Raw genomic sequence first — 57,001 nt, 5'->3', positions numbered from 1 at the left:
TAGTTAAAATAGCTCAAGGCTGTGTTGCTCTCACTCCCAATAGCCAGCTATTGCTCAATCGAGCGCCTTACCTTGAGTTATTTTTCCTGCGCACAACAAGATCACAAACTTAATGGAACTGGTATTAAAGTGGAACGGGTATAAACTACTCTTTGGCTAGTTTATCTTGCGTACGCTCTAAAAAGTCGCTGGCATCGTGTCGTTCATGTAACTGGCTTGATAATTCTCCCCAGGTCTTATTTACCATAACACCACGTTTTACCGCAGGTCGTTGATTTATTTCTTCTGCCCAACGCATAAGATGTTTATAAGACGATAAATCTAGAAATTCTGCAGCATCATATAAACGATTTAAAGCAAGTGCACCATACCAAGGCCAAATAGCAATGTCGGCAATGGTATATTCATCACCACATAAATAATGATTTTTTTCCAGGTGCTTGTCGAGTACGTCGAGTTGACGTTTTACTTCCATTGAAAATCTATCAATACAATATTCTATTTTATCAGGGGCGTAGGCATAAAAATGGCCAAAGCCACCCCCGAGATAAGGCGCGCTCCCCATTTGCCAAAATAGCCAAGACATACACTCAGCACGTTTACTGTCACTGGGTAAAAAGGTATTAAATTTTTCAGCTAAGTGAAATAAAATAGAACCGGATTCAAATAAGCGAATTGGTTGCTCATTACTTTGATCTAACAAGGCCGGTATTTTTGAGTTTGGATTGATTTCAACAAAGTCACTACCGAATTGATCTCCTTTGCTAATGTCAATCAGGAAGGCATCGTATTGTGCTTCCTTAATACCTAAGGCTAGTAACTCCTCAAACATAACGGTGACTTTAACGCCATTGGGCGTTGCGAGGGAATATAACTGAAAAGGGTGCTTACCTTTTTCTAAGACTTTATCGTGTGTTGACCCAGAAATAGGGCGATTAATGCTTGCCCAATTACCACCATTGCTGGTGTTCCATTGCCATACTTTTGGCGGGATATATGAATTTTCTTCACTCATGCCTGCTCCAATATTTATAAAATGATGCGGTTTGTAAGTTATGCTTAAGTTAATAACATACTAGTCTTATGATCAAAATTTTATACTGATTTTGATCAGCGAAATAATAAGACGAGTTTCATTAGTTATCTGCTCTACTTTATATGCAGGGGAAAACAGCGAAATACAAGGGGGTTATTTGAATAACTCGTTGTTCGGGGGTAATATGCACCTGCATTTATGCAGCGATAATGATTAAATAAATAACGCAGTAGTGAATTGTTTTAACTGGGTGAAATAATGATAAAATTAGTGAGATTGGTATACTCAAGCGCACTAGGTTTTTTAGGCTGAAAATTTAATTCAAAGTGTTGTAATTGATTTGAAATTTTTATTGCATCGTTATACTAGGCTGTTAGAGTTTTCAAGACCGTAGTTACATATCGAATAAACAACGGTAAAATATATCTATAAAGCACAATATTCGTTATATAAAAAACACTAAAAGGCCTATATTAACTGGCAATTTAATATTCAATATTTCTTAATTGGTAAACTTAGCGTGCAGATAAAAACCATCAAAAATATTCTCTTGTTAAGCCTCAGTTATATTTTTTTAGTTGGCTGTACAAACATTGTTGAACATAAAGTATCTGTATTTAAAGGTGAAAACCTCATTACACCTTACTCTGGCTTTTTGGCTGGTTGGTATCTTTCGATTGAAAATAAAGAAAATTATCAATCTAGAATATGGCAGCATCCCGTTTATGGCTTTAAAGATGCTTATGTGATCAGTGTCACTTTGCCAGAAGATAAAAAAATAGCTTACTTTCGTCAAGTGATAGACCAACCTGGTTATGACGCCTGTGCAGAATTTACCACACTAACACTACAGTCTTCTCCTGATGAGCCATATCCAAGCGAGATATGGCAGACAAATTGTAAGAAAAAAAATGGCAGCGAAGCCAAAATATTGCATCTGATGCTACTTGGGAAAGACAGCTTTTATCATGTCCAAAAGATTTGGCAAGACCGTTTTATTAGCAATGCTATTGAGCAATGGCAAAGTCGCTTTAAACAAATTTACCTCTGTGACAGCAGGGCAACTGTTGTTGTTTGCCCTGATGTTTACTCGTTATAAGTTATTTTAGTATTTTAGATCATACGTTTAATCAACTTTTCGACGTTTACCACTTTCAGCACGTTTTTTGTTTTCGGTTTGGACATAAACGGTATCTGTGGTTGCCATGCTAGCATGACCTAGATCCTCTGAAAGATCTTTTAGGGCGCGGCCACGTTCAATTTCCATACTTGCGCCGGTGTGCCTTAACCAGTGAGTAGAAGCTTCTTTAAGCTTCAAGGCTCTATTTTCACCTTCAACTTGCTTCATGTTTTGATAAGCCAAGTCAAAAACTTCTTGCACAATACGTCTTAAATGACGGGAGCTCATACCACCTTGACCCCGTATCTTTTCAACTAAAACAGTATTTTCACCATTAGCAGGGAGTTGAGAAAAGCCACGAGACAATCTGTAGCGGGTTAGAAAACTCATAAAGTCGGGCGGTACTGTAGTATCACGAAGCTTACGGCCTTTACCAAAGACTTTAAACCACCAGTTTTCATCTTCGTCTTGCCAAAAGTGACCCATAATAGGTGACCAAAATTCACGTTCACTAAGCTCTGAAACCCTTAGAAAGAGGGTTTTTAACGCGGCAATAACGAATAAGTTTCGCTCATAAGACTGATTTTCGTCAGCCATATCAATGGCAGTATCAAGTAAATATTGCCATTGACTATTAGTTAAGCGTTTAACTTCTTTAACTTGTACGTCATTAATGAAATGTTTGCAGTCTTTTTTAGCTATTTGTGCAGGGTTGCCGTAGCAAAGTTCTTCAGCCATTAAATAGTTATAGAAAACGATAATAGCGGTAAATGTAGAGGTTAATGTTTGCTGAGATGGACGATATTTTTTCTTATCAATATCTTTAATCATCTGACTTTTTGCGGCTTGAATTTTAAATGGTTGCCAATGCTCATTAATGACAAAATAGCCGTTAGCTAATTTAAAGCGTTCTTGGTTACTGGTACCAATCCAGTTTACGGGCGGTTTCCAACAAAAGTCGGCATATTGTAAGATATCAGTTTTTCGTAATCTGTCTATGGGGACTTTGTTTATAAAGAAGCTCCACAGCAGAAACTTTTCAATCTCATTGCGAAAGCGATCATAAGTATGGGCAGATTTATTTCGACCGGTGTAGGCTAAAAAATCTTTTCCCCAATGCCAGTGTTCTAACCACCATACTTGAGGTCCAGATTCTGACTCAGGTTCAGCAGTAGATTCAGAGTTCACTTCAACGTCAGGTGTTAATAAAGTCTTAACAGTTGGATAATCTTCAAAGGTAAATTCACATAACTCAGGGTAAGTTGGAAATAATGGCTCGGGACAAGTTTTCAATACAGACATTAGCTAGCTCAAAATAATCAATAAAACACTATGGGAAGCCACTATAAATCAACTACTCTACTATGTCCAATATTATAGAGTATCGGACATAGTAGGGCATGTGGAGGTGTAGCCGCTTGCCCTGCAATCACCTGTTAATTAAAGCTACCGTTAGATTACTCTAATATTACTTGTACACGTAAACTTATACTTTTAATACCTGACATTATGACATCGTGTTTTGAAAGCTGATATCATAATTTGAAATATAGTGTTTTAAATCTAACACTCACACAGCTTTTGATTGATATCTTATTCCCGTTTATGATTACCTCGCTATTTTAATCGTGCGCTACGTGCATGAAATTAGTTTTGGTGTAACTTACCTGGTTGTTTTGCACGTAGCTGCACGCTACTTTTTTGTAGCAGACTAAACTGAACTCACTTTTCAGTTTTTCTATGGTGTGGCTTCATCTAGGTACTGTCTGCTTAGGCTGAAACTTGATTACCCAATAACCCAGTTTCACTAAAAGTACTTTTTATTGATTTAGTCTCAAGCCTACTTTACGAATACTAAGTGTCTGCATTGCTATTATCTAACGCTGTAAAATCTGATTAACTGCCTTCATCAGTTAACTTGTTATGTCATTTATCATCAAATTGTTATAACTACTACGGGTGTTATTTACCTAAACACGGTTGCCAACTTCTATTATGCGTTTAAGTATTAGATTACCAATGGTCATGGCTGCTGACATTTTCTAGTTCAGTTCAAAGCCTTCGTTTTCACAACCAAAGAAAACATAAGATCCAATAGTTCAAAGCCTTTGCTAACGCATAAATCACTTTTTTGTTTGTGTCTTTTAATGATATTTTTAAACACAACTTAGATATTTATTGCCATTATCTTCAAATAACTCGAAGAATGGCGCTTATTAGAGTACTTTATTTGTTATTGATAATACGCTTTTAACTTGCCTCCAGCTAAGCAATGACGACAAGTATATAAGATCAGCATAACTGAGCGCTGCATGGACAGGAGTAATAACAATGACCGTGCTTTTAAATTTGGCATTAAGCGCCCTGCCTAAGCCTTTATTATGACATCAGTATTTTGATGCTTGTCAAAGCTAGCTTTACACAACAGGATAATGTTTCTTCTTATGAATGTTAAAACCCAGAATCGCTTTCACAAAGAATATCATCTCTGTCTCCATCCATTTTAGTATTTGGGCATTGGCGAGTGAAAATTTCAGCTTCTGCACGTGATATTATTTCGCAACAGTGTTGCCGACCATCACAGTTAAACTGTGTACTGGGATCGTTTGGTAAGACAATAACAGGTGTTGTTATTAAATGTTGCGCTGGTATGGGTGAAATGTTTAATCTTTGATAGGTAAATGCTGCTACAACGATGAGAACCAATACTATGATTTTTTCACTTTTAGGTGCTAAAACATTTATATGTATATGGTGAGTAGGTTTATTTATCGATATTGCTAACACACCTTCTATGCGGCAATTAATGGCTCTGGTTTTACCTCTGGCCTGTTTTTCTGTTTCAAAGTAGATGAAGTCACCTTGTTTAGGCTTTCTGCTCATAGCCTTTAACATTGAGATATAGATAAAGGTATCTTGGCTGAGGTCATTCGACTGAATAAAGCTAAATTCTTTATACATTAGGGTTTCATCTGAGTAAAAATCTCGATGCTATTTAACCTGTAACTTATGACACGCTGTTTCTAATAGCACAGTTACAAAGACTTAGGTGATTTTTGTTCAGCCTTTAATATTACAGAGCATGCTTTGAAACGTAAATTTCGCCTGGAAATATTACTGTGATTGTTACATTTTAACTGTTTATTCAGTACTTTCTTTATTTGCATCAAAAGATAAGCGCTCTATTGATTAATTTTTGAGAGCTATTATTTCATTACTTAAAGTACTGTTTTAGAGCTTACAACGACATTTGAGATGACCGTACAGCCTTACTTTGTTATGGGTTATTGAGACATTGAACAACCAGTATTATTGTTATCCTACATACCATCACGTAAGTACCTCCTTTTAGACAGGTTAATAATGTTGACATTATTCGTCATATTACAAAAAACCAGCTATTTTTAAACCTAAGCCGAAAGATATGGATGAAAGAATGGCGTTTGTTGATATACCTGCACTTACTAAAAAAATCAATCCTTTTTAAACGGTCCGATTTGGTCTGGTTCAGCAAACCTAAAACGCGGAAACTACAGATTTACCAAGTGCAGGGTTTTTGCGTGTGGGGTTAAGCTCATTACTTTCGGCTTAGGTTTAAAATTACAGGGATTATCTTCATTACGCCCTTTATGCTTTAAAAGCCCGCGTTGTCTGTTGATTATATTTGTTTTTCAAGGGTTAGGCTCTCACTTTTCACGTAGCTTCACACTGGCATAAATATAAAAGCATTATTCCTCGTGATACAAATAAACAGGTACTGACTTAAGAATAGGCTTTTCTTCAATCACTACTTTAAAAGAGCTACGGGTGTTTTTATTTTCTTTAATTTTATAGCGAATCTCAATATCAACATCTTTCACATCTCCATCACACAATAGATAAATAGGTGATGAAATTTTTTGTGTCAAAATACTTTTTTCTGATTTACTGCCGTCTAGATGATTTATTATTACTGGCTCTTTTAATTTGAAGTTACCGTCCATCGAGCTGTAATGCTTGTCATAATACAACGCAAAGGTTTTTAGATGCTTATATTTTTCTAAAGTTTCCCGGTCATATTTCGCTTGCTCTGAGGTAAATTGAGATAATAAGGCTTTAACATCTTCGTAGGTCTTGCGGTAGTTTGGCCGTTGCCAAGTACCGCTATATGAAATACGGCTATATTGCTGTTTATGCACATTCAAACGTCGTTTAACTTGTTTAATATTAGCCCTAGGTCTGCCAATAGCGCGTAATAATTCCTTATTCATCGGTGTCCAATTACCGTCAACTTTTGTTCTAGAATCAACAGTTGAAGCTAGTAGCTCACCGATAAGATGCTTCGTTTCATTAATATCAATAATGGTTTCTTCACATTCTGTTGGCAATGCAATAACCGCGTGAAAAGTTGCCGTACTGCCTGGTAACGCAAAAGAGCTTGGTGCATCGTTATACTCTAATGCGAGAACTTTTTGTAAGGCCGTAACTATTTTGTATTGTTCTGAAAAGTCCTGCTCTTTTTCGTTGAACCGTTGTTCTTCTATAAATAATAATCGACCATTAAATTTGCAGTAATTTACAAAGGTTTTTTGCGCTAAATCTAAAGTCGCAAAATAGCTTTTAAGGGTTTGGCCTATTTCGTCATAACGTTGTTCAAAGCTGATTTTTTGTTTGGTCATGGTAACTGGAGATTGGCTAAAAAGGATGTAAGATGATTTTACCAAACAATACTGTACAAATAAACAGTACCAAGGTAAAAGTTAAGTTTAGCTAAGACAATAAGTTAATCTGACTTCTGCAGAAGTCAGAAATTGTTCGAACAAGTATTTAAAATCATATTGCCATAGTCAAAAATAAAAATAATTTTTTGAGGGTAAAGGCATACTACCGCCACCACTGACCATCAACTAAATGTGCTTGAATCCAACCGTCAGGTACAAAACTATGTAAAGCAGAGCCTAAACCAACACCGATGATGACCCATTTCCATACACGAAAAAATATTTCGACCATTTCTTGTTTGGCAAAATTATCTCTTTCTTTTAGGGATAAGACTTTTGCTCGTTTGGCTTTTTCTGTAGAAGCGTTTTTGCCTTGCGCTAACGCTTTTGCAGCAAAAGATTGTAACCAACGCTCCGCTTTAATGGTATCAAGAAAAACGCTCCCTAAGATACCGACCGACATACCCATAACAACGTAAAGCACAGTAAACTTTCAGCCTAGTAAACTGAGTAATAATAATATGGCTACTTCATTAATCAGCGGTAATGTAATGAGAAATGACATTGTTATTCCCACAGGTATACCTGCAGAAGTAAAACCTAAAAATACCGGAATGCTTGAACAAGAGCAAAATGGTGTTATTGCGCCAAGGTACTGCGTATTTTTTGTGCTAAGTCATAGTGTCGCTAACCAATAATGCCAGGAGTAGCCATTTTTGAATTAGATTACAACGGATCGATAGCCAGATATAGTCCTTCACTGGCGCGTTTTCGCGATAACACAATTGAGGCCGATAAGTGTGAAAAGGTATGCACTGCGGCAGGGCCAGTAAAGTCATCCGCCGGTACATACACCGCTTGAATTGAGGTAATCGCTCCACTGCCAGTATTGACAATACGCTCTTCGAGTTGTGACAACTCGGTACCCATGGTTGGCTGGTAACCGAGCTGTGCCGGCATGTGCTCGATCAAACCAGACACTTCTATACCCGCCTGAATAAAGCGAAATATATTTCAATTAATAACAAAAAATCGCGATGTTCATCATTACAAAAATACTCCGCCATAGTTAACGCCACATGACCAACCCGAAAACGAGCTCCTGGTGGCTCATTCATTTGGCTAGACACCATCACCATATTATATAATACCAAGTTAATTAATTACCTGCTCATTTTTAATGGTTAAAATAGCTCAAGGCTGTGTTGCTCTCACTCCCAATAGCCAGCTATTGCTCAATCGAGCGCCTTACCTTGAATTATTTTTCCTGCGCACAACAAGATCACAAACTTAATGGAACTGGTATAACACGCCAGCAGTTTTCATCTCACGGTAGAGTTCTTCACCTTCTCGACAACGTTCACCAATGCCAAACAAAATGCTGCCCCCGAATTTTAGCCAACCATGTTGTGGATCATTTCTGTCAGCAATACCGTGTTGCCAACACCCGCACCGCCAAACAAGCCTGCTTTACCACCACGCTCAAGTGGCATTAGGACATCAATTACCTTTATAAGTTGAATCATATTGAACTCCTTATAACAAATTTTCATACAAATAACGACATACTCAACAGCTGTCTGTTAATACTAAGTACTTGGTAAAATTATTATAGGATAGTATTTTTGATAGTTCTTTGCGTTAGCTCAATAAAAGCTACGCTAAGTTAATCTGTCGGTTAGCTGACTTTTTTACGCGTTTATTGTTTTATACTCGTTAAACTATGTAAGTTTTTGAAATGCTCTGCAGAGACCATAAAACGGGTAATAACATTGGTAATAAAATCATTGTCTTCATTGCTAATAGCTGGCTATTGCTCAAGCGAGTACGCCGTTATTGAATATTTACCCTCATTGCTTATGTTGCAATACAGTTGAAACATTAATAAATTTATCGGCGTTTAATAAAAGATAAAAGGCTTTTTATTGGCTTTCATTCGAATCCAATTGAGGGAAAACCTAACCGACTTACGTGCAAGAATAGTTTGTTCAAGCTTGTTTTTACCTGGAAACGGTATCAAGCTCAGTCCCATTAACATTGTGAGTAAACCTTGACCCGGTAAAACTAACATCACCAACCCACAGATTAGTAAGAACAGCCCAACAATGACTTTCACTAGGTTGATCATCAAGCGTAGACTGCGATTCATAGGTATTACGCGCGAATTTAGACGCGTATCATCAGCAGCATTATTTTTTTCACGTTGTTTTTTATGAGCCAGGTTTTCAGAAACTAAGTGGTTACGGACAAAGTATCGTGAGTCCATTTGTGTAATCATGTAACTTATCATGATGAAATAAACAATTGAAGCGGCTGTCGTTAACAACATAGTTAAGAGTATAAAATTGGCGTCAAAAGTTCCCATTAAATAACTTGCCATTTGGTTGTAATATTCTTTAAGCACTTTGGTTTTCCGTCATTAATTGAGCAGCTGATTTAACAGCGCATTATTTGAGTTGGGCGTTATGCAAATATTTGAAGAATTGGTTCAATGGCTCACCATCCATTGGGTAACCATCATAGTTATTTTCCATATTAGCTTATCTTTTATAACATCGATACATGTACTTCTGTTCAAAGAAAACGAACGCACATCACTGGCTTGGATTGGTCTTGTGATACTTTCGCCTGTTATCGGAAGCCTATTTTATTGGTTGTTTGGCATAAATCGTATTCAGCGTTTAGCACAAAAAAAACATCCTTTAACACTTAAACAAGACTTTTGTTCAACAGAAAAAACCATTAAATTTCACCAGTTACCCAAAAGTTGGCATTCAGCCATTATTGCGGCTCATACTATACACCCAATTAATTACCTTGCTAATAACACTGTTGAAGCGCTAATTAATGGCGATACAGCTTACCCAGCCATGATCCAGTCTATTGATGACGCTAAGCATTATATTGTTTTATCGAGCTATATATTTGCTGACGATTCACTGGGTCACCAATTTGTTAACGCTTTAGCTCGAGCGCATCAACGCGGTGTAACAGTAAACGTTCTACTGGACGGGATTGGTGTTGGCTATAGCTGGCAAAAAGTAGACCGAGCTTTACAAAAAATGGGAGTAAAAACAGCTCGTTTTTTACCCGCTACTTCTCTTACTAGCTTTCGCTTTATTAACCTAAGAAATCACCGAAAAACACTTTGTATAGATGGTGAAATAGCCTATATGGGGGGAATAAATATCAGCAAAAACAACATTATTAAAGCGGCAACACACCCCATTGATGATATTCATTTTAAAGTTACCGGTCCAGTGATTGACCAGATTAGTCAGGTCTTCATTGAGGATTGGTTTTTTTCCACCGGTGAACTAATTGAGTTTCCATACTGGCGGCCCAACACTGATGAGCATAAAAATGGCAATGCTGTTGTTGCTCGAGTCATACAAGATGGGCCCGATGAACACCATAACAGGGTCAGGTGGACATTAATTAATGCCTTAGCTTGCGCAAAAACAAGTGTAAAAATAATGACACCCTATTTTATCCCAGACCAAACATTAATGACCTCTCTGCACGCCGCCGCATTACGTGGCGTGTCAGTCGAAATTATTGTGCCCCAGCACAGCGACATTATTTTTATAGACTGGGTAATGGCAGCAAATTTTTCAAGAATAATAAAACACGGTATAAAGATATACCAAAACCAAAGGCCTTTTGACCACAGTAAAATTGTTATCATTGATGATATTTGGTCGTTTATAGGCTCCAGCAACTGGGATGCTAGAAGTCTAGAACTCAACTTTGAAATCAACCTAGAATGCTATAATGCAAATCTCAATGCAAAATTGACTGCATTTTTTGTCTTAAAAAAACAGAATGCTAAGTCAGTTAATGCAAGTAAAATTAATAGTTTGCCAATCTACAAGACAATTCGAAACAACTTATTTCGTTTGTTTTCGCCCTATCTGTAGCTAGAACCAAAGCCTAGCAATTATAAGCTTTATTAAAGAGGTTTTTTTCATGATTAAAGGTCGATATAGCAAAGTTGAATCGCTGAAAATTATGGGCCACGCTGCTAAACAGATGCTGGGACCAAACATAGAGATATTAATGTGGAATGTTTTTAAATGTAGAAAAAAAGGCTGGCAAGACGACTTTATAACACTAATGCGCGACAAAAATTTAATTCTCCTGCAAGAAGCTATTATCAATTCACCCTTTGACAGCCATTTTAAAGCATCATTGCAACATCAGTGGATTATGGCGCGTAGTTTTAAAAACATAAGAACCAACATAGAAACAGGTGTTAAGACCGGCTCAACTGTTGCGGCACAAACACATTATTGTTCCGCATCTGAGCACAGCGAACCGATATCTAAAACAAAAAAAATGTTGTTGGCAAGCGTATATCCATTACATACCTTTGGGCAGTCATTGCTTGTGGTCAATGCCCATATTATCAACTTTGTTACTTTCCAAAAGTTCAAAACACATTTAGATCAAGTGTTTCAAACGCTTGAACATCATGATGGGCCCATATTAATAGCCGGCGATTTTAATACCTGGAATAGTAAAAGGTTAAAATATTTTAATCAGCTCACCACGTTGTTTTCGTTAGAAGAAGTCAAAATGAACCGTCAGCCAAGGCTAAAGCATTTATTTCAGCACCTTGATCATATTTACTGTCGCGGATTAATGGTTGTCGATGCGCACGTACATACACATATTCACTCTTCTGATCACTACCCTATCAGCTTGTCATTACAGGCCGTAAAGCCAACAACAGTAAAATAACTTGGTTTTAACCTCGTTTATTACGAAACCTCTCTTGTATGAGCAATGTTATAAATCATGTTTAGCTACTCAAATATCGCGATTTAACATAGACATTAATATTTAATCCTATTTAGCAATAAATAGTGTGCTGGTAATCGCCACTAATTTCCCCCAATCCAGCCTTTATGCCAAAAATAAAGTACCATCGCGGTAGTAAGCAAAATAAAAACACCCCATATTGCTGGATAAGCCCAGCGCCAAGTCAATTCCGGCATATATTGGAAGTTCATCCCGTAAACACCCACGAGAAAGGTTAATGGAATAAATACTGAGGCCATAATAGTTAATACCTTCATTATTTCGTTCATACGATTTGACACTGCAGACATATATAAATCGGTCAGACTGCTCGCCATTTCACGATAGGACTCTATAACCTCAACAATTTGAATCGTGTGTTCATAGACATCACGTAAATAAGGCTTGGTTGCATTACTCATGCGACCATCCTCCTCACGATAGAGTTGATCGACAACTTCACGCATCGGCCAAACAATGCGTCGCAATAGGGCAAGTTGCTGTTTAATACCAGTTCCATGGGGTTATCCAGCGTAACCTGTTCAAGTTCTTCAAGCACATCACCATATTGTTCAAGCACTGGAAAGCAATGATCAACGATAGCATCAAGCAATGCATAGAGCAGATAATCTGTTCCATTTTTACGGATGCGCACGTTATCTTTTTGCAGCCAATCTCGGATAGGTTGCCAGACATCGCCCCGCTTTTCCTGAAAGGTGATCAAGACATTATCATAAAGAAAAAGGCTGACTTGCTCAGAATCTAGCGCCTTAATCGTTGCTGTGTTATTGATGTTGTTAGGTTCAGCTTGAATCAATTGCATCATACGCATCACCACAAACAGATGGTCGTCAAACAGCTCTACTCTAGGACGTTGAGGAATATGCATAACGTCTTCTGCTGCTAGCGTGTGAAACTCGAAATATTGCCTAAATTGATTGATAACATAAGGATGCGGTGGACTGATGTTGATCCATCTAACCGCTACCCAATCAAGCAGTGGTTGGGCGATAAATTCGTCAAGATCACTAACTTTACCGGTTTTTAATTGGTTAGCGCAATAGTCAATATAGCTAATAAAAATACTGTCTGGTACTTAGGGAACAGAAGCATCGGCAATATGTTCAATACTAAATATGTTCAATACTAGGTAAGGCTCCTGGTTTAACTCGGTACTGGCGATTTTTGCTCCTGACTCCAGACAGACCCAACGTAGAGCCAAATAAATTAATGCCTTTGTTAGGCTTACCGATAACAACCTTAGTAGTGCTATTTTTACTATTACGTGATTTTTTAGTCATATTCATTTCTTATGCCTATCGAAATAATCAATCCATATTATGAAAAATCTAGCACATATTTTGCCAAACACACCTAAGGCTTAACAGGCTTTAGACGCACCAACCTATAATCATACTAGTACGAATACTAATAATTTGTAGCGATCAATGACAATGAAGAAAATTTAATTTTCTAACCATTTCATGGTAATTTCGACAATATTTTAGGCCTTATCTACTATTTGATATAAGCTTTATGCCCCAAGAAAACTTTCTAGATAACTGTTTGAAAATCTCTAAGTATCAACAAATTTAGTCATAGTAGTTAAAATCTTTGCCGGTACTACTTTACCTACTAATACCAAGTTGATTAATTAAGTGATCAAATTGGCATAATAAACTAGTGTGTACTGCTTGTATCGTTACTCCTGTTTTCTATAGAACATAATTTGATAGAATTATAGTTACGTGTTACTGCAATAAAAAAATAACCATTTGTTTTTTTTGCTGAAAAATCATTAGCTTTACTGTCTTTAGCTATGCCTAACAACCAAATGAACTTAACCCTTAAACTCGGTTCAACAGGGATCAGCTCTGTAATAAAATGTTAAAATTATCCCTATAGGCTAACAAAACCTTATTAAGAAACACCTGATAAACAGGTCTAAACAGCCAAATTATTTTTGCATTTACCCTTGTCAATACTCGCTCAATATTGGGCTTAACTACCTACCAATTAAACCAATATTGATCTTAATCAATATTGGTCCTTATAAATTAGTGCTACCTGACAAACTACCTGCCAAGCTAAGTGTAATTAGATTAATAAGTGATCTTTAGCTGATGTTGACGGGACAAACTGTTGGTAAATTTTCATAGTACAGTAGTTTTTACATCGTGCGGTGGTCGCAGCACAGACATACTACTTGAGTTGTTATAAGACGTGGTATTTACAATGACGGTATTTACAGATGTTCTGGAAATAATTGAATGGATAATGGAATAAATAAGTGGTTCAGTTAAATCAACAAAAAATTAAGGAATAATAATGAAATATACCTTGCTCACTTTACTTACCATAATAACATTAACGTTACTGAGTTGTAGCAAAGGCGTTGATTCTCCAAGAGGATTTAGTTTACCTAAAGGCAATATTGACTCAGGAAAAAAAGTATTTTTAAAGTTTAAATGTTCAGCTTGCCACACACTTAACAGTGTTGAAGATATTGATATTGCAGAAAAAAACATTGAAAAAAATCCAACGATAGCCATTACTATTGGCGGCAATAAAACCGAAGTCGTTACTTATGCAGAATTAGTCACTTCTGTCATTAATCCTTCGCATAAATTTGCTAGCCCATATTTGTCCATGGCAAAAACTGTGGATGGTAAATCAAAAATGAAGATTTTTAATGATGTAATGACCGTCACTGAACTTATTGATTTAGTATCTTTTTTACAACCAAATTACCAATTAGTGCCTTATCAACACACCAAGTATCAATATTATCCAAAATAAGTATGACTGGAGTTTACCAATGAATATTAAATTTTTTGGCGCCACCGGAGAAGTTACTGGTTCGTGCTATTTGATACAAGTTAATCATAAAAACATATTACTTGAATGTGGCATGTTACAAGGTTCTAAAAATCATGAGCGACACAATAGTGACCCCTTTCCGTTTGATGTTGCCCAACTTGATGCCGTGATTGTTAGTCACGCTCACCTTGATCACACGGGGCGTTTACCCATGCTGATCAAAGAAGGTTATCATGGCAAAATTTATACCCACAATGCGACGGCAGATTTATGTGAAATTATGCTGGTTGATTCTGGTTATATCCATGAAAAAGAGGCACGCTGGGAAAACAAAAAGCGTGAACGTAAAGGCTTAGCATTAATAGAACCGCTTTACACCACCGAAGAAGCGACCAGAACATTACAGTATTTTCAAGGGCTTAACTATGATAAAGAGCTGGAAATTTGTTCAGGCGTTAAACTCACCCTCAGAGATGCAGGCCATATTGTTGGTTCAGCCATTGTTGAATTAATGCTAACTGAAAACGGCGAAAGCAAAAAAATCGTTTTTAGTGGCGATTTAGGCCATAAAAATGCCCCTATTTTACGTGATCCTTTTCAAGTTAAGCATGCTGATCTCGTGATAATGGAAAGTACTTATGGAGACCGACTCCATCGTAGTTGGCAGGATACTTGGCAAGAAATGGGTGAGATTATTGCCCATGCTAAAAGTAGCAAAGGCAATATATTAATACCTGCTTTTACCGTTGGTAGAACGCAAGAGTTACTCTATGAATTTATACAACACTTTGAAGAGTGGCAACTAGGTGATTGGCAAATTTTTCTCGATAGTCCTATGGGGATAAAAGCCACCAAAGTATATGCCAAACACAGTGAAGTTTATGATGAAAAAGCGGTGGATGTTGAAAAAAATCATAAAGGTATCTTTGATTTACCTAACCTGCACATGTCAGAAACAACTGAATATTCAATGAAAATCAATCAAATCAACTCAGGTGCAATTATTATTGCCGGTAGTGGTATGTGCACAGGTGGGCGAATTAAACATCATTTTAAACATAACATTTGGCGCAAAAATGCCCACGTAATTATTGTCGGATTTCAAGCCAGAGGTACCTTAGGCCGGTCGCTTGTTGATGGCACTGAAAATATTAATTTATGGGGTGAAAAGGTACAAGTTAATGCCAAAGTTCACACCATTGGCGGTTTTTCAGCCCATGCTGACCAACAAGGCTTATTGGATTGGTATCAAGGTTTTGAAAATAAACCGCCGGTAGTACTCGTTCATGGCGAGGAAGAAGCCATGAGCGTATTGGCAGAAAAATTAAAACATCAATGCCAAGCTAATGTCGTGCAAGCCAGCTATAAGCAGAATATTATTATCTAAAGAATGGAGAAATTTATGTATAAACATATTTTATTTGCAACAGAACTAAATGAAACTAAAAGTTATATTGAAGATAAGGTCGAAAAGTTGCAGCAACTGACTCAAGCTAAACTGAGCATTATTCACGTAATAGAGCCAATAGCTAACATCTACTATGGCGGTGTACACGGCGTTGTGCCTAACCTTGACGCTTCAGACAGTATTAGTACAACACAAATATTTCAAGACCGCGCCAAGGAGGTGCTGTTATCTTTGGTTAAAAGGCTTAATATTCCTGAACGAAACGTACATATACCCGTAGGACAAACTAGTGAGGAAATATTAGCCTTTGCTAAGCACCATAAAGTTGATTTAATTATAACTGGCAGCCATGGCGTGCATGGTTTGCGATTATTATTAGGCTCTACCGCAAATGCTATTTTACACGGCGCAAAATGTGATGTATTAGCGGTACGTTATAATGAATAACCCTATCATAATTTAGTTTTCCGGTTGCTGAACTCAGCATTTTGAAATTAAAAAATGCTGGGTTGATAAAGCTGCAATAATCAATTTGTAGCTTTAACCCTGATCAAGCGCCACGAAATATATACCCGATCCCCTTCAATCAGCTAAGACGATTTTAATTAATTGTATTTTGACCTGAGGAAAATGGATGTTCACCATAGGTTGTTGTAGGTTGTATTTATGCCGTAAATAGACAGTTAACATGATGGACTAGCTCAAGCCCAACCTAAAATAAAGACAAAATAAATTAATCCATGGGGTTGCCTGACCAGTAAAAATACACCCTAACGACTAACTTAGTGAAGAGGACTTTTCACCTTATGTTAAAACTAAAAGCTGTAGCCATTGACACATTTAAAGAAAATGTTGCCTACTTGCACCGCGATTGCCCACTCTATCGCACTGAGGGTTTTCAGGCGTTAATGAAAATAGAAATTTACATATCAGGTAATGGTAGTCCGGTACTGGCGGTGTTAAACATTGTTGATGACTGCACTATTGTTGATATTAATGAGCTTGGTTTAAGTACCCAAGCCTTTAAACAATTAGACAAAGAACAGGGAGTTGACGTAAGAATCGCGCCCGCTAAACCACCCATCTCGCTTAAAGCCGTACATAGAAAAATTGCCGGTGAATCGCTGAAAAAAGATGAGTTTCACCTTATCTGCCAAGATATTTTAGAAAACCGTTATTCAAAAATGGAAATTGCCGCATTTTTAGTCGCCTGCAGCCATAATGGTTTAGAGCGACAAGAAGTCTTGTTTTTAACGAAAGCCATGGTTGATACCGGCGAAGTCTTAAACTGGGGCGAAACTATCGTTGTCGATAAACATTGTATTGGCGGTATTCCTGGCAATCGCACAACCATGATAGTGATGCCGATCGTGGCGGCACACGGCATGTTAATGCCTAAAACCTCTAGCCGAGCGATTACCTCACCTGCGGGTACCGCCGACACTATGGAAGTGCTAGCTAAGGTAGAACTTAGTATTGAACAAATGCAAGAGGTAGTACACCAAAACCGTGGCATGTTGACCTGGGGTGGCACGGCAAGGCTAGCGCCTGTTGATGATATTTTAATATCGGTAGAACGGCCTTTATCAATGGACTCAACCGGGCAATTGGTTGCCTCTATCTTATCGAAAAAAATAGCGGCGGGCTCAACGCACCTACTCATTGATATACCCGTAGGACCATCCGCTAAAATTCACAATAATCAAGCAGCATTGGCGTTAAGAAAATTATTTGAATATATTGGCGATCTCTTTGGTTTGCATATCGATGTGGTTATTAGTGATGGCTCTCAACCCATTGGCAATGGTATCGGCCCAGCTCTAGAAGCAAGGGATGTACAGCAAGTGTTAAGTAACAACAAAAATGCGCCCAGTGATTTACGGGAAAAGTCTTTACGTTTAGCCGGTAGAATTTTAGAGTTTGATCCCGATGTTAGAGGTGGACAAGGTTACAACATTGCCCGAGATATTTTGGAATCTGGCCGAGCTTTTGAAAAAATGCAAGCCATTATCCTGGCACAAGGGGCACAGCCAAAAAGACAAGGTAAAGCCCCATTAGAGTATGTAATGATCGCGAGCAAAAGTGGCTATGTTGACGCCATAAACAACTTAAATATCGCCCATATAGCCAGCTTGGCCGGTGCCCCGATAGAGAAATATGCTGGTGTTGATCTGATTAAAAAAGTAGGCGATAAAGTCAAAAAAGGTGACACACTTTTTATTATATACGCCTGCTTTAAAAGTGATTTTGAATTTTCGACACAATTTGCTCATGAGAACAACGCTTATGTTATAGCGAAAAATCCCCCATCGACAGACGATAACTACTTTATTTAATAGTACCCTTGAATATTAACCCTTAGGAGTAACAATGACCTTAATACTAGGCTTTGACGATTATTTATTACCTGCTCAGCAGCTAGCTAAAAGTTTATCGGCGGCGTTTAAAAAGGTAGCATTGCATCAATTTCCTGATGGTGAAACCAAGGTGACACTGCCGACAACGCTACCACAGCAGATTATTATTTGCCGGACATTAAATAACCCCAATGCAAAACTTACTGAATTGATCATAACGGCAACAGCCGCGAGAAATCAGGGAGTTAAACATATAACCTTAGTAGCGCCCTACTTATGTTATATGCGCCAAGATATTGCTTTTAATCCTGGAGAAGCGGTTAGTCAAAAAATTATTGGCAACTTGCTCGCTGCCTATTTTGATAGCGTTATCACTATCGATCCTCATTTACACCGCATCAATAAGCTCAGTGAAGCCATTCCCATTAGCCAAGCCTGCGCTTTGCACGCCACGAATGCTATGTCTGCATTTTTACAACAACATTTTAGTCAACCGGTACTTATTGGCCCTGATGAAGAGTCTGAACAATGGGTTAAGGCTATCGCTCAACCGCACCTGTGGAATTATACTATTGCGACAAAAGCGCGTTTTGGTGATAAAGACGTTGCTGTCACATTGAACACGCATGATAAAAATAACATCAAGGCCGTTAGCTTAACCAATCGAGACGTTATCATTGTAGATGACATTGCCAGCACAGGAAAAACCCTAGAACAAGCCGTTAAACAAATACAACAACAAGCCCCCTTGAGTATTTCAATTATAGTGACCCATGCCTTTTTTGTTGATAACGCCATCGCAAGGCTAAAGGATATGGGCGTGACTAACATTTGGAGCTCAAACAGTGTACTGCACAGTACCAATGCCTTTAGTATTGTTGAAACAGTATCAAAACACTTAACAACAATAAATATTAAGGACTGAAGCAAACGATATTGAACCAACATAGTGTCCAAATAACGTCTACAGATGCTAATGCCGCGTTAAGCGATTTTTTGTAGGTCGGACTTCAGTCCGTCAACCGTTTAGCCACCAATTAACCCGATGGGCCAACTAATATTGCCAACAAATGTTGCTAGCAAATATTCTTTTTCGATGGGTATTTATGCGAAAACGGTTAAATTTCATTTAACTTGATGGACTAAAGTTCAGCCTACATTGAGCCAACACAGTGTCTCTCTAGGGGGATACAGATGATGATCTAGCCTTAAACCATGGCTTTATAGGTCTTAATATAACCGACAAATAGAAAATAAGAGCCTGTAACAGCCCTGGTTACAGGCTCTATAAACAGCAAACTATAAGTACTTTTTTGCAGAAAAACACCCTACAGCCCTATATCCTTAAAACCTTATGATCTTAAAGTTAATGTCACTAACACAATGCCATGATCGGTACTTTCGCCATCACGTTCAAAAATAGGGTTAATTAAATGTCGATCATAGGTGTGATAAGCGCTGACTTGATAAAGACTGTCGTGATAACTAGCGTCAAATTCACAGGATAATAAAATATAATCGAGTACCGAGCTGCCAGCGCCAAAGTAATGAGTTGGGATACGCGTTACTTTTTCTGCTTGATTAACTAGGTTAGTTTCATGGCTGTCATTAGTTTGTGCTACTTGAAATAAATCCCAAGCGTCGTTTAAACAATATTTGGCAAGGTAAGCATCACGGTCAATGGCAGAAACAAAACGTAAGCTGTTGGTAAGTAAATGACTTAACACACCATCAGCTAAGGTGTTATTAAAGTCACCCATTAATATCATAGGGTTAGCCGTTGCCTCTCGTCGTTCAATCATATCAATCATTAATAACGTTGCTTCGCTGCCACGCTGTATGGTTGAACCCCAACCACCGGCTACTTGTGCTTTTAGGCTATCAATAATGGTTTTTTCTGCGGAGCGTTTTTTATCTTGCTCATCAATTTCAAGCATTGAACGTTTAGATTTAAAGTGCACCACATAACAGTCACAGTTGCCGATATGAGGTACTTCAATCGTTGCTCTGATAACTTTTCGGCTAAAAGAAAAGTCGTTGGCTAAACCTAAACTTTCGGCAAGTTCAGTGTTTGGCTTTACTGCATTCACATCAACAATAGGATAACGAGACGCTATGGCGACAACAGGACGTTGGTAAATAAAATCATCAATGACATGTGGTTGATCAACCACGGCAAAATAAGCATAACCCTGTGCTGTGACTAATGCTTTTAACGACTCAGTACTAAACACTTCCTGAAAACCAATAATATCTGGTTGATGCTCACACAAGTAATCAGTAACCCACTTTTGCTTTTTATGCCATTGTTCTGCGCTGTAAATACGCTCAAAATCATAATAAGCATTAGGTGGCTCAAGATAATTAAATAAATTGAAAGTAGCCACTTTAAGCTCGGCATTTACTTCTGATGTCGATACAGCTTCCAAGGAAACTAGCTGATTTATTACTTTTTTATCTGCTTGGTGGATAATATTAACTCTAAGAAAAAATGATAAATAATTATACCCTATCGTTTCTTAAAATTATCAACTTAAAAACCAGCAAAATAAATGACGGGAACTTTTATTCTACTGATTTATAAATCACTATTGTAGAAATCGCTAAAGCTTTATTTTCTGTAAGGTAAATGCACCGCGAATATCACCCAACTTAAAACCTGTGGCTTGATCGTTTGGATATAACTTATTAACTTTCTCACTTACATCATCAGCTAACTTACTACCATGGCATGCTAGACATAAGCCTCCCGTAGGTATTGCCTTCATATAACGCAAAACCGTTTTATCACCTACTTGCACTACCTCAGAATGTTCCATAGCTTTTATATTTTCTCCTGCAGCTTTACGCGTTTCAAACTGGCGCAAAATAGTTGTTTCCCAAGCATCAGGTGCATTGCTGGTATTACGCACTTTCAGTGAAGTTCGGGCGATATCCCATGCTGACAAGGCAGAGTTTTTTTCAGCAATAGGTCCCGCTTGTGTATTACACACCTCTAGTGCTTTGATAGGACCAGCTGTTTTCATCGTTGTGATTAAGACAGATTTTAAATCGCTGCCAAAAGCTTTTACTAAAGAACGTGCTTGCTGGATATCTTGCATAGGAAGGGTTTCCTCGGCATTAACAAGCAATGGTGACATTACTAAAACGCTGGTGACTACAATATTAATACTGATTGAATTCATATACTCTCCTTTGTTTTACTGTTTACAAAATAATGTTTTAAAAACTATTTTTATATACTTTTGCCTACATAATCTCACTTTCTTCACTTGATTATGCTTCAACAGGACTGTTCTCTAGCGTTGTTGTTAAATAATAATAGCCATGACTATGGCAACTGCAGACGGCAAAATATCCTTTAATAGTCGCAGGGTATTTATACCAAGTTGATTAATTACCTGCTCATTTTTAATGGTTAAAATAAAAAACTACTGCGTTATAAAATTTATAAGGTGAATAACTACTGACTAAATTTTATGCCTTGTATTTGTCCATTTTTCCTCATGAAAAAGGTGATCACTTAATTAATCAAATTGGTATTACTTCGTTGCCTAACTGGTTATGAATAATGCTTTGAACAATCAATCCTTCTAGCGCTAATGAGTTTGTAATCGCTGTTTTTTCATCTTGTCCGACAATATAAATTAACGCTGGAACAGTTAAAATCGAGCCTCCTGAGCCCAGCAAACCTAAGCACAGGCCAATAAGTACTGCTGCAATAACAATAAGAATGAGTTCAACCGTGGTTTACTACTTAAAGGCATTTATAGGCAAAGTTAAATACTGCAAGCCATTGTCTGCCGCTGGTGGAAAGTGCCCTGCTCGAATATTGATTTGCACAGAGGGTAAAATCAATTTTGGCATCGCCAAGGTCAAATCTCTTTTATTTCTAAAAGCGACATATACTTGAGCGGAAACCTTGCTATTAATATGAATATTTTGCGACTTCTGCGAAATCCACAGACAGCTATTATATCGATTGCATACCATTAGCTTTACTCACTATTAAATAAGATTTTTCATCATTCAATTTAAAAACACAGAGTTATTAACTGCTGTAATTTATTTATTATGTATAACCATTACCTGCAAGTTTAATAAAAACAATAAATGCTATCTAATCAATTTACTTGATTATACATATTACATTAGAACACATTACATTAGAACATACTACATTAGAATATAATACATTAGAACATACTACATTAGTAAAGTCTAATGTTTGATTGATTTAATGGTATCAATAGTTAGTTTTAACCAACAAGAGTGATAAAGTACTTATCAACGTTAGTGTAGCTAACCATATTTTATCCGCCGGTAATATGGCATTACTTTCTGAAAAGGTATTTTTTTGAATACAAAGCCTGTAAAAATGATTGTCAGTACAGTGTTCGCTCTTTTAGCCTTTGCTGCCAATTCAGTGCTATGTCGGTTAGCCTTGGATGAAAATACCATTGATGCCGCAAGCTTTACTGTTGTACGACTGGTTTCGGGCATTGTTATATTGTTAGCGTTAATCAAAATAACAAGTAAAAAAAAACCAGCAAAAACAGAAATTAAGTCGAAGGGAAGTTGGCTAGCCGCCAGTATGTTATTTATTTACGCGGTAAGTTTTTCCTACGGCTATATTTCATTAGATACCGGCACTGGAGCGCTTATTTTATTTGGCGCTGTGCAAATAACGATGATACTGACCAGTGTACTTTCAGGTAATAAACTGCACTTATCAGAATGGTGTGGTTTAACTATTGCTTTTAGCGGCTTTGCATATTTAGTTATTCCTAGTTTAACCACACCATCATTGATAGGCTTTATGCTGATGAGTATTTCAGGTATGGCTTGGGCGTTTTATACCTTGATAGGACGAAAATCTAAAAATGCACTTAGCGATACCGCTTATAACTTTCTTAGAACCGCACCTTTTGTCTTGGCCCTAGTGATTTTTGGCTTTGATAACGCACATATCACCTCGACAGGTTTTTTGCTCGCAGTATTGTCTGGTGCTATTGCCTCTGGTATCGGATATTTTGTTTGGTATATTGCACTAACAACACTGTCGGTTACGCAAGCCGCCGTTGTTCAGTTGTTGGTGCCGATAATTGCTGCTGTCGGTGGGGTTATATTTACCAGTGAATTAATCACCCTACGCTTGATTGAATCATCAACATTAGTGCTTGGTGGTATTTTAACAGTAATACTCGGTCGGTATTATTTTGTGCAGTTGCCTGCAAAAAAAAGCAGGAAAAATATAGTTTAAAACGATAATAGCTTTACCCTATTTATGATTAAGTATTGAGTACCATCACAAAGGTAAAGATAAGAAGGTCATACCGAGGTGTTAATTAACAAAATTTCTAAACGCGAAGAATATGTAAAAGTGATTTTACATGGTGAATAATGGCAGAACTCAAGCCAAACACACTGACACTTATGATGGAAACTCAGTAAGCGATGAATGAAAAACTTAAGCTATTGATTTGAAATATTTTATCAATAGCTCCATAGGTGTCGACTGGTGTCAGCTATGCTAATTTTTCTGCCTCGATTAAAACGCGTCATCTTCACTGTATACACGAACGCTAATATCACCACTCATACTGCTAGTCACCAAAAAATTTATTGGCTTGCAGCATACTTGGCAATCTTCAATGTATTGTTGTTCTATGTCAGATGAGTCAATGAGCACTTTAATCGTCTCGCCACAATAAGGACACCCTATTGATTGCTTAGTTAATTCATTCAATTTTTACATTCTCCTAGGCTTTTCTAAAAATATAATAAACAAGTATAATTACTCGTTTTTACTGTTTTTACTGTTTTTACTTAGTCATATTACGCTGACTACATTGAGTTTTTATTTTTAACGTTAGTGATGGATGAATAACAGCTTTGGTGATTTTACCATGCTGATACTTAACCAACGGTTTGTTGATATAACCATTAAATTTATCTGACTGCCACGGACTTAATAAGGCTGACTCTGCGGATACATTAGCGATTAGTCCTGTGGATTTTTGCTGTTTTACTTTTCTTTTGTTTGAGGTGCTACCGTTCGCTGTATCACGGTTATTGCCAGAAGAATCGACAGGGGCAGCTTCGATAAAGCTTTTCTCACGACTAGCCGCAACAATGCAAATTTTATGTTCAGCGGCGCGCGATAACAAGCTATATTCAACCTCACTGGCTTCTTGAATATCGAATGGGACGAGTAACACCTGAATATTGTTTAAAGCCGCAAGCTTAACCATTTCAGGTATATTCGCATCATCACCCGTTAGCATAGCAACCTTGATCACGCCTTGCTCTAACGGCAGCTCTATAATTTTCAGCTTATCTCCTAGCACAGTCCATTGATATCTTTGACAAAAGTGTAACTGTTGTTGTGTTGCAAATAAACCCTGTTCGTTTATTAGTACGGCCTGGTGCGTTCCATCAATAACTAAACTCGTGCACACGTATTGAAAAGGTCTTAATACGGCACTGATTTGTTTAATGAGCATAGTACACAAGCAGGCCACTTGATTGAGTTGCTCAGTGTTGGTGGTGATGGTTTTATCTGCGATAAAAAATAATTCAGGTAGTTGAATAATGTCACTGAGGTTGTTTTCAATGTAATGGCAAACATCTTCAATAGCTTGCTGGTTAGACTTATAGGTGGCAAATATCGCAACATTAGCGGTTTCTGGCACAGTATAATTGAGTGTTTTTTCAGTTTCAGTTTCAATTACTTTTTGCAGGGCTAGTTTTTGCTCTTGATAAAGATCAGGACGTCGCTGTTTTATCAGCTTGGTACCATCAGGACGCAATTTCTTACTCAACCCGGCCTCAGCTAAGTCGATGTCAGCAAAAACAAAACCTTCTTCATTGTGATCTAGCTTTGCTAACACCTTACCATTGGGAGACACTATTTGGCTTTGCCCAACGCCCATAGGGTATTTTTCAACCCTTGAACTTTGTTTTAAAAGATCGCCACTTTCTGCCAAAGCATATTTTTGTTGCTCTTGTGAGTCACCTTGTAAGCGTTCTTGTGATAGCTCTTGCTGTCTGAGTGGGCCAATTTTATTTGCTGTGGCGACAAAAATATTATTTTCACCTGCTCGAGCAAAGTCATGTAAATGGCTTTGATCTAATGCAAATGAACTCTGCGAATTACATAATAATTGTGCTCCGCCTAAGGCAAACGCGCGCGCTACGGCAAAGGTAACACCATCGCTACCGGTTAAAAACCCAAGTTGTCCAAAAGGGCTGGTAACGACGGCAGAAACTTTATTGGTGCTAATAAAAAAATCATTTTCCTGCCCTATCAGCGCCTGTTTGTCGGCTTGCTGAATAAGTTCGCCAAACGGTGAAAAAATACAGGAGGTAACACTAATATTTGATCTGATTGCTGGGTTTTGATGATCGCGAGTAAGGTCTTGGCGAAGCGTTACGTTGAGCATAATATAACAGTGATGCTTTTTCGCTTGCTGTGCTATCTGTTGTAAAAAATCACCATCAATAGCTAAAGCTTGATGCCATGCTTGATTATGATCAACGTACGAAGGCTGATTATTACAACGCTGGGCACTACTAAACTGAGTATTACAAAATTCAGGCAGAACGATTAACGACGGCTCACAAACCGCGGCCTGATTTATCATGCGAACACAGCTTGCTAGGTTTTCTTGAACATTTAAAACGGTGGCAAACTGAGATACGGCGATTCGCATGATTTATATTTTCCAGGTAACTAGGGGATTTTTTAATTGAGTAATGTCACAGCATGATACTTTATCAGCGGGATTATACCATTTTCATTAAGTTTTTGAGCTTGTTGTTTGCAGACAAAACAGCTCAAGTGAGTAATAACTTAATATAATTGAATCAAATATAAGCAATACACTCAAATTTATAGTTATACCGTTATTTAGCTGCCGTAAACTATTGGGGTTAAAACTTACCTTAGTGAGTTTTAACCCACAAAAAAGCTGAACAAATAAATTAATAACAACATTTAAAGTACCGAAGGTGTCGCAACTAAAACTCTAATAACAGATACCGTTAATACTATTTAACAGGGAGTTGTGAATAAGCTAAAAACAATAAAACATGGCGCTAAAAAGTACAGTGCTCTTATGTTATACCAGTTCCATTAAGTTTGTGATCTTGTTGTGCGCAGGAAAAATAACTCAAGGTAAGGCGCTCGATTGAGCAATAAATTAATGGGATTGGTATTAGGGCTCGTTTAGCTTACTTTTTGCTAAATATTTTTTCAGTAATACTGGGAGAATTGTTATGTCAGTAACCAAGGCAATCACCATCGCAATACTGGTTAGTAAACCGAACAACATACTGGGTACAAAATCAGAAAAAACCAAGGTACCAAAACCAATAACAATTACTGTAGTGGTATATATTAAGGCATAGCCAACTGATAAATTAGTGCGCTTAACCCACCCTTCGCTACTGGCTTGTCCCCGTTTTATTTCTGCTAAGTATCGATGAATATAATGAATGGTATCGTCCATTGAAATACCCATAGCAACAGCAGCAATAGTAATAGTCATTAAATCTAAAGGAATCGAAAATATACCTAATATCCCCATAATCACTGAGGTGGTAATTAAATTAGGCACTATGGCAATCAACGCCACTTTAAACGATGAGAAAATAATCATCAGTGTTATTGCCATCGCGCCGTAAACAACCAGTATGGTCAGTATTTGCGAATCAAGTAAACGCGACAATATATCTTGATAAAGAATAAACAGACCAGTTAGCGTATATTGTTTTTTTTCGATGCCCATGGCTGATAATTCTTGATGGATATCTGCTAATAAATCAGCTCTGTTTAAATCTTTAATGCTGTCTTGTACGCGCATTGAAATTCGTATTTGCTTGTCTTTTGCTGAAAAATAAGCACCAAATAACGCTTGTTGTAACTTAGGGTCTAAACTTTTATAAAGCGCGGTAAGTTCATATTCTGTTAGCGGTTTGCCATTTACAACTTGGGCAATTTTAGTAAAATCTGCAATTGAGGTTATTGCACCAATGGCTTGCTGTTTTGCGAGCATATTCTGAATAGCCGTGACCGTTTGTACCGTACTGGCTGAAATAACTAAACCTGATTTAATTTGATCATCAGGAATATCAAATAACACGTCAAATGGTGTTGAACCTCCAAACTGTTGATCAATAAAAGTTAACTCTTTTCGAACGTCGGTTGATTCACTAAAGTAATTTAAAAAACTATTTTCAGCAGTTAATTTGAGGCAGCCCCATAGGCCAATAGCGGTGACTAGCACTGAAATAAAAATAATTTTTTTAGGTTGGTTGTTAACAAAATTTGCGCTTGCTGTCATACCACGCTCAATTTGGTGGTGCTGTTTTACAAAATGTTGTTTATTAAATATCACCAGTAATAAAGCGGGGAAAAAAACTAAGCTAACAATAAAGCTTACCAGCATAGCAACAACCATCATCCAACCGAAACTAATAACCGGTTGAACACCACTAAATATCAGCGAGCCAAAACCAATAGCAGTAGTTAATCCAGCATAAAAACAGGGTTTCATCTTTTGTTTAATAGTTGAAAATACTAGCCGTTTATGCGACCAGTCACTGTTTTTGCTCACTAACTCTTGATAATGAACAATCAGATGAATGATCATTGCCAATGACAAAATTATTTGCAGAGCGAAGACGTTAGCTGAAATTACCGTGACTTTAAAATCAAGTGCCGCTAATAAACCTATAGTCATCACCACACTGGTTGTACAACAAACAATGGGCAATATTACCCAACTCAATTGTCTAAACAAAAACCACAGCAGCACAATAACCACCAACATGATTAATGAACCAAAAAGTACTAAGTCACTCTCAATAATTTGAATTAACTCATAAGACAGTAAGTTATTACCGCCGAGGTAAAAGTCGCCGTCTTTTTTATAAGGCAGTAAAATAGCGCGAATTTTTTCAATTTCATTACTACGAGTTTGCTCATATTTTTTATTGAAGGCTTGTTGTTGCTGTTTTAACGCTTTAAGGGCATTAAGCTCTGTTTTAGTTAGGTCTCTGGTTAATAAGTGACGTTTTATATCAATAATATTGTCATTAATTTGCGCTATTTTTTGCTCTGACTTAAAAACCACCTGTAATGACAGCGCGGTTTGGTCTTCGTTAACCAGTAAGCCTTCATATAATGGGTGTTTTTTTAAACTCAGCGATAAGGTATTTTCATCAAACTTTTTCTTTTCCCAAGTTAAATGCTCAACGTCAGCAGAAAATGTTTTTGCCGAGGAAAAAATAGGTACATTAACAATACTTTTTACCTGTTTAACTCGAGGAATTGCTTCTATTTCACCGCCGATAGTAGCGATAGAATTAAGAGTGGCGGCTGAAAACAATTGACCATTATATGGTTTGAATGCAATTAATATAAACTCTTCAGAGCCGTAACGTTGTTCAGACAGCTGGGTTAGAATGTAATGCTTATTATTATCAACCAACAGAGTGTCAGCCGATGCATCTATTTCAAAATGCTTTGCCTCCCAAGCCAATGCGGCGGTCAATAATGTAAAAACAAGACAAATAATATAAGCCCAAATAGTCGAATTTTGTTTAAAGATCATTATTCTACCACTGGGTTAATGTTGTTAACGGGCATGGTTGTAGACTGTTTTTGCTGTTCCGTTTTAAAAACTTCGTTTCGACGTTCTTGGCCGTCACGCTGTAAGTTTTGCATATATAAATTACGCACAAACTCATAAGGATTTTCAACGTTGGCCAAAACCTCAGGATATTTAGCTAAAATAACGGTTTGCGCTTGTATACCATCAACAAACAATAACTGCTGGGCGAGTGTTTCGTCATTAATGTAGTTAAGAGGATGTGCAAAGTAGTTAAAGGTTAATGAGGCCGTGTCACGCAAATCAGACGGACCAAGCAAAGGTAAAACAAGATAAGCGCCATGCCCAACACCATAGGTGGCTAGGGTATCACCAAAAGTAGTTTTATTACGCTCAAATTCCATCAGACTATTAGCGGGGTCAAACAAGCCAAGCAGCCCTACTGTGGTATTTAGCAACACACGAGTAATACTTTTACCCGACGCTGAGAATTCACCTTGTAATAAGTGGTTTAGCGCATAAAGTGGCTCACGTAAATTATAAAAAAAGTTACGTATACTGGTATTAACAGGCTTAGGCACCACGTTTTCATAGCCCTTCGCTAATGGGCTTAATACGTAACGATAAACTGTATCGTTAAGTTTAAAAATAGGCTCATTGATAAAGCGTAATGAATCCTCGGGTGCCTGATAGCTGATCACACTGGGTAAGTTTTGCTCAGCGGCTATTTCATAAGGGCCTTTGACGGGCTGTTCACTAATAACTGATTTTTCACTAACAATTGATTGCTCAGCTAAGTTATCGCTTGAAGACGAACACCCTATTGCCATTAATAGCATTAATATTATTAATGGATAGTGCAATACGCTTTTGCTGATTTTATCTGGCTTAGGACTAACGTTTTTTTTTCTTATTATTTTTATCATGATTAATTCTCTTCAACGTTTTAAGGTATTGCTCATCAAACAGTATTGGCACTCAGCAAATTTACACTTTTTTTTGCACAATTGCTTGAGTTAAAAAAATGCTGATGTAAACATAACTAAAATTTTACCCGCCTTTGCAGAAAATCCCTTTGATTAATTATTTACAAACAAGTTAGAAATATAAACTGTTACTCCAAGTTATAATACCAGTTCCATTAAGTTTGTGATCTTGTTGTGCGCAGGAAAAATAACTCAAGATAAGGCGCTCGATTGAGCAATAGCTGGCTATTGGGAGTGAGAGCAACACAGCCTTGAGCTATTTTAACTAGTACAAGTGAGCAATAACTTAATGGGATTAGTATTAGTATTAATTAGTAATATTAGGGCATCTTTATTTTCAGGGTAAGTAATAATTAATGATTTATAGCCTCTAATACTACCGGGGTGCCGAGCAATGTTTACACCTTCACTTTTGTAAACTTGCCAACCCAAGCCCATATATATTTCTCCCCAAACCGTTTTAATTTCAGGTGCTAACATATCTTGGTGAGTTTGTTTTTTTAGAGTAGTCACTTTATTAGCAAGTACGCTAGCAGAAAGAGTTAAGAGTATTATTATAATGAATTTATACATCGGATTGCCTTGTGGAATTTAACTACCGATTTAGTTGCCTTAACTTTGAAGGCAACTTTATTTAAGTGAGCCTGATTTTTCATCCAACATTTGTTTTGACCCAAGGCTTATGATGATCAATAAATAAAGGCAAGCCAAGTAACAATATTATAAGTACGTTAGCTTTCAAGCGGGCCAAGTTAGCGTTGCAGTGCGCTAAAACTAACACACTATACAAACCATAGCTCGCCACACGTCAATGCCAAGCCGTGTGGTTAACTGTACATTGCACGTTGCTCTGCGTCTCGGGCTTTATCCGGGTCTTCTAAACACACAATAGACTCAATAACAGCAAGGTAGTCAGCTGGTATTTCTGATTCCTTTGCTCCGATAATAACGTGATTTAAGTACCAAGAATAAGGTATTAATGCAGCGTCTACGTTAATTGCACAATATATTAAGGCATTAAAGACTTCACCTAAGTTATTTTGTACAGCGACTATTTTTTCGTCATATCCATAGCCTAAACTTTCAGCGCGATCTAAAATTATTTTTTCATCTCTGTTTATCTCAAACAAAGCGCCAATAACTGTGTCTTCGCTATTATTCGTTTGAAAAGAGTCACACTTTCCAGAGCCATCCTTACTACCGCTCATGTCAAAGCGTAATCGGTGATTTTTGAGTGTTACTGTTTCAAGCCTTTTGGCACTTGGTACCCGTTCTTGAAGTCTTAAAATTGACATGTTTGAACCGTATGCAAAATACTTCATCAAATTTCCTGTGCAGTTAGTGCCACGTTTACACGCAGCGCATGTGAAACTAAACAGTGTACTATTAAAGTACACTGTTTAGTTAAGTGTTTTAGCTTGCCTTGCCCGCTACTGTGGCTTCAAGAACCTCATTAAGATTGCCAGTTTTGCAGTCATAAATATAACCATAAATTGGAATGTCGCTTGGCACCATTGAATTACTTCTAATTCGCAGAACGTCTTCCAAAACACTTTTGTCTTGATCACTAATGGTGAGCCAATTAATGTATTTGCCATCAGTTGTACCGCCACCCGTTTTACTGTCATGCCAACCAGAAGTATCAACACTTGATGTTTTAAGGCTGCTTGAAAGTAAATCTGCCATTATTTCAGTTGAAAATGTTTCCATGCCGCAATCAGTATGATGGATAACAAACCATTCTTTTGTGCCTAATAATTTATAAGAAATCACTAATGAACGAATAGCATCATCGCTTGCTCTGCCGCCTGCGTTGCGAATTACATGTGCATCACCTTCAGCAAGACCTGCATATTTAGCTGGATCCAAGCGTGCATCCATACATGTCAAAATGGCAAACTGCCTACCAGGAGGCATTGGCAAATCACCTTTATCTCCAAATGCAGCGACATAATCAGCATTGGCGGATTTTACTTCATCTACTATTTTACTCATCTTATTCTCCATTGGTAGGCCGTTTATATTACTCTTGTTGCCACTGCGGCAATGATGGAAACCGATATCAGTTATCATTATTCCATTTTTAATGGTCTACATAACTATGTTTCTGATAACTTCTATCTAAGCTGTCCTTAGTACGATTTTAAATCGTGCGATTGCAAACAGTACGATTGCAAAAAAGAGTACATTAAAAGATTTACACCAGCAATAACCTCTTCATCTTCTTTGCTGTACCTGAGTTCATATAATTTCTACTTAAGTTGCCTCATATTTATATGAAAACATAACGTTAACTTAAGTGGATAAAAATATTGGCTGAAATTATATTAAAATAGATATATAACCAGTTATTTTTTTATTTAAAGTTTTTCACTGTTTCCTATCCAGCACTAAATACAATGTCACCATAGTAAGACTCTGCTGCTTTTTCACTATTATCGGTGTCTGTCATAATAGCTATAATATCTATATGGTTATAAGCTTTTAGGTTTGCTTTCTCACTACCTTGGTCACCAAAAGTATCAATCAAATCTTTATATACATTACGCTTTTCTTGGTACCACTTACCGGTTTTAGATTCCTTTCCTTGGATAGACATCATTTTGACATTTGAACCAGCAAAGGGGTTATCCCAAACCAAGCCTATATCTTGATTACTCGACCAAACGTAGTTTAATGACTTGGTCTGCCAAACCATAAAGCCACCATCAATAACCACATAAATTCTAGCAACGAAGTCATCTCCACTTTTACTACGCTCGTTTAACGGATGTAAGGTCTTTTCTACTAACCAACTCCAGTTGATGTAGGGAGTTACAGTGAGATCAATTTTCTTTTTTAACACCAATCCAGATGCAGAACTCTGACTAAGTGCTTGTAGTGCAAAGCGTCCTTGATACTGGTTTATGGTGTAAATCGATTTACCCGAGAATACTTTAACTTCCCATTGTTCAATACCGTTATTATTTAATGAAGTAAGATTGCTAAAAGCTTTCACATTCCAACAAGCAATTACGCTAACAAGTAAAAAAATCCATCGAATCATATGATCCTCCTATAAATATACTAGCGGCATTTAATTTTTAATTGTGCTTAGGCTACATCGTTTATTCCGTTTATTCGTTAGTACTTACCTAAGATAAAGATAAAAATGAACCAACCCAAACAAAATCAATTATTAAGTCGAGCTATTTTATTTATTGCAACCCACTTTATTTTACTGTTAATTGCCAAGAGAAAGTTTAATTCAAGCCATGCGCAATTAACAGTATTGCGCATTAACACAATTTGCTCATACCTTTGTGTTGTTCTTTATTTTTTTTAGGAGACTCAATTGCTCGTCGGTGTTCAATTGGGTTTTGTCAGGCTTATTAGTGGTCGCGTGCAGATTAGCAATATTGTCCCTGATCTTACCGCTATGACTAGTTGCGGTACTTTAATGGTCATAGCATTTTATATACCCTTTTACCTATTCACTATAATTAACTCATTTTTTACTGCGGTTAACGTTACAAGCTGATAATCGCGTAGTTGTATTAACCTGCAATGTTTAACCTAAAATATTTAATCAAAATTGTTTAATCAAAAAAATACTGTTAGTTTACCACTCAATTTTTAAGTCGTACTTTAGGTTTGACATGGTGTTTTTAACCCAACATAAATATACACTTTACGGTGTGGCTGCAATATTGCTATGGAGTTTTCTCGTTGCGCTAGTCAGAGATGTATCAGAAATTTTTAGCCCTATTGGTGGTGCGGCGATGATGTACTCGGTCAGCGCCATCTTTTTAATCTTGGTTATGGGAGTCCCAAAGCTTAAAGACTTCCCACCACGCTATCTTATTGTTGGCACTATATTATTTGTCGCTTACGAAGTGTGCCTTGCTTTATCTTTAGGGATGGCAAATGATCGCCATCAAGCAATGGAAATGGCTGTTATTAATTACCTATGGCCAGCACTTACTATATTACTAACCGTTATTTTAGGCCGTAAAAAAGTCAGTTTTTGGCTATATCCTAGCGTGTTGATTGCGTTTATAGGAGTTGCTTGGTGTATTACTGGCGATAGCGAAGTTTCACCTGCTGTGTTAATGAATAATTTTTCAGATAACCCTGTTACTTATTTAATGGCTTTTTCGGCGGCATTTATTTGGGCTATTTATTGCGTAGTGACTCAACGATTGAGCAATGGGAAAAATGCGATCAGCCTATTTTTTACTGCAACAGCTATCACATTATGGTTTCAATACGCATTAAGTGATGAAGCGGCTTTAACGTTCTCATTAAGCTCAACTTTAACCCTTTTACTTGCTGGTATTGTCGTCGGCAGTGGTTATGCTTTATGGAATAAAGCAATTATAGGCGGCAATCTTGTGCTATTAGGTACAATGTCATATTTTACACCAGTATTTTCGACAGTTATATCATCTGTTTACTTATCTATCACACTAAGTCCTTCATTTTGGCAAGGTGTTGTATTAGTAACACTCGGCTCACTAATTTGTTACTTCGTCACTAAAGAAAAGCCTCAAAAATATAGTACTTTAAAATCGACTTAAAGAATTAATGCTACAAATTTTTTTATAAAAAAACCGTCTAAAAGTTAAAAAGACTATTTTTATATATTTAGTACCAACTACTGAGTTAATGCTAGCAAACAGAACTCTTGCTATAAACCCTACCTTATGTGATGCACTAAATTTTAGGCGAAAAAACCGCCAATATTTCGATTAGCGGTTTCTCGTTTTTTGGCGGTGAGATAGGGATTTGAACCCTACTCGAAGCATCGGCGCTATACACCCTGCCTTATGTCATCCACTAAATTTTAGGCGAGAAAAAACCGCTTATCTTTCGATTAGCGATTTTTTATAGTTTAGTGGTGAGATAGGGATTTGAACCCTACTCGCAGGATTGGCGCTATAAACCCTATTTTATGTAATCCACTAAATTTTAGGCGAAAAAAACCGCTAATCTTTCGATTAGCGGTTTTTATAGTTTGGCGGTGAGATAGAGATTTGAACCCTACTCGCAGGATTGGCGCTATAAACCCTATCTTATGTCATCCACTAAATTTTAGGCGAAAAAAAACCGCTTATCTTTCGATTAGCGGTTTCTCGTTTTTTGGCGGTGAGATAGGGATTTGAACCCTAGAAGGGCTATAAACCCTTGCTGGTTTTCAAGACCAGTGCTTTCGACCACTCAGCCATCTCACCAATGTTCCAAAACATTGCTGCTTCAGAACGGGGCGAATAATAGATACTGTTCACTGTTTTGTAAAGTGCTAATTTAGCTTATTAGGCTTTTTGTTTGATTTTTTTGGTTAAGTGCTTAATAAAGCATCAAGTGGTGGTTTTTACTCCTCCTTGTCTCACGTTTATCTTATTTTAACGTTAATCGTAACTCTCGCCGCATGAATACGATTTGTAACAATCGTATTCATCAATAATTACCGCTGCAACTGTTATACTGCACCATTGCTATTTTCCCGGAGATATTGTGCCTAAATCAAGCCAATCAGTTGCTGACCGAAGTCTTTTAAGTTTAACGTGGCCTATTTTTATTGATCTCTTTTTCATTTTTATGATCAATGTTACTGACGCTTGGTTTTTAAGTCGTATCTCAGATTCTGCAGCGGCATCAATAGGCGCTGTTATACCTATTTTAGGCGTTGCGTTTGCGCTTTATAGTACATTGCATCAAGGCGGTAGTAGTGTTGCCTCACAACGCATTGGCGCTGGAGATCATAACCAGTTAGCTAAAACCTATGGTGTGTTATTTGCCATTCTGCTCTTTGCCGGCATTTTATTAAGCATTATTATGATGGCTTTTGCGCCTACATTCGCACAATGGATGGGCTTAAGTGATGATATGGCCGGTATGGCAAGCATATACTTAAGCACCATAGGTATCGGCACTTCAGTATTAGCCGTACGCTTTGCTGCAGCAGCAGTTTTAACGTCTCAAGGTAAAACCCATTGGAATATGTGGTCAACTTTTGTGATGACCATAGTCAATATATTATTTAACTATTTATTAATTGATGGCAAGCACGGATTTCCTGATTTAGGAGTACAAGGTGTTGCCTATGCGTCAGTCATCGCTTGGGTGGTCAGTTTATGTTTTACCCTTGTCATCATTATTAAACATTTACACATCAACATTGCTTTACCCAAGAGTTGGCTGTTATTTAAAAAAGATAGTGCCCCTATTTTAAAAATAGCTATTCCGTCGGTGTTAGACCCAATGTCATGGCAACTTACCCAAATATTGATGACGGTTATGATAGTGACTATGGGTGAGCTTGCTTTAGCTACGCGTATTTATAGCTTTAATTTACTTTTTACCGCTATTTTATATGGCTTTGCTATCAGTTCAGGCGTACAAATTAAGGTCGCCCATTATATCGGTGCTAAGCGTTTTGAAGATGCTGATAAACAACTGATGTTAGGGCTAAAACTGGGTATTGCTGGGGCGATGTTTTTTGTCTTTACCTTGTTGGCATTTTCTGACTATTGGTTTGCAATATTTACCAGCAATGTCGAGATTTGGGCGTTGGGTAAGCTGATATTAATGATTGCGATTATAGGTGAATTCGGTCGCAGCTTTAATCTCATTGTTGGCGCTTCGTTACGGGCGTCTGGCGATGCTCGTTATGTGTCAGTGGTTGGCTTTACTATTATGTGGTTTATGGCCCTACCCTTAGCTTGGCTTTTAGGCCTACATTATGGTTATGGTTTAGTCGGCATTTGGCTGGCAACCAGCTTAGACGAATGTATTCGCGGTATTATTGCCTTAAAACGTTGGAATACAGGCATATGGCGCAGCAAAGGTGTGTATGTTGCAGATATACCTGTGCAGCCCACTATTAATGAGAGTATTGATTGCCAAGAAGCTAATGACTGCCAAGACATTTTTAGCCAGGAATCAACACAAAAGCACAATGATCAAGCATCAAAACTTTTATAAAATAAATGCTTTAAGAAGTCAGTATCATTTTTAATAGTTTTATATGTTGCTGACATAAAATTTTATTGTCTCTATTTGACGAATAAAAAAACTAAGCTAGTTGATGCTTAGCCGTTTTTAGGACAAAGCAGTCTAAATTGAGATCATGCTTTCAAATGCTAACTAAAATACGAAACTGACATTAGCCTTTGCTTATAGTAACTAATCCGACTTAGCCGTTATCTGCGTAATTGGCTTTAACGAGCACTAATGCCACAAAGAAGACTTTTTTCTCCCTGCCACAATAACGAATGGCTCACTAGATACAAAAGCAGATATTAAAGTTTTTAATATCTGGGTTGGGCTGTGAAAGTTTGATAACGTTAGCGCTCATATTTTTTAAGGGCAAATTAATCACTAACAAAGGGCGTTGGTTGATAAAAGAAAAAGCTTGTCAAGCGGTGCCTTAATTACAAAGAGTTATATCGATCGCATTGGAATGCTATTTTGGTCAGTATCATATCTCCCAAAAGTACCTTTTTTTCCTTAATTTCAGGATGATTTATCAATTCTAAATTTATCTAATTTATCTAAATTATCTAATGATTATATAATCATTAGATAATCTTCATGTTAAAAACAGCAAATAACTTATATTAATTATTTCAACAGCGTTTGTGATACAAATTATCAGACTTTGTATCAACCTAAGGGAGAGCAAACAATATGCATGTGAATGTTAGAACCAGTGCAGTATTTTTTGACTGGGATAATTGAAGTAAATTCAATCAATAATCCGTGTTTTTTTGCGTATTTGTACACCAAGATTGGTGATTCATAAGGAAATACATTAGAAGGAATTAAGATCATGAAAAAAAGTCTATTTATATTAAGTATTACTATTTTAGGTTGTACATTAGTCACCAATGCGGCTAGTTATAAATTTGTTGCCAAAAATAACTCAATTAAAACTAAGATATGCATTGCTGTAGCCGAAGATAACAAACCAGCCCTTAAAAGTGGCATACGAACTAAGGGGTCTGCAGTATCTACTTCTGTACTGAGTCGAATCGTAGCGAATTCATTAACGTGTAATGATTTATTAGTGACTGCTTTTGCGATAAAATATAATGCCCTAGAAACTTACCGCTATTTAAATCGCTATACTTCAAAAAAAAATAAATTCTTGCCATCTACAGGCACCATAAGAGATATTTCTGCACAACATAATGAACAGGATAATGGTCGTGAGACATTGATCTTAATTTCAGGTCGGTAATAAATATGAGGGTTATCATATCCGTTCATACGGTTTAATCATTATACCAATTTCATTAATTAGATGGTCTACTTAATATGCAGGAAACAGCCCAATACAAGGTATTTATTTTAATAACTAATTGTTCAGGACAATAGGCGCCTGCATTGTCTAATAAACTGCATCCATGCAGCGATAATGATTAAATAACGCCGTAGTGGGCTTTTTTAACCAAGTGAAATGAAATGATCAGATAATAAGTGAGATTGGCATTACAGCTCACAAAATGCTACAGCGTAATTCGTTATAGCATTGACCCTTTTAATTAAAGTACTTCAGCAGCAAACTCAATGATACAGCATAGAGGCAATAAATATGGTTTTCCAAAAAGGTACCTTAGATTACAATTAAAGTGATGGGAACGTTCAATTAGATGTAGAAATAATATCAATTTGATTAGTTAAGTAATCACCTTTTTTATGAGGAAAAATGGATAAATACAAGACATAAAATTTAGTCAGTAGTTATTCACCTTATAAATTTTATAACGCTGTAGTTATTCATTTTAACCATTAAAAATGAGATTTAAAGGTGACTTGAATTGTTGTCTAAATCAATTGATTTTTTTAGCATTTCCACAGCCAAATTATTGCCCTCGATACTGAAGGGGTAAGATATACTTCTAAAATAATTTAAGTTCTTGTTCAGAAAACTCAATTTTCAAGCTATTAACGACTTCTTTAGCAACAATATCCTGTAACTTAAAGGTGTTACTAAAAGTCACTTCAAACTGATTGAGCCGCCAAAGCAGTGTGTTGGTTCTTACATCAATAAGCTCTAAGTTGACTCTGATTTTTTGGTCTTGGTGAATGTAGTTGCCACTTAAAACATAATCTACGTTTAGGTCTTTACCTACCGAAATTACATTGTAAACTTGTCCTGCATAGTGCCGAATTGAGCTGGAAGGACGAACTGTTAGGTTTTTAAGATAGGCAAAATCACCAATGATTTGATCGGCTAAAGCAAAACCAAAATAATCTGAATTCGCTGCCGGTATGATATTGGTTAATGGCAATACCGCGAGGCTAGGTCTAAAGTCATTAGGCGCTTTACCACCAACATTTAGGATTATAAAAATAAGTACCAGTAAGGCCATAAGGAAACTTAAGGCAATTTGATAACGCAGTTTAAATTTTCTTTCCGGTTGATTATCATGATGAAATACTTGTGTTGCTGTTTGGATTTCAGCAATAAACTGATAACCGCGACCATGGATTGTTTTGATAACTTGTTGACTTCGTCCGTCATCACCCAGCACTTTGCGTGCGCTTTTTATATTATTGCTTAAAGAGGTGTCACAGACTTCACGTCCAGCCCAAATATTGTTGAATATTTCCTGACGCGAAACAAGGCGCTCACGATGTTCAATTAAGTAAATGAGCAAATCAAATACTTGGGGTTCTATGGCAACAGCCTTTCCGACGTTTAGTAGCCTGAAGTTAATGGTATCAAGAAAAAAAGCGCCAAATTGATAGTTCATATTACTATAACCATTTTTATATGAGCAAAACGAAACTCCGCTGAGTCTAATATTCTAGTCAATTTTCTTATTTTTAGCTAAAACATTTCATTAATCATCTGGTTTTATATGCAGGGAAAGCAGCCAAATATAAGGCATTTATTTTAATAACGTTTTAATAACTAATTGTTCAGAACAATAGGCGCCTGCATTGTCTAATAAGCATGCATCTATGCCGTGATAATGATTAAATAAATAACCCAGTAGTGGTTTTTTTAACCAGGTGGAATGATCAGATAATGTAGTAAGATTGGTATAATACCAATTTGATTAATTAAGTGATCACCTTTTTCATGAGGAAAAATGGATAAATACAAGGCATAAAATTTAGTCAGTAGTTATTCTACTTATAAATTTTATAACGCTGTAGTTATTCATTTTAACCATTAAAAATGAGCAGGTAATTAATCAACTTGGTATTAGTAGATAATGCCGATTATCACGTCAACAAGATCATGAACTGGCGCTTTTAACCTCTGGCAGCTAGAGCCTGTAAAACTAACTTTATAGCCAAAGCCAAAAATGGAAGTAAGGTTAATTTATAAAGTAAGTTTGCTCGCAAAATCCGTATTTTTACCTCACTTACTATTTGAATCCAAGTAGTGATTTAACCTTGAGATTTTTCATATAGCCAGTGGCATCGTGATCTTTTCGCATAAAACCAATATTTTTTATAAATAGCAAAAAGTTTTTGATCACCTATTTTCGCTTCCATCGTATTTTTATGTGGTGCGGGGGGCGAACATGATAATTGCCATACCTAAAAGTGCTACACCTGAACCCACTAGATCCCATGCTGTTGGGCGAATGCCTTCTATAATCCACAACCATAAAATAGCCATAAAAATATAAACACCACCATAGGCCGCATAAACTCTACCAGCGGCCTCAGGGTGTAGAGAAAGCAACCACGAAAATGTGGCTAAGCTCAGAGCTGCTGGAATCAACAACCAAATTGACTTATCTTCGCGCAACCAAAGGTATGGTAAATAACAACCAATAATTTCAGCTAGAGCGGTAATCATAAAAAGACCAAATATTTTAAATTCCGACAAAAAACTCTCTCTTAGTAGTAAAAAATTTCCAACTTCAGCCGCAAATTTGCCAAAACTAAACGAAAAAATCTCTCAGCTGGAAATGGTTGTTGGGCTATAAGTCTACCTCAACTGAATAGCCATCGCTGGATAAAACGAGTGTAACGAGGCATGATCCAATAAACCATAAGAAAAACGATGACGCCTGTTACGGCAAGCGTAGTTATAAAATGATTATCGGGAAGCTGTAAGAACCGCAACACTGGTGCAACCACTATCGGCACACCAAGCACTAAAGGGTAAATGGCCGACCATGTCACTAGGTATTGCTTCCAGCGTACTGGTACTTTGGCTTTAGCTCTTTCTGGGGTAAACCAAAAATCGAGCCCGCTACTTATAAAAAAGTCATCGCCCGTTACCAATAACGGCTGAACCTTTTTAATTAAACGGGAGCGAGTTGTCGACTCCATCCATTCCTGTAGATGTGATCGGGTGTCGAATCGAATAATGATCGTGTATGTTCCAGTTAGTCCAGAAATTGGACGGACGATGTGCCAGTCCAAATTCCCCGGCCACGCTTTGCAAAGCGGCGCAATTTCATTAGACCAATGTTCGTAATCAGCGTGCTTGCATTCACGCACTCTATGCGTGATGACAACTGTCGCCCCTTCTATATCGCTGGGCTGCTTAGCAGCCTTATCTGTATTCATAATATCTGCGTCCTTATATTATACAACGCCTAAATAACAGGCTAAATAATAGTTGGCTACAATTGTCTAGCAAAACGAAACTTAGCCAACTATTAAGTGTCCGTTTGAGTAACTTAGTCACTAACTTACTCACTAACTTAGGTGACTAGCTGTGTGTGACAGCCGAGCATATTTACAGCACTGCCAGTTGAATTATCCTACTTTCGTTTTGAGCATTTTTTAAGATTACTTTACATAGGTTTAGTTTCGTCTATGCCATTTAAAGACTCATGGGAACGGACATAAAAATGAGATTAAGGTGTTTTTCTAATACGACTTAATACAACAACAATTCCACAACAAAGGCAAATAGCTTAAGGCATATTGTCTAGCAATGTTGTGGAAATAGCATGATTTGTCAGAGCTCGCTATTAAATATAATGTTGAATATTATCAAAAGCCGTTTTGTCATCTAATACTTTAGATAAAATCATTATGCCCTCTAAAGAGGCTAATAACTGAATAGCTCTAGCCTTAGCACTTGCTACTGTCATGCCTTTTTCTTCAATATAGCTTTGTTGCAACCACTTTATATTTAATTCAAAAAAACGTTTAATTTCACTTTTTACTTGCTCTGGTAAGGCATCTAACTGTGCACCTAATAAGCCACATAAGCACATTTGGTTATCTTTTTCTAATGCCGCTTTGAACATATTAATATAAAGCTTAATCGCACTACTCTCTTGTAGTTTTGCTTTTTCATCATTGAGTGATGCTAAAAACAGATCGGTATACTGATGCGCTAATTCTGCAGCTAAATCAGCTTTCGTTCGAAAATAGTAATGCACACTTGAGCTTTTAATGCCTATTTCATCGGCAAGCTCTCTAAAGCTAAAATTTCCGTAGCCGCCAGCCCTTACTTTGTTTTCAGCTAAGGTCAGTATTTGAGATTTTTTATTCATAAATAAATGCTATGTAAGAGGTTAAGTAAATAATGCCGGTATTAGCGATATATCTAGATAATGCTAATGTGAGTTACTCAATAATTTTGGCCATTATCAATGACTAGGTTATTTTATTCAAATACTTAATAATTTCGTCAGAGTGATACCACTAGATGCTTGTCTATTTTCAGTGATTTTTCAATAAGACTTCTTTTTTCAATAAACTAATCGCTTTATCGGCGGCGTAAATCGCGCCTTCAAGGTAGCCAGCATCTTCTTCGGAAAACTCACTACCTGCCAAGTATAAATTTAATGACGATAGCTCCTGAGAAAATCGCTTTATATGAAAATCAGGATGCGCAGGTGGCTCTGTTCTGTCTTTATCTGTGGCAACATGAACATCACTGCCCCAACTTTTTAAGTAACACTGTTCATAGTGCTGCGCTTCGTCGCCCAACAATAACTTAAGCTGATTAATGCACTGGGCTTTTAAATGTTCAATAGAAAAACTTTTTATAGCTTGAGATGAAAGTCCGATAAACCCAAATAATGCAAAACCCTGCTGATCTTTTGCTGAGGCATCATGAATTTCTATCATAGGTCCAACACGGCTAAATGCTTGCCCTGCCAGACCATTTTCTCGCCAAAAAGGTTTATGATAAGTCGCGACAAACTTTACTTGGTTTGCCATCCAAGTGGGTACAGCTACTAACGCTTTTGTTAACGCTGCACTCGCCCAATGAGTAGGCGTTAAGTATTCATGAATAAGTCTTGGTGGTAACGCTAAAATTAAATGGTCAGTTTCGTGAATCACGACCGAAGCATCTTTTGTATTTGTTACTGTTACTTGCCAAGTCTCATTAACCTTTTTTAAATTATCCACTTGGCAACTAAGCTGATAGTTATTTTTTGATAACTTAGCTTGTAAAGCCAAAATGAGCTTATATAAACCTCCTTCTAAACGATGCAATAAAGGCCCTTGACCATTTTCAATAATTTGAGGTTTTGTATTGGTATTTTCATGATAAACAACCGCACCAGCACTATGTTGATGAAATAAATTTTCATTCAAATGAGCGACTAATGCTTTCATGCGATGATGATGTGGGAATATCCATGTTGGACCAAGATCATGAAATAACGACTGATTGTTATTTACCTTGGGCTGTTCACTATGAATGCGCCCACCAAAAACATCTTTCGCTTCAAATAGCACATAAGGAATACTTAACTGTTCTAACTGAAACGCGGTATATAAACCAGCTAATCCACCACCAACAATAATTACGCGCCTGTTATTCATTAAAACCTCTAATCTACCTACTGATAGATAAATATTAACTGCCGTTGAATTTAAAAGCAAATTATTTTTACAGCAAGCTAGAAGTTACAATTAGCTACAAGTGAACATTTGACAATTGATATAAAAACCACCAAACTACCTACCAATAGGTAGATGTAAAATTAAATAAATCTAGGCTAAGTAAAATAACGCTTAGTTAAATAATACCAGTTCCATTAAGTTTGTGATCTTGTTGTGCGCAGGAAAAATAACTTAAGGTAAGGCGCTCGATTGAGCAATAGCTGGCTATTGGGATTGAGAGCAACACAGCCTTGAGCTATTTTAACTAGTACAAGTGAGCAATAACTTAATGGGATTGGTATAAGACTCATTAATGGGAGATACAAATGAAAATATATGATGTTGAAGGTTTTCCTAACCCGCTTCGTGTACGAATGGCTTTAGCCGAAAAAAATGCACTAGAGCAAGTTACTTTTGTTCCTGTTGATGTAATGAACGCTGAGCATAGAAGTGAGGCTTTCCTCGTAAAAAATCCAGCTGCCGGTGTTCCGGTACTCGAATTAGATGATGGTAGCTATATTTCTGAATGTTCAGCTATTATTGAATATATCGATCACACATTTGAGGGTATTTCATTAACAGGAACGTCTGCTAAAGAACGTGCTGTTATTAGCATGATGCAACGCAGAGCTGAATTTATGGTACTTGACGCTGCGGCTATTTATTTTCATCATGCGACGGATGGTTTAGGACCCGATCTTGAAATAGACCCAAATAAAACATGGGGCAATAAACAAGGAAAAAACGTACTGGCTGGTTTTAAATATTTTAATACGGTGTTAAGTAGCACGCCTTATGTCGCTGGTGAAGCATTTACTATGGCTGATATTACCTTATTCGCAGGTCTTGCTTTTGCTGATTTTGGCAAACTAACCGTACCAAGTGAATACACACATTTACTTGCATGGCGTGCAAAGATTCAAGACCGCCCTAGCCTTAAATAAAACTATATCGCGAGTTGTTCAACCGCCTTCATGGTATTAACGACTCGCGGCCCTTTACTATTTTTTTAACGAGGATTTACTTATGGGAATTTTGGATGATTTTAATCAAAGAGCAGTTGTTCATAGTGCCTCATTAGACTGGTTAGCCTCTCCTATGCCCGGCGTTGAAAGAAGACCTCTAGATAGAGTCGGTGGAGAAGTCGCTAGAGCAACTAGCATAGTACGATACGCAAAAGGCAGTAAATTTTCTGCTCATGTTCATACCGGTGGCGAAGAGTTTGTTGTGCTTGACGGTGTATTTCAAGATGACAGTGGCGATTTTCCTACCGGCTCGTATATTCGAAATCCGCCACAATCTAGTCATACGCCACGCTCTGATAACGGCTGTATTATTTTTGTAAAGTTGTGGCAATTTCAACCTGAAGATAGAACCCAGGTTCGTCTACAGATAGATAAAATGTCCGCAATTCCTTCACCAACAGTTGGCGTTTCTATTACCCCGTTATACAAAGACAAACATGAAGAAGTGTCGGTTTATTATTTTGAAGCGAATGCAAAAATAAGTTTATCGGTTCCTGAAGGTGCAGAAATATTAGTCTTAGCGGGGGAGTTACAAGCACAAGATGATTTACTGCAACAGCATAGCTGGATGCGTTTACCTTTAGGTGACACCTTAGCAGTAACAGCAAAAAATAATGGCGCTAAAGTTTGGGTTAAAATAGGGAATTTACCTGATGTAAGCAACCAAATAAAACGGGTTCAAGCGGCGAGCTAATTTAAAAAAACATAAAAAAGGGGACATATCATCCCTTTTATTAAGTTTTATGAGAAATTTTTATCATGCAAATAAATGGCTTAACATGAATAGTTAGGCTTTTTTAGTCCTATACACGAACGCCCTACCGCACCAAGAACCTTAACTTCATCAATTAAAATTAAATGTTATTGCCCAATGGCTGTTTATAATTTTTCTGTGCTTGTCTGCGCTAATCGTTCCATAAAGTGATTAATACCAAGTTGATTAATTACCTACTCATTTTTAATGGTTAAAATGAATAATACCAGTTCCATTAAGTTTGTGATCTTGTTGTGCGCAGGAAAAATAACTCAAGGTAAGGCGCTCGATTGAGCAATAGCTGGCTATTGGGATTGAGAGCAACACAGCCTTGAGCTATTTTAACTAGTACAAGTGAGTAATAACTTAATGGGATTGGTATAACTACAGCGCTATAAAATTCATAAGGTGAATAACTACTGACTAAATTTTATGCCTTGTATTTATCCATTTTTCCTCATGAAAAAGGTGATCACTTAATTAATCAAATTGGTATAAATCTAAAACGTGACCAGTTACATCATTCATCTTAGTCTTGTACCTCTTCATCGGTAATTTTTTTACTTTGATTTATTCTCAACGCTAAATACAAGTCAGAGTGAACATAAATGCCATCGCTACCTGATTTAATATCTGCGTTTTTAAACCACGCCAACAGTTGACGTTTTCTACCGGCAAGTTCAAGACGTACCCCGCGTTTTTTAAAGATAATATTTAAATCCGCCAGCATTGCCATAACACTTAAATCTAAATGGGTGAAGCACGGGACCGCGTCGATAATGACGCACTGAATGTCATCTTTTTGTCTGGCATATTGCTCTAATAATCTGCGTTTAAAAAAACTAGAATTAAAGTATGTTAATGGCGAATTAAAGCGATAGATGAAAATACCATCCACCGCTTTGGCTTTATCGCTGGTATCTAAACTTCTGACCACACCATTAACATCGACACCAAGTATATTGTCAGTTGGGCGCATTACCGTGCGGATAAATTGAAATAAACCCAGTAATACCGCAAGTGTAATGCCTGGAATAACACCAATTAACAGTACCGCAAACAATGTCGTTAAGGTTAAGTAAAATGCTTGCCGGTCTTTTAACCTTAACTGCCATACCGCTTTTAAATCTAAAAGATGTATTGACGCTATAATCAACACCACACCTAATGCAGCACTGGGAATAAATTCAAGTGGCGCGGTTAAAAAAATGGCAATAATGCCAATAATAATGGCCGCAATAATAGAGACTAATTGTGTTTTACCGCCATTAGCATCATTTACTGCCGTGCGCGAATCTGCGCCACTGACCGCAAAGCCTTGTGATAAAGCAGACGCAAAATTTGCCATACCCAAAGCCATAAATTCTTTGTCTGCATCAATATCATAGCTATTTTTTGCAGCAAAACTGCGTGCAGTTAGCATCATACTAACAAAGCTGACTATCGCTAAGTTAAGTGCCGGGATCACTAGCTCACGAATAATACCCAGATCAAAATCAGGTGCTTTAAATAAGGGTAAACCCCCGTCAACAATGCCAATAGTTTTTATGCCAAACTGCTCTAAATTAAAAAGCCATACTAATGTAGCTGCAAAAGCGATGGCGAACATAGAGGCAGGCCAAGTGGGTTTTAAACGTTTCATCACAAAATAAATACTAACGGTAAGCAAGGCGGTTAATAGGGTTGGCACATGCGCTTGCGAAAGATAATCAGGCACGCCGCCCAAGCGCTCAAGCAAATATTTCTCATCAAAGGTAAAACCAAAAACTTTAGAAAACTGTCCAACAATAATAGTAATAGCGACACCATTTAATAGCCCCATCAATATAGGTTTGGATAAAAAATCAGCCAAAACCCCAAGCTTAAAACGACTGGCAATAATGCACCAAAAACCTGTCATGGCCGTCATGGTGATCACTAATTGCCAATGCTTAACAATGTCACCTGCGGCTAAAGGTGTTACCACAGCGGCAATAACGGCACAAGTCGCGGCGTCGGGACCAACAATCAATTGTTTGGAGGTGCCAAAGAGGGCATATATAATCATGGGTAAAACGCAAGAATATAAGCCAACAACGGCATTGACGCCGGTAAGTTGTGCATAAGCGATGGCAACCGGTAAAGCCACTGCCGCAACCGACAATGCCGCTTTAGCATCATCAGCAAGCCATTGACGCTCATAGTTAAATAAAACCTTTAAACCCGGCATAATATTATATAAACGTGGCAACAAAGCAGTTTCCTTACTGAAAGAGTTAGTGTTTAAATGATAGAACTATTGAAGCACTTAATATAGCGAATGTATGCTCTAGAAACTCCTGCTGCTTTAAAATTTTCAGTAAGCCATAAATGCAATAAAAAATATAAACAGCATGAAACCTGGATAAATAATCTCTTCATAAACCAGCTAGTAAAGTCTGCTAATAAAAGCTGTTAATAACAGCCTATAACAGACTTTTACTTTAACATCCCTTAACCTTTAATCGTGTAATAACCCTTGATAGACAACGACACAGTTACCGGTTGTTGGGTTTTATTTCTCCAATACCAACCATGTGAGCCTTTAAATGGTGTCGTAAGTGAACCTTGCATGCTGTTTGTCGTAGCAATTGAAAAGCTTTCAAAATAGCCTGTGGTATCCCCTGCTGGCTCACCGTGAAAGTCAAAATAGAGTACTTCACCATCAGTCTGCCATTCGTACGCTACATGGGCGTGTTTATCCATATATAATTTATATTCTAAGCCTTTGCCTGCAGGGATAATAATCTCAATGTTGTCGGTACGTAAGAGATCATTTTGTTTACCTCGATCGACAATCGAGGTTGGCGAATTTTCTGACGCTTCAGCGATTGCCGTTAGCCCTAAAGCTTTACCTATGCCCGTTGGGTCAATATTATATTCTGCGGGTAAAATGCAGGTGATCAGTAATGTTATTGCCACTAAAAGCGCCATAGCAAAGGCTTTAATTAAAGTCGTCGTGCTATGTACCGGCATATTAAATTGATTCATCTTATATCCTAAATATTTTTTTATGTGTTTTACTGATTTATTGATTTACTTGATACGATAACAACAAGCTAGAATAGCCCTAAGTTGATGGTACTTTTAGCGAAGGTAAGTCACCGATGTTAACTGATAAAATAGCCAGTTAGTTGTAAACCTATCAGCATAAAGCCCGTGCTCATTAGGGCCGTATTGGTGAATTTTGCAAAGCTTAGGTAGCTGCTATGTTTGCGCCAAAAATTTAATACCATTAATACCATAGCAAGTGCTAAAAACTGACCTATTTCGACACCTACATTGAATGAGATAATATTGCTCACTAAGCCATTATTGGGTAACTGAAATTCTTGTATTTTAGTGGCTAAGCCAAAACCATGAAATAAACCAAATACTGTTACAGCGATTTTAGTATTGGGTTGGTAGTTAAATAGCCGTTGAAAGCCGCCTAAGTTATCAAAGCCTTTATAGACCACCGATAACCCGATAATGGCGTCAATAATATAAGCATTAATTTCAATCTGGCTAAATACGCCATAAAGCAAAGTTACACTATGACCTAGGGTGAATAAGCTCACATAAAGCAGTACATCTTTACTGCGAAACAAAAAGAACACCACACCAAGCAAAAATAATAAATGGTCATAACCTGTTAGCATGTGTTTTGCGCCAATATAAATAAACGAGAATATTGCGCTGCCTTCATTAGCCTCTAAAAAATTTTTTGTCACATCGTCTACGCCGTGAGCCAATAGTGAAAATGACGAAAAAAGCCCTATCGCCATTAACAGCAAAAGTATAAATTTTTTACGGGTGTAATTCACTGAGTTATCCTTGTTACTGAAGGTTTTTATTAAATATTTTATGCCGGTGTTATACACTAAATTTGTATCTAAAGGGAATATACTAAATAATAGTTTCACTTGTATAAACAATTTGCCCAATGCATAAGCGGATTTGCCTGGTAACGCGCTTTTAGCGCCTGTGATTGTTGTTAACAAAACGCTTATTCAAACCTTAGGTTAAATACTTTTAATGCCCATAAATGACACCCTGCAAATGATCAGTTTAGTTGATCTATCTATTGCTTTTATCCCCGTTATTATTGCGCTGGCTTTTTTATATTTGTGGTCACTCAATGTAAAACAAGCGAGCTATGCCCTTTCACGTATGCTGGTACAGCTCTTATTTATCGGCTACGCACTCAGCTACATTTTTTATTCTGATAATGTCTGGTTAATCACGTCAATTTTGTTAGCGATGGTTAGTATTTCTTGTTGGATTGCCTTACGCACTTTGCCTGCATATCGATTAGTGCTATTTAAACAAGGCTTTATTGCCATATTATGTGGTGGTGGCTTTACCTTATTGGTTATCAGCCAAGGCGCATTGTCTTTAAAACCATGGTATCAAGCACAAGTTATTATTCCACTGGCGGGCATGATATTTGCCACCGCAATGAACAGCATTAGTCTGTCTGCGGAGCGAATATTTTCAGAGCTAGACAATAACACACCCTACCCAATAGCACGTAAGCAGGCGCTTAATGCCGCGACAATACCGGTGATTAATTCGTTATTTGCTGTGGGTTTAGTCTCATTACCTGGCATGATGACAGGACAAATACTGTCAGGAATCTCTCCTTTGATTGCCGTTAGATATCAAGTAATTGTCATGTGTATGATTTTCGCCTCTGCGATACTTTCTGCGGTAATATTTTTACTCTTATCAGAAAATACCATTAAACACATCATCAAGCAAAAGCACAGTACCTGAGTATAACCAGCTTACTAGTGGTTAATTGCCCTATAATACCAATCCCATTAAGTTATTGCTCACTTGTACTAGTTAAAATAGCTCAAGGCTGTGTTGCTCTCACTCCCAATAGCCAGCTATTGCTCAATCGAGCGCCTTACCTTGAATTATTTTTCCTGCGCACAACAAGATCACAAACTTAATGGCACTGGTATTACTTAACAAGTAGAACCATTTGAGATGCATTATTGATAAAAGTACCATTTGAAACTATAATAAGGTTGGCGACTTTTATCAGGAGATCTATATGAACGTTGCAAGTAAGCAGAATCAGGCACCTAAAATTAGCAGTGCCGTGGCTTTTAAACTGGGTAGTAATATATTAGAGAAGTGGCAATGCAGTGCCAGCGATAAGCAAGCTATTCTAGGCTTGAGCAAAAGTAGCTATTACCGCTTTCAACACAATGAAAGCGCTACTCTTTCTAACGACCAACTAGAGCGTATTAGTTACATTGCTAATATTCATCAAGCATTAAAAATGGTTTTTTCTAATCCTGACAATGTTTATGGTTTTATGGCGATGAAAAATGATAATCCTTACTTTAATGGTCATTCGCCATTGTCGCTTATCTCAAGTGGAAATTTTGGCACGTTATACGAAGTTTTTAAACGTATAGACGCCATGCGTAACGGGCAGTAGTAAGGTGAAAGCGGACACTAAAAAACTAAAATTGCTGAACAAAAGTGCCTTTAGGTTAGTGAATTCAAAATTCCCCCCTATGACACTTTTTGATGATGTGATCAACAAAGAAGACTTTGCAACAGTTTACGCTATTCAAGCGCTAACCAACCCAAGAATATTAAATGAGCTTGGCGACTTATCACTATTATCAAGCAGTGAAATTCCATTTGGCATTGATGGTGTAAATTATGTAACCGCACCTTTTACCCATATTAATCCTGAAGGCTCACGCTTTAGCAATGGTGATTTTGGCGTGCTTTATCTTGCAGACACCATAGATACCGCAATTAAAGAAAGCCTTTACCATCAAGAAAAGTACTTTCAAAACCTGCAGGGTTTACATTATGACACGGTGGATATGCGTTGTTTAAAAGTAACGTTTAGTGCAAGTGTCGCTGATTTGTTTCAGGTTAAAGGTATTTATGAACAAGAAGATTACTCGCTACCAAGGCGGCTTGGCGCAGAGCTTAAAAAAAATGCTCAGCAAGGTTTTCAATATTACTCGGTAAGAAATCAAGGTGGCACCTGTTGGGGATTATTTTCACCTATTCATGTCACTAGCGCTATTCAAACTAAACATTTTGAGTTTATCTTTGACGGAAAATCGATGTCGAAGGTTCGAGAGTTAGTTAAGCAGTAACTTCACTTAGCTAAGCTTATTTATAATGCACGGTATGAGTGGATAGCGGTTGGTACTAAAGATTAATACAGGGTAAAAATGGTTATGTATTGCCATTTAAACAAGACATAACCATGAATTATTTAGCGAAGAAAGCTGCTTTCAACGCTAAATGTTGCTGCTATATTTTAGTAAAACATCACTTTTGCAAGCGTATATTAATCTAAGCTGCTTTTGTGATTAAAGGCCATTAAAAGTGATTAAAAAGCAAAGTCTTCACTCGCTAATGCCATCATTGAATCAACACCACCTTCAATACAAGCGGCATGTCCTTTGGCACGTGGCAATATACGTTTAAAGTAAAAGTTTGCTGTTTTAATTTTTGCTTGATAAAACGCTTTATCTTCATCGCCACTTTTTAACTTATCTTGAGCCACTGCAGCCATTCTCGCCCAGAAATAAGCTAAGGTAACATAACCCGCAAACATCAAATAGTCGACTGATGCGCCGCCAATTTCATCTGCGTTGCTCATCGCTTTTTTACCTACATCAGCTGTTATTCCTTGCCATTGCTGACAATAAGCACCTAGTGCTTGGATATGTTCCGCCATTTCTGAATTACCGGCATGCTGTTGGCAAAATGCGCCAATATCAGTCATAAACGGTTTTAAAATAGCGCCTTTACTACCTAGAATTTTACGCGCAAGTAAATCTAAGGCTTGAATACCAGTAGTACCTTCATATATGCAACTTATTTTAGTATCGCGCACTAATTGTTCCATGCCCCATTCTTTGATAAAGCCGTGACCACCTAATATCTGTATACCGTGACTGGTACACTCAAAGCCTAGTTCACTCAACAATGCTTTAGCTATCGGTGTTAACAAAGCAAGTCTTGTTTCAGCGTCGGCTACTTTGGCTGCATCTTTTTCGGCATGTGTTACATCAACTAACTGTGACAAATAACCCAATAACGCTCGGCCACCTTCAGCAATAGATTTTTGCGTTAACAACATTCTACGCACATCAGGATGGACAATAATCGGATCTGCTGGACCGTTTGGATTTTTAACACCGCTAATTGAGCGCATTTGCAAACGGTCTTTAGCGTAAGCTAACGCCCCTTGAAAAGATGCTTCTGTTGCGGCCGTACCTTCAAGTGCTACACCTAAACGTGCTGCATTCATAAAGGTAAACATGCAGTTTAAGCCGCGGTTAACTTCACCAATTAAATAGCCTTTGGCATTATCAAAATTAATCACACAAGTCGCATTAGCGTTAATACCCATTTTGTGTTCGATAGAACCACAACTCACCGCGTTTCTGTCGGCTATTGTGCCATCATCATTAACGTCGAATTTTGGTACGATGAAAAGAGAAATACCTTTACTACCTTCAGGCGAACCTGGGATACGGGCAATAACAATATGCACAATATTGTCAGATAAATCATGCTCACCCGCTGAAATAAATATTTTTGAGCCGGTTAATGAATAGCTACCATCGTCTGTTAATTCTGCTTTGGTGCGCAGCATGCCTAAATCGGTACCACAATGCGCTTCAGTTAAACACATGGTTCCGGTCCAGCTACCTTCAACAAGGTTTGGCATAAATTGTTGCTTTTGTTTATCAGTACCATGCGCTTCGATGGTAGCCATTGCGCCATGACTTAAACCAGGATACATAGCAAAACTATGATTGGCTGCTGACATCATTTCACTGATCGCGCCATTCAATGAATGTGGCAAGCCTTGACCGCCAAACTCTACACTTTGTGATAAGGTTGGCCAGCCACCGTCAACATACTGTTTATAAGCGTCTTTAAAGCCATCTGGTGTAGTTACTACGCCATCTGTTAATGTACAACCTTGTTGATCACCTATTTGATTAATGGGTGCGATAACCTGCTCAGTAAATTTGGCAGCTTCGCTAAGAATAGCATCAACCATATCTTCACTGGCATCAGAGTAACCAAGTTCTTGGTAATGTTTGTTGCAGTTTAATAGCTCTTGCATAACAAACTTTATATCTCTAATCGGGGCTTTATACTCAGGCATTTATTTATTCTCCAGTTATTATTAGATACAGTGTTTTGTTTAATAAAAGTTAACTTTACTATTACTGAAAATAGCACAGTGGTAGTACCAGTACGAGCAATTAAACTTTTTAGATTACTTTTAAATATAATAACCATGAAAAATCGTCTTACGCTTAATATTTTTTAAAATTAGTCTCGAAAAATCAACAACCCGTTACTCATCATTCGTGGTAGTTCTATAATTTTATGCTAATCACAAGACAGCTATAAAACAAATGAATATTTTTTATTACCTACTATTAGAATTTCATATATACCCGCTCCACATTAATATACAGCAAGTTGACTAAATATATCTATAATTTGACTACTGTCAAGATAGATCATATGTTATTTTGCTACTTTCAAGTTTAGTCGCATTTTTATCTTATATATACCCGATCCACTTCAAGGTGCAGGTTTGTGCAAGTCGAGAAAGGGTTAGCTACCAGGTATGGATTGAAGAGAATAGTTATTCTTGGCAACTGTTCCTGCGTTGCTCTAATAATCCACATCCATGTGGGAATATTGTCGAAATCCATAATGCCACAGATGACCCTTTATCGACTTGCTGAAACTGCATCTTGAAGTGGAACGGGTATAGCACCTCTACTATACGTTTTTATAATATCGTATTATTAAAATTATTCATTGGTGTTATAAAAATATCATCTTTAGCATAAGTAATACCAATTTTATTAATTAAGTGATCTACTTTTTCATGAGGAAAAATGGACAAATACAAGGCATAAAATTTAGTCAGTAGTTATTCACCTTATAAATTTTATAACGCTGTAGTTATTCATTTTAACCCTTAAAAATGAGCAGGTAATTAATCAACTTGGTATAATACCAATTTCATTAAGTTTGTGATCTTGTTGTGCGCAGGAAAAATAATACCAATTTGATTAATTAAGTGATCTAATTTTTCATGAGGAAAAATGGATAAATACAAGGCATAAAATTTAGTAAGTAGTTATTCTACTTATAAATTTTATAACGCTGTAGTTATTCATTTTAACCATTAAAAATGAGCAGGTAATTAATCAACTTGGTATAACTCAAGGTACGGCGCTCGATTGAGCAATAGCTGGCTATTGGGAGTGAGAGCAACACAGCCTTGAGCTATTTTAACCAGTACAAGTGAGCAATAACTTAATGGGATTGGTAACACCACAAGCATGCTTTTATGCTGTACGTTATTACTAAGCTTAAATTTAAGCAGCAAATTAATCATCCACTATTTAACATTATTATAAAGGAGCTGCTATGTCAGTGATTGCCCTGTTAGAAAAACGCTACTCTACTCGTGCTTATTTGGATAAACCCATACCACAAACATTACTTGACGCTATTTTTACACAAGCACAACAAGCGCCTTCAAACTGTAATGTGCAACCCTGGCAAACCTGTGTGGTGTCAGGCGAAAGAAAAGAGCAATTAAAAAATGCTCTGATCTCGACAGTCATGAAAGGTGCTGCACCCAATCCTGATTTTAACTGGCTACCTAAATATGAAGGTGTTCACCGAGATCGCCAATTTGGCTCAGCGAATGCACTTTATAGTGCTATTGGCGTGACCCGAGAAGATAAGCAAGGCCGACAGCAAGCCATGATAAGAAACTGGAGCTTTTTTGATGCACCACACGTTGCCTTTTTTACCATGGACAAATATTTAGATATTATGGGCGCAGTTGATCTGGGTATTTATGCCCAAACGCTGTCATTAATACTCGCAGAGCATGGCTTGTCGTCTTGTATGCAAGGCGCACTGGGACAGTTTCCAGACCCCATAAAAGCAGCCCTTAACTTGCCAGAACAACGTGGCATTTTATTTGGTATGTCATTTGGTTATGCTGATGAAAGCGCTGCCGTAAATAGCACCCGAACTGAACGTGAAGAAATGGCTAATGCTGTTACCTTTTTTAACTAATGTTGAAAATATTTTAAGCAAACGTACATATTTTTCTGGTGATCGTTTCAGTACCGCTGATACTATAATGATAATCATATTAGAAATGACTGAAAGTCTCGGATTAGTAGAAAATCGCACCATAGCCCAAGCCTACCAAAAATCAGCAAGTTTTGGTTAGTAAGGACATTGCATTCAAATTAGATAACTTTAGGAAAAACCGTGGAATTAATCGATTTAAACATTAATGAAAAAATTGCAACAATTACTTTAAAAAATGGCAAAGTTAACGCTATTTCTCACCAAGTAATAGCCGAAATAAACGACGCTTTAGATCAAGCTGAATCCGCAGGCGCTGTGGTTATTTTAACGGCACAACCGGGTATATTCTCTGCTGGATTTGACTTGAAAACCATGAAAGAAAGTTCAGAGTCAGCGGTGGCTTTAGTTACTGCAGGTTCTACTTTATCTCGTCGTATGTTGTCATTTCCATTCCCTATTATCGGTGCATGCTCTGGTCATGCTGTCGCTAAGGGTGCATTTTTATTACTCAGTTGTGATTATCGTATCGGCAGTTTAGGCAAATTTAAAATCGGCTTAAACGAAGTCACTATTGGTATGACTATGCACCAAGCCGGCATTGAAATAGCCCGCAATCGCATACCCACTAACTATTTAACGCGCTCGGTGATTAATGCAGAATTGTTCTCACCAGAAACAGCTGTTTTAGCTGGATTTTTAGACACGCTAGTAGAACCAGAGCAGTTGATGGCTACAGCGAAGATTGCTGCTACTCATATGCTGACATTGAATATGAAGGCGCACCACGGTACTAAGTTAAAAGAAAGAAAAAATATTTTAGCGGCGCTAGATACAGCAATTGCCCTTGATGCTGCTATGGTTATCGCTTTATAAGGATTCTTTAAAACCGGTCGATATAATACCTGCCTATGCACTTAAATCAGAAAGTCAGTTTTAAGTGCATAATGATCATCGCTATTAAGCCCTATACGAGAACCATCTAGGTTCAAATATAACTTATACCAACCCCATTAAGTTATTGCTCACTTGTACTAGTTAAAATAGCTCAATGCTGTGTTGCTCTCAATCCCAATAGCCAGCTATTGCTCAATCGAGCGCCTTACCTTGAATTATTTTTCCTGCGCACAACAAGATCACAAACTTAATGGAACTGGTATTAGACTTCAGTCCATCATGTCAAATGGCATTTAATTTTTTTGGTGAAAATACCAAACAACAACAACAACAATACCTGCTGCCAATATTTTTTGGCTCATGCCATTAATCATCCGCTTAATGGCTGACGGACTTTAGTCTGAGGAATCCCCACAAGTTACTCAATATAAACTATCTTGAATAAGTGTCTTCATGGCACTTAGTATCATTCTATCCGATAGATAATATCGTTTATGTTGCAGTACCCTTAACGCTAAATACCC

General features: G+C 37.3%; 48 protein-coding genes, 1 tRNA gene and 2 pseudogenes. 20 read left to right on the top strand and 31 right to left on the bottom strand.

The genetic code is table 11. From position 1 onward, the window contains the following. Window positions 1–145: 145 nt before the first annotated feature. Window positions 146–1,015, bottom strand: a complete 870-nt coding sequence (gene yghU / locus ESZ39_RS09775) for a glutathione-dependent disulfide-bond oxidoreductase (protein ID WP_146879725.1) — start codon at window positions 1,013–1,015, stop codon at window positions 146–148. Window positions 1,016–1,556: 541 nt separating this feature from the next. Here yghU and ESZ39_RS09770 point away from each other — a divergent pair. Beyond that, on the top strand, window positions 1,557–2,135 hold the full coding sequence (locus ESZ39_RS09770) for a hypothetical protein (RefSeq protein ID WP_146879724.1): 579 nt from the start codon (window positions 1,557–1,559) through the stop codon (window positions 2,133–2,135). 27 nt (window positions 2,136–2,162) lie between these two features. Here ESZ39_RS09770 and ESZ39_RS09765 read toward each other — a convergent pair whose 3' ends face one another. The 7 genes and pseudogenes from ESZ39_RS09765 to ESZ39_RS09735 all read right to left on the bottom strand — a co-directional run bounded on the left by ESZ39_RS09765 (window position 2,163) and on the right by ESZ39_RS09735 (window position 9,260). Further along, window positions 2,163–3,458: a tyrosine-type recombinase/integrase gene (locus ESZ39_RS09765; RefSeq protein WP_146879723.1), complete on the bottom strand. Its 1,296-nt coding sequence runs from the start codon at window positions 3,456–3,458 to the stop codon at window positions 2,163–2,165. A gap of 1,149 nt (window positions 3,459–4,607) precedes the next feature. Then, complete coding sequence (locus tag ESZ39_RS09760; protein ID WP_146879722.1) at window positions 4,608–5,117, bottom strand: cold shock domain-containing protein; 510 nt, start codon at window positions 5,115–5,117, stop codon at window positions 4,608–4,610. Window positions 5,118–5,884: 767 nt separating this feature from the next. Then, a complete protein-coding gene (locus tag ESZ39_RS09755) occupies window positions 5,885–6,814 on the bottom strand; it encodes a hypothetical protein (protein ID WP_146879721.1) in 930 nt (309 codons plus the stop codon). Window positions 6,815–7,025: 211 nt separating this feature from the next. Next, window positions 7,026–7,505 (bottom strand): annotated as a pseudogene (locus ESZ39_RS09750) (permease); the annotation flags it as partial. 41 nt (window positions 7,506–7,546) lie between these two features. Further along, window positions 7,547–8,007, bottom strand: a pseudogene (locus ESZ39_RS09745) (F0F1 ATP synthase subunit beta); the annotation flags it as partial. Window positions 8,008–8,250: 243 nt separating this feature from the next. Beyond that, complete coding sequence (locus ESZ39_RS18365; protein ID WP_411266873.1) at window positions 8,251–8,382, bottom strand: hypothetical protein; 132 nt, start codon at window positions 8,380–8,382, stop codon at window positions 8,251–8,253. A gap of 374 nt (window positions 8,383–8,756) precedes the next feature. Continuing rightward, window positions 8,757–9,260: a hypothetical protein gene (locus ESZ39_RS09735; RefSeq protein WP_146879720.1), complete on the bottom strand. Its 504-nt coding sequence runs from the start codon at window positions 9,258–9,260 to the stop codon at window positions 8,757–8,759. Window positions 9,261–9,321: 61 nt separating this feature from the next. On the opposite strand from ESZ39_RS09735, the gene cls reads away from it, so the two are divergent. Both cls and ESZ39_RS09725 read left to right on the top strand, forming a co-directional pair. After that, window positions 9,322–10,776 carry a cardiolipin synthase gene (cls, locus tag ESZ39_RS09730; protein WP_146879719.1) on the top strand — a complete coding sequence of 485 codons (1,455 nt, stop codon included), beginning with the start codon at window positions 9,322–9,324 and terminating at the stop codon, window positions 10,774–10,776. A 49-nt stretch (window positions 10,777–10,825) separates the two neighbouring features. Continuing rightward, the gene (locus ESZ39_RS09725; protein WP_146879718.1) at window positions 10,826–11,599 is read left to right on the top strand and encodes an endonuclease/exonuclease/phosphatase family protein; all 774 of its coding nucleotides are present in this window, start codon (window positions 10,826–10,828) and stop codon (window positions 11,597–11,599) included. Between the two features lie 143 nt (window positions 11,600–11,742). Here the strand turns inward: ESZ39_RS09725 and ESZ39_RS18235 are convergent, their stop codons facing one another. The 3 genes from ESZ39_RS18235 to ESZ39_RS18010 all read right to left on the bottom strand — a co-directional run bounded on the left by ESZ39_RS18235 (window position 11,743) and on the right by ESZ39_RS18010 (window position 12,960). Next, the gene (locus ESZ39_RS18235) at window positions 11,743–12,126 is read right to left on the bottom strand and encodes a CorA family divalent cation transporter (protein WP_262984489.1); all 384 of its coding nucleotides are present in this window, start codon (window positions 12,124–12,126) and stop codon (window positions 11,743–11,745) included. Then, the gene (locus tag ESZ39_RS18230) at window positions 12,078–12,602 is read right to left on the bottom strand and encodes a CorA family divalent cation transporter (RefSeq protein WP_262984488.1); all 525 of its coding nucleotides are present in this window, start codon (window positions 12,600–12,602) and stop codon (window positions 12,078–12,080) included. Before ESZ39_RS18230 ends, ESZ39_RS18235 begins: the two co-directional genes overlap by 49 nt. A gap of 187 nt (window positions 12,603–12,789) precedes the next feature. Beyond that, window positions 12,790–12,960, bottom strand: a complete 171-nt coding sequence (locus ESZ39_RS18010; RefSeq protein WP_223270328.1) for a hypothetical protein — start codon at window positions 12,958–12,960, stop codon at window positions 12,790–12,792. Window positions 12,961–13,987: 1,027 nt separating this feature from the next. Here ESZ39_RS18010 and ESZ39_RS09715 point away from each other — a divergent pair. The 5 genes from ESZ39_RS09715 (at window position 13,988) to ESZ39_RS09695 (ending at window position 19,169) form a co-directional block, all read left to right on the top strand. Further along, window positions 13,988–14,458 (top strand): cytochrome C, encoded by a 471-nt coding sequence (locus ESZ39_RS09715; RefSeq protein ID WP_146879717.1) that lies wholly within the window; start codon window positions 13,988–13,990, stop codon window positions 14,456–14,458. A gap of 19 nt (window positions 14,459–14,477) precedes the next feature. Beyond that, window positions 14,478–15,866: an MBL fold metallo-hydrolase RNA specificity domain-containing protein gene (locus ESZ39_RS09710; RefSeq protein WP_146879716.1), complete on the top strand. Its 1,389-nt coding sequence runs from the start codon at window positions 14,478–14,480 to the stop codon at window positions 15,864–15,866. Window positions 15,867–15,881: 15 nt separating this feature from the next. Beyond that, window positions 15,882–16,334 carry a universal stress protein gene (locus tag ESZ39_RS09705; RefSeq protein WP_191321746.1) on the top strand — a complete coding sequence of 151 codons (453 nt, stop codon included), beginning with the start codon at window positions 15,882–15,884 and terminating at the stop codon, window positions 16,332–16,334. A gap of 359 nt (window positions 16,335–16,693) precedes the next feature. Then, a complete protein-coding gene (locus ESZ39_RS09700; RefSeq protein ID WP_146879714.1) occupies window positions 16,694–18,223 on the top strand; it encodes a thymidine phosphorylase family protein in 1,530 nt (509 codons plus the stop codon). Window positions 18,224–18,257: 34 nt separating this feature from the next. Further along, complete coding sequence (locus ESZ39_RS09695; protein WP_146879713.1) at window positions 18,258–19,169, top strand: ribose-phosphate diphosphokinase; 912 nt, start codon at window positions 18,258–18,260, stop codon at window positions 19,167–19,169. A gap of 427 nt (window positions 19,170–19,596) precedes the next feature. Here the strand turns inward: ESZ39_RS09695 and ESZ39_RS09690 are convergent, their stop codons facing one another. Both ESZ39_RS09690 and ESZ39_RS09685 read right to left on the bottom strand, forming a co-directional pair. Further along, entirely contained in the window at window positions 19,597–20,673 is a 1,077-nt protein-coding gene (locus tag ESZ39_RS09690) for an endonuclease/exonuclease/phosphatase family protein (RefSeq protein WP_223270327.1), read from the bottom strand. Between the two features lie 174 nt (window positions 20,674–20,847). Continuing rightward, window positions 20,848–21,429: a DUF3365 domain-containing protein gene (locus ESZ39_RS09685; protein ID WP_146879712.1), complete on the bottom strand. Its 582-nt coding sequence runs from the start codon at window positions 21,427–21,429 to the stop codon at window positions 20,848–20,850. Window positions 21,430–22,601: 1,172 nt separating this feature from the next. Here ESZ39_RS09685 and ESZ39_RS09675 point away from each other — a divergent pair. Further along, entirely contained in the window at window positions 22,602–23,507 is a 906-nt protein-coding gene (locus tag ESZ39_RS09675) for a DMT family transporter (protein ID WP_317615707.1), read from the top strand. A gap of 288 nt (window positions 23,508–23,795) precedes the next feature. Here the strand turns inward: ESZ39_RS09675 and ESZ39_RS09670 are convergent, their stop codons facing one another. From ESZ39_RS09670 to ESZ39_RS09635, 8 genes are all read right to left on the bottom strand, one after another. Further along, window positions 23,796–23,993, bottom strand: a complete 198-nt coding sequence (locus ESZ39_RS09670) for a CPXCG motif-containing cysteine-rich protein (RefSeq protein ID WP_146879711.1) — start codon at window positions 23,991–23,993, stop codon at window positions 23,796–23,798. Window positions 23,994–24,069: 76 nt separating this feature from the next. Beyond that, window positions 24,070–25,959 (bottom strand): nitrilase-related carbon-nitrogen hydrolase, encoded by a 1,890-nt coding sequence (locus ESZ39_RS09665; protein ID WP_146879710.1) that lies wholly within the window; start codon window positions 25,957–25,959, stop codon window positions 24,070–24,072. Between the two features lie 504 nt (window positions 25,960–26,463). Beyond that, window positions 26,464–28,863 carry an efflux RND transporter permease subunit gene (locus ESZ39_RS09660; RefSeq protein ID WP_146879709.1) on the bottom strand — a complete coding sequence of 800 codons (2,400 nt, stop codon included), beginning with the start codon at window positions 28,861–28,863 and terminating at the stop codon, window positions 26,464–26,466. Continuing rightward, on the bottom strand, window positions 28,863–29,786 hold the full coding sequence (locus tag ESZ39_RS09655) for a VacJ family lipoprotein (RefSeq protein ID WP_146879708.1): 924 nt from the start codon (window positions 29,784–29,786) through the stop codon (window positions 28,863–28,865). The genes ESZ39_RS09660 and ESZ39_RS09655 overlap by 1 nt, the downstream gene beginning before the upstream one ends. A gap of 321 nt (window positions 29,787–30,107) precedes the next feature. Next, window positions 30,108–30,419: a serine hydrolase gene (locus ESZ39_RS09650; RefSeq protein ID WP_146879707.1), complete on the bottom strand. Its 312-nt coding sequence runs from the start codon at window positions 30,417–30,419 to the stop codon at window positions 30,108–30,110. Window positions 30,420–30,673: 254 nt separating this feature from the next. Beyond that, the gene (locus ESZ39_RS09645; protein WP_146879706.1) at window positions 30,674–31,168 is read right to left on the bottom strand and encodes a gamma-glutamylcyclotransferase family protein; all 495 of its coding nucleotides are present in this window, start codon (window positions 31,166–31,168) and stop codon (window positions 30,674–30,676) included. A 91-nt stretch (window positions 31,169–31,259) separates the two neighbouring features. Then, a complete protein-coding gene (locus ESZ39_RS09640; RefSeq protein ID WP_146879705.1) occupies window positions 31,260–31,841 on the bottom strand; it encodes a beta-class carbonic anhydrase in 582 nt (193 codons plus the stop codon). 385 nt (window positions 31,842–32,226) lie between these two features. After that, on the bottom strand, window positions 32,227–32,892 hold the full coding sequence (locus tag ESZ39_RS09635; protein WP_146879704.1) for a DUF3047 domain-containing protein: 666 nt from the start codon (window positions 32,890–32,892) through the stop codon (window positions 32,227–32,229). A gap of 592 nt (window positions 32,893–33,484) precedes the next feature. On the opposite strand from ESZ39_RS09635, the gene yddG reads away from it, so the two are divergent. Then, window positions 33,485–34,405 carry an aromatic amino acid DMT transporter YddG gene (gene yddG, locus ESZ39_RS09630; protein WP_146879703.1) on the top strand — a complete coding sequence of 307 codons (921 nt, stop codon included), beginning with the start codon at window positions 33,485–33,487 and terminating at the stop codon, window positions 34,403–34,405. A 563-nt stretch (window positions 34,406–34,968) separates the two neighbouring features. Here the strand turns inward: yddG and ESZ39_RS09625 are convergent. Then, window positions 34,969–35,059, bottom strand: a tRNA-Ser gene (locus tag ESZ39_RS09625). Window positions 35,060–35,342: 283 nt separating this feature from the next. Here ESZ39_RS09625 and ESZ39_RS09620 point away from each other — a divergent pair. Both ESZ39_RS09620 and ESZ39_RS09615 read left to right on the top strand, forming a co-directional pair. Beyond that, window positions 35,343–36,812 (top strand): MATE family efflux transporter, encoded by a 1,470-nt coding sequence (locus ESZ39_RS09620; protein WP_146879702.1) that lies wholly within the window; start codon window positions 35,343–35,345, stop codon window positions 36,810–36,812. 847 nt (window positions 36,813–37,659) lie between these two features. Then, window positions 37,660–38,070, top strand: coding sequence for a DUF3718 domain-containing protein (locus ESZ39_RS09615; RefSeq protein ID WP_146879701.1), 411 nt, complete (start codon window positions 37,660–37,662; stop codon window positions 38,068–38,070). A gap of 661 nt (window positions 38,071–38,731) precedes the next feature. On the opposite strand, the gene ESZ39_RS09610 is transcribed toward ESZ39_RS09615, so the two are convergent. From ESZ39_RS09610 to ESZ39_RS09590, 5 genes are all read right to left on the bottom strand, one after another. Then, entirely contained in the window at window positions 38,732–39,589 is an 858-nt protein-coding gene (locus ESZ39_RS09610; protein WP_146879700.1) for a winged helix-turn-helix domain-containing protein, read from the bottom strand. A gap of 761 nt (window positions 39,590–40,350) precedes the next feature. After that, window positions 40,351–40,683: a YnfA family protein gene (locus ESZ39_RS09605; RefSeq protein ID WP_146879699.1), complete on the bottom strand. Its 333-nt coding sequence runs from the start codon at window positions 40,681–40,683 to the stop codon at window positions 40,351–40,353. A gap of 107 nt (window positions 40,684–40,790) precedes the next feature. Then, window positions 40,791–41,372: an antibiotic biosynthesis monooxygenase gene (locus ESZ39_RS09600; protein WP_146879698.1), complete on the bottom strand. Its 582-nt coding sequence runs from the start codon at window positions 41,370–41,372 to the stop codon at window positions 40,791–40,793. Between the two features lie 410 nt (window positions 41,373–41,782). Beyond that, on the bottom strand, window positions 41,783–42,313 hold the full coding sequence (locus ESZ39_RS09595) for a TetR/AcrR family transcriptional regulator (RefSeq protein ID WP_146879697.1): 531 nt from the start codon (window positions 42,311–42,313) through the stop codon (window positions 41,783–41,785). A 169-nt stretch (window positions 42,314–42,482) separates the two neighbouring features. Further along, window positions 42,483–43,598 carry a flavin monoamine oxidase family protein gene (locus ESZ39_RS09590; protein WP_146879696.1) on the bottom strand — a complete coding sequence of 372 codons (1,116 nt, stop codon included), beginning with the start codon at window positions 43,596–43,598 and terminating at the stop codon, window positions 42,483–42,485. 386 nt (window positions 43,599–43,984) lie between these two features. Between ESZ39_RS09590 and ESZ39_RS09585 the strand changes: the two genes are divergently transcribed. Together ESZ39_RS09585 and ESZ39_RS09580 are read left to right on the top strand one after the other, a co-directional pair. Continuing rightward, window positions 43,985–44,602, top strand: coding sequence for a glutathione S-transferase (locus ESZ39_RS09585; RefSeq protein WP_146879695.1), 618 nt, complete (start codon window positions 43,985–43,987; stop codon window positions 44,600–44,602). 82 nt (window positions 44,603–44,684) lie between these two features. Continuing rightward, a complete protein-coding gene (locus ESZ39_RS09580; protein ID WP_146879694.1) occupies window positions 44,685–45,377 on the top strand; it encodes a cupin domain-containing protein in 693 nt (230 codons plus the stop codon). Window positions 45,378–45,966: 589 nt separating this feature from the next. On the opposite strand, the gene ESZ39_RS09575 is transcribed toward ESZ39_RS09580, so the two are convergent. The 3 genes from ESZ39_RS09575 to ESZ39_RS09565 all read right to left on the bottom strand — a co-directional run bounded on the left by ESZ39_RS09575 (window position 45,967) and on the right by ESZ39_RS09565 (window position 49,222). Further along, the gene (locus tag ESZ39_RS09575) at window positions 45,967–47,670 is read right to left on the bottom strand and encodes a SulP family inorganic anion transporter (protein ID WP_191321745.1); all 1,704 of its coding nucleotides are present in this window, start codon (window positions 47,668–47,670) and stop codon (window positions 45,967–45,969) included. 239 nt (window positions 47,671–47,909) lie between these two features. Next, the gene (locus ESZ39_RS09570; RefSeq protein WP_146879692.1) at window positions 47,910–48,446 is read right to left on the bottom strand and encodes a hypothetical protein; all 537 of its coding nucleotides are present in this window, start codon (window positions 48,444–48,446) and stop codon (window positions 47,910–47,912) included. A 119-nt stretch (window positions 48,447–48,565) separates the two neighbouring features. Then, window positions 48,566–49,222: a HupE/UreJ family protein gene (locus ESZ39_RS09565; RefSeq protein WP_146879728.1), complete on the bottom strand. Its 657-nt coding sequence runs from the start codon at window positions 49,220–49,222 to the stop codon at window positions 48,566–48,568. Window positions 49,223–49,472: 250 nt separating this feature from the next. Between ESZ39_RS09565 and ESZ39_RS09560 the strand changes: the two genes are divergently transcribed. The 3 genes from ESZ39_RS09560 (at window position 49,473) to ESZ39_RS09550 (ending at window position 51,574) form a co-directional block, all read left to right on the top strand. Continuing rightward, window positions 49,473–50,213: an ABC transporter permease gene (locus ESZ39_RS09560; protein WP_223270326.1), complete on the top strand. Its 741-nt coding sequence runs from the start codon at window positions 49,473–49,475 to the stop codon at window positions 50,211–50,213. Between the two features lie 286 nt (window positions 50,214–50,499). Further along, window positions 50,500–50,892, top strand: a complete 393-nt coding sequence (locus tag ESZ39_RS09555) for an antitoxin Xre-like helix-turn-helix domain-containing protein (protein ID WP_146879691.1) — start codon at window positions 50,500–50,502, stop codon at window positions 50,890–50,892. A gap of 58 nt (window positions 50,893–50,950) precedes the next feature. Further along, complete coding sequence (locus ESZ39_RS09550; protein WP_223270325.1) at window positions 50,951–51,574, top strand: RES family NAD+ phosphorylase; 624 nt, start codon at window positions 50,951–50,953, stop codon at window positions 51,572–51,574. 239 nt (window positions 51,575–51,813) lie between these two features. On the opposite strand, the gene ESZ39_RS09545 is transcribed toward ESZ39_RS09550, so the two are convergent. Further along, window positions 51,814–53,610, bottom strand: coding sequence for an acyl-CoA dehydrogenase C-terminal domain-containing protein (locus tag ESZ39_RS09545; protein WP_146879690.1), 1,797 nt, complete (start codon window positions 53,608–53,610; stop codon window positions 51,814–51,816). A 1,289-nt stretch (window positions 53,611–54,899) separates the two neighbouring features. Between ESZ39_RS09545 and ESZ39_RS09540 the strand changes: the two genes are divergently transcribed. From ESZ39_RS09540 to ESZ39_RS09530, 3 genes are read left to right on the top strand one after another with little or no spacing between them, the layout of a single operon-like run. Next, window positions 54,900–55,562: a nitroreductase family protein gene (locus ESZ39_RS09540; RefSeq protein ID WP_146879689.1), complete on the top strand. Its 663-nt coding sequence runs from the start codon at window positions 54,900–54,902 to the stop codon at window positions 55,560–55,562. Then, window positions 55,540–55,722, top strand: coding sequence for a glutathione binding-like protein (locus ESZ39_RS09535; protein WP_146879688.1), 183 nt, complete (start codon window positions 55,540–55,542; stop codon window positions 55,720–55,722). Before ESZ39_RS09540 ends, ESZ39_RS09535 begins: the two co-directional genes overlap by 23 nt. 41 nt (window positions 55,723–55,763) lie before the next feature. Beyond that, on the top strand, window positions 55,764–56,456 hold the full coding sequence (locus ESZ39_RS09530) for a crotonase/enoyl-CoA hydratase family protein (RefSeq protein WP_146879687.1): 693 nt from the start codon (window positions 55,764–55,766) through the stop codon (window positions 56,454–56,456). Window positions 56,457–57,001 lie beyond the last annotated feature (545 nt).

Origin of the sequence: Colwellia sp. C1TZA3 (assembly GCF_007954265.1) — a bacterium.
Lineage (GTDB): Bacteria > Pseudomonadota > Gammaproteobacteria > Enterobacterales > Alteromonadaceae > Cognaticolwellia.
This window is presented reverse-complemented; position numbering and strand designations above follow the sequence as displayed.

Bases quoted from the DNA above. Each gene is read 5' to 3' on its own strand.
- ESZ39_RS09615 (WP_146879701.1), top strand. From the start codon at position 37,660: ATGAAAAAAAGTCTATTTATATTAAGTATTACTATTTTAGGTTGTACA.
- ESZ39_RS09665 (WP_146879710.1), bottom strand. From the start codon at position 25,959: ATGCGAATCGCCGTATCTCAGTTTGCCACCGTTTTAAATGTTCAAGAA.
- ESZ39_RS09610 (WP_146879700.1), bottom strand. From the start codon at position 39,589: ATGAACTATCAATTTGGCGCTTTTTTTCTTGATACCATTAACTTCAGG.
- ESZ39_RS09700 (WP_146879714.1), top strand. From the start codon at position 16,694: ATGTTAAAACTAAAAGCTGTAGCCATTGACACATTTAAAGAAAATGTT.
- ESZ39_RS09705 (WP_191321746.1), top strand. From the start codon at position 15,882: ATGTATAAACATATTTTATTTGCAACAGAACTAAATGAAACTAAAAGT.
- ESZ39_RS09570 (WP_146879692.1), bottom strand. From the start codon at position 48,446: ATGAATCAATTTAATATGCCGGTACATAGCACGACGACTTTAATTAAA.
- ESZ39_RS09765 (WP_146879723.1), bottom strand. From the start codon at position 3,458: ATGTCTGTATTGAAAACTTGTCCCGAGCCATTATTTCCAACTTACCCT.
- ESZ39_RS09535 (WP_146879688.1), top strand. From the start codon at position 55,540: ATGCTGTTACCTTTTTTAACTAATGTTGAAAATATTTTAAGCAAACGT.
- ESZ39_RS09650 (WP_146879707.1), bottom strand. From the start codon at position 30,419: ATGTATAAATTCATTATAATAATACTCTTAACTCTTTCTGCTAGCGTA.
- ESZ39_RS18010 (WP_223270328.1), bottom strand. From the start codon at position 12,960: ATGACTAAAAAATCACGTAATAGTAAAAATAGCACTACTAAGGTTGTT.
- ESZ39_RS09685 (WP_146879712.1), bottom strand. From the start codon at position 21,429: ATGAATTCAATCAGTATTAATATTGTAGTCACCAGCGTTTTAGTAATG.
- ESZ39_RS18365 (WP_411266873.1), bottom strand. From the start codon at position 8,382: ATGATTCAACTTATAAAGGTAATTGATGTCCTAATGCCACTTGAGCGT.
- ESZ39_RS09715 (WP_146879717.1), top strand. From the start codon at position 13,988: ATGAAATATACCTTGCTCACTTTACTTACCATAATAACATTAACGTTA.
- ESZ39_RS09565 (WP_146879728.1), bottom strand. From the start codon at position 49,222: ATGGCGATAGGGCTTTTTTCGTCATTTTCACTATTGGCTCACGGCGTA.
- ESZ39_RS09695 (WP_146879713.1), top strand. From the start codon at position 18,258: ATGACCTTAATACTAGGCTTTGACGATTATTTATTACCTGCTCAGCAG.
- ESZ39_RS09755 (WP_146879721.1), bottom strand. From the start codon at position 6,814: ATGACCAAACAAAAAATCAGCTTTGAACAACGTTATGACGAAATAGGC.
- ESZ39_RS09725 (WP_146879718.1), top strand. From the start codon at position 10,826: ATGATTAAAGGTCGATATAGCAAAGTTGAATCGCTGAAAATTATGGGC.
- ESZ39_RS09645 (WP_146879706.1), bottom strand. From the start codon at position 31,168: ATGAAGTATTTTGCATACGGTTCAAACATGTCAATTTTAAGACTTCAA.
- ESZ39_RS09640 (WP_146879705.1), bottom strand. From the start codon at position 31,841: ATGAGTAAAATAGTAGATGAAGTAAAATCCGCCAATGCTGATTATGTC.
- ESZ39_RS09540 (WP_146879689.1), top strand. From the start codon at position 54,900: ATGTCAGTGATTGCCCTGTTAGAAAAACGCTACTCTACTCGTGCTTAT.
- ESZ39_RS09590 (WP_146879696.1), bottom strand. From the start codon at position 43,598: ATGAATAACAGGCGCGTAATTATTGTTGGTGGTGGATTAGCTGGTTTA.
- ESZ39_RS09555 (WP_146879691.1), top strand. From the start codon at position 50,500: ATGAACGTTGCAAGTAAGCAGAATCAGGCACCTAAAATTAGCAGTGCC.
- ESZ39_RS18235 (WP_262984489.1), bottom strand. From the start codon at position 12,126: ATGCGTGAAGTTGTCGATCAACTCTATCGTGAGGAGGATGGTCGCATG.
- yddG (WP_146879703.1), top strand. From the start codon at position 33,485: ATGGTGTTTTTAACCCAACATAAATATACACTTTACGGTGTGGCTGCA.
- ESZ39_RS09655 (WP_146879708.1), bottom strand. From the start codon at position 29,786: ATGATAAAAATAATAAGAAAAAAAAACGTTAGTCCTAAGCCAGATAAA.
- ESZ39_RS09580 (WP_146879694.1), top strand. From the start codon at position 44,685: ATGGGAATTTTGGATGATTTTAATCAAAGAGCAGTTGTTCATAGTGCC.
- ESZ39_RS09600 (WP_146879698.1), bottom strand. From the start codon at position 41,372: ATGAATACAGATAAGGCTGCTAAGCAGCCCAGCGATATAGAAGGGGCG.
- ESZ39_RS09560 (WP_223270326.1), top strand. From the start codon at position 49,473: ATGCCCATAAATGACACCCTGCAAATGATCAGTTTAGTTGATCTATCT.
- cls (WP_146879719.1), top strand. From the start codon at position 9,322: ATGCAAATATTTGAAGAATTGGTTCAATGGCTCACCATCCATTGGGTA.
- ESZ39_RS09545 (WP_146879690.1), bottom strand. From the start codon at position 53,610: ATGCCTGAGTATAAAGCCCCGATTAGAGATATAAAGTTTGTTATGCAA.
- ESZ39_RS09660 (WP_146879709.1), bottom strand. From the start codon at position 28,863: ATGATCTTTAAACAAAATTCGACTATTTGGGCTTATATTATTTGTCTT.
- yghU (WP_146879725.1), bottom strand. From the start codon at position 1,015: ATGAGTGAAGAAAATTCATATATCCCGCCAAAAGTATGGCAATGGAAC.
- ESZ39_RS09710 (WP_146879716.1), top strand. From the start codon at position 14,478: ATGAATATTAAATTTTTTGGCGCCACCGGAGAAGTTACTGGTTCGTGC.
- ESZ39_RS09635 (WP_146879704.1), bottom strand. From the start codon at position 32,892: ATGATTCGATGGATTTTTTTACTTGTTAGCGTAATTGCTTGTTGGAAT.
- ESZ39_RS09585 (WP_146879695.1), top strand. From the start codon at position 43,985: ATGAAAATATATGATGTTGAAGGTTTTCCTAACCCGCTTCGTGTACGA.
- ESZ39_RS09760 (WP_146879722.1), bottom strand. From the start codon at position 5,117: ATGTATAAAGAATTTAGCTTTATTCAGTCGAATGACCTCAGCCAAGAT.
- ESZ39_RS09595 (WP_146879697.1), bottom strand. From the start codon at position 42,313: ATGAATAAAAAATCTCAAATACTGACCTTAGCTGAAAACAAAGTAAGG.